This is a genomic window from Halobacteriovorax sp. HFRX-2_2 (genome assembly GCF_043196705.1).
Classification (GTDB): domain Bacteria; phylum Bdellovibrionota; class Bacteriovoracia; order Bacteriovoracales; family Bacteriovoracaceae; genus Halobacteriovorax_A.
Genome location: NZ_JBEBMT010000001.1, coordinates 911520 through 969190, shown reverse-complemented (window position 1 = coordinate 969190; position 57671 = coordinate 911520). Strand labels below are relative to the sequence as shown.

Here is a 57671-nt window from a genome sequence, read left to right as displayed (position 1 = left end):
TTGGTGCAAGAACTTGGCGCTATTCGATGGTCGTTAATGATGGAGTTGTTGAAAAGTCATTTATTGAGCCAGATAAACCAGGTGACCCATTTGAAGTTTCAGATGCGGATACAATGCTTAATTACCTAAACCCAGAAGCAAAAAAACCGGAGGCCATTGCAATTATCACACGCCCAGGTTGTCCTCACTGTCACCGAGCAAAGGAGCTTCTAACAGAGAAAGGCCATAAGTATAATGAAATTATTCTAGGCCAACATACATCTAATCAATCTCTATTTGCCATTACTGGGCAAACAAAGGTTCCACAAATCTTTATCAATGGTGAAAGAATTGGTGGACGAGATAAATTAGAAGAATTAAACGAACAGGGTAAATTATAAAAAAAGGCCGTCATCATGACGGCCTTCTTATTTATTTAAATTAAAAATAACATTTCAAAATAAGTTGGTACAGGCCACAGGTCATCAGGAATAATACTTTCAAGACGTCCACAGTGGTCAGCAATCATTTCACTAATTGGCATTAAATCGTATGCAAAAGAGTGAGCAACCTTCTCTTCATCATGGACTTCACTTAGTCCAGCAAGAGCATTTTTTAAATTTCTATTTTGCTCGAAAACTGCTTCTAGAGAGAATTGAAGATCTTTTAAAATTTCAGTCTCTACTGTTGCCTCAATTTTAATGGCCTTAGATGCTGCAATAGATGAAGTTAATTTCGCCTTATAATTTAGTGCGGCCGGAATAACTAATTGGTTCACCATATTAGATAGCGTACTAAATTCAATCGTGCGCTTTGTAATATAAGTTTCAAGAAGAACATTGTAGCGAGTATCCAGCTCTGATTCACGGTAAATTCCATGCTTCGTTAAAAATGCTGTCTCTTCCCTATCCACAAGAACATTTAAGCTATCAGCTGTTGTCTTAAGATTTGGAAGTCCTCTCTTTTGTGCTTCTTCAAGCCAAGCTTGTGAATAACCATCACCGTTGAAGATAACATCCCAAGATTCATTAATGAAAGTATGGCAAATATCAAGTAGGGCCTGATCAACTGAGACACCATCACGAATTTTAGCTTCAAGTAGATTGTTGGCCTCTTCTAAAACGGCCGCTACTGCACCATTAAGAATCGTTAATGGGAAACCAATGGATTGATCTGAACCACATGCACGGAATTCAAATTTATTTCCAGTAAAGGCAAATGGAGAGGTTCTATTTCTATCTGTATTATCTTTTGGAAGCTTAGCAAGAGCTCCTGCTCCAAGATCGAGAATAGTTTGTGACTCTGGAGAAAATTCTTCACCTTCTTTGATGGCCTTAAAGATTCTTTCAATTGTTGAACCTGTAAAAACTGAAATGATCGAAGGTGGTGCTTCATTTGCGCCAAGACGATGGTCATTACTATGAGAAGCAATTGAGGCCCTTAAAAGTTTAGCATGGCGATGTACTGCTGCGATAACAACAGAGGTGAAGGCCAAGAAACGATAGTTTTGATGTGGCTCACTTCCTGGATCAAGAAGGTTGATTCCACTATCACTTGCAAGAGACCAGTTTAGGTGTTTACCTGAACCATTAATCCCAGCAAATGGTTTCTCATGCAAGAGAGCAACAAAACCGTGACGAATAGCAACGTTTTCAATCGTGGCCATAACCATGTGGTTATTATCGGCCGAAACATTTGCATCTCTAAAGATTTGCGCAAGCTCAAATTGTCCAGGAGCAACTTCATTGTGACGAGTTTTAGCAGGAATCCCTAATTTATGAAGCTCATAATCAAGCTCTTCCATAAATGCTAAAACGCGCTCATTGATTGCACCAAAGTAGTGGTCATCTAATTGTTGGTTCTTAGTTGAAGGCGCACCAAAAAGCGTACGTCCAGTCATAACCAAATCTTCTCTTAAATTATAATAACTCTTATCAACGAGAAAATATTCTTGTTCAGCTCCACACGTTACAATCACGCGATCAACATTCGTCTCCCCCGTTAAATGAAAGAACTTCTTTGCACTTTCTCCAAGAGTAGAAACTGAACGAAGAAGTGGAGTTTTAATATCGAGGGCCTCACCATGGTATGAAACAAAGGCCGTTGGAATACAAAGAGTTTTTGACTCTCCCGTTCCAATTAAGAACATTGGTGAAGTTAAGTCCCATGCAGTATAACCGCGGGCCTCAAACGTCGAGCGTGATCCACCATTTGGAAAAGATGAAGCATCGGGCTCACCTTGAATTAACTGACTTGCAGATAATTTCTCAATAGGTCTTCCTGTTGAGTAATCGAAGTCTAAGAAAGCATCGTGCTTTTCAGCAGTCGAGCCAGTTAGTGGTTGAAACCAGTGACAAAAGTGAGTTGCACCTTTATCTAGGGCCCACTTTGTTACGGCCTTAGCAACGATCTCTGCCTGGGCCTTAGAGATATGAGAGTTTGAGTGAATTGCCTCGTTAATTTCTTCCTTAATTGAATCAGGTATTTCCTCGGCCGTTTGAATATCAAACGTATTCTCACCGTAGTAATCTGTTACTTTTTGATGCTTACCTGATTTATCTCTGGGACGTAGAAAATTTAAACCTTCAATTAGATTATTTGGGACACTCATTTACTTCCTCTCCGTGGCAGTATAGATGGATAACTACCTATATTATAAGGACTAAAGAGGATTTGTGTCCAATGAAAATTTATTTTTGTAGTGAGATGATTTGAGTTTCAAATACCTGATTATGATCGATTTCAGCTGCTTTAATTTTGGACATACAAAGTACACATCCTGCCATTAAAACAAAGATCATTTTTACGATTGCTTCATATGCATCCGGTGGTAACATTGCTAACTCCAAAAGTTTAGGCTAATTTAATTGACTTAATATTAGAGCATAATGGCAAAAGAAATGCTGATGAGCAATAAAAAATTCATGCGTAGTACATTTTTATACCTAGGCCAAAGCGAGCTTCCAGAGGGCTTTATGGCCGACAAGCGCAACGACTTCAGACTAAGTCGCTTCTGCTTATCTTCACTAACAGGCCTTAAAGATTTATCTATTATCAACCACTTACATTTAGAAAGTGATAAGAGTAAGCTCGTTTCAATTAGCCACACCAAAGAGCTTGCAGCCTGTGCGCTATGCACAAACCCTGAAGTAAAATCTGTCGGTATCGATATTGAGTGGTCTGATCGTAAGATGCGAGAGGGTACATTCAAATACTTTGTCTCTCATGAAAGAGAACTAAAGCACCATACTCCACTTGAGATCTGGTGTATAAAAGAAGCGGCATTTAAGGCCTACTCACCATTTCACGATGATGAAAAAGAAAAGATTCTCGTCCTAACTGACTTTGAAATTATCGAACAAGGTATTTTACAAGGGCCAAATGACAGTAAGCTTATTTATGAGATTATCGAAGAAGAATATCAGGGCAGGCCATTTAAGCTTGCCCTGACAGAGTATTAATTTTTTATTTTAAGAAACTTTCTAATTTCTTTTCATCTTCAATCTTGATTTCTTTTATCTCTTTTAGGCCATTTCCAAGTGTCACTCTCAAAGTCATAAGCTTTCCTGTGCGAGCGATTAAGAAATCAATCTGATCATTTTCCTTATACATCTCTGCAATGGAGTCATAGGCCTTCTTATCAAGTCTAAGGGAATTAATGGCAATAAGTTCATCTCCAGCATTAAGGCCGGCCTTATACCCACAGCTATCTTGGCGAATAGACTTGATGATAAGCTTACCACCTTCTTCAGCGATATTTGCGCCAATATCTAATTTAGGCGTTGTCCACTCAACACTTGCACCCATACGCTTTAGATAATCTTCAAAATCAATCTCTTCCACACCTTCAACAAAGAGTCTAAACTCATCACTTACATTTTTAGAAACAAGCCCTTCTAGAATTTCAAAGAAGCCTTCTTTAGTTAAGCCAACGGCCGGCCTTTCTTTGTAGTCGGCCCAAAGTGCACGAACAAGATCGTTGATCCCCTTGCCTTCATTCTTCATAAGTGTATTTAGAATAAAGAAAACAAGTCCACCCTTTAGATAATAACTCACAGATGAGTTCTTAAAATTTTCTCCTGCACGGTAAAGTTTAATCCATGCATTGAATGATGAGTCTTCAAGAGAATGGTAACCGCGGCCAGGAGTTCCCAAGTAGTTATTGATATTCTTCTTCATGCACTCAAGATATTCTTTAAGCGAATAAAAACCACTGCGATAAGTAATTAACTGGTCAACAAAGCTTGTCATTCCTTCCGTTAGCCAGTGCATACGAGTATAATTTTCGTTCTTATAATCAAATGGCCCTAGCTCAATAGGACGGATTCTTTTAACATTCCAAAGGTGGAAGTACTCGTGAGCAACAAGCTCCATATACTCTTTGTAGCCTTTCTCTTTGGCCAAGTGGTACGGACAAAATTGCAGAACTGTTGAATCTAAGTGCTCAAGTCCACCAAAGCCACTTGGACTTAAGTGAGTGATGAAATAGTAATGATCATATGGAAGCTCGTCACCGACGATCTTTGCCGTCTCTTCAACGATTGTCTTGATATCGTCATTAAGTTTATCCATCACTTTATGTGACGCTTGTGCATGAGCAAAATCACCATAAAAAGCAATATGGTGCTCCTTATCTTGGTGCATGAAACCATAAGTTTCATGGCAGCCAATTTCAATTGGCGTATCCAGTAGTTCATCAAAGTCGGCCGCTTCATAAATAAAGTGGTCTCTTTTTTCAGAGATATCTTTTAGTGCCGTCGTCACCTTTGACCACAGAGGATTAATTTTAATTTCAACTTGTGAGCTTCCAGTCTCCCCTTCAATACCGATAAAGACACTCGGCCCATGTAAGAAAGCATGAGTGTTATCAACATGGGAAGTACGAACAGTTAGCTCATGACAATAGATCGTATAGGCAATTCTAATTTTTCCATCTTCACTAAATGAAGCAGATTGAAAACTTGGGTGAGCAAGATCAACTCTCCACTCATTCTTTGAAACCTGTTCATGAAAAAGACGATTTCCCTTTGAGTCCTCGACTTTGATTTCTTTGATATTTCGAGCGTACTCTCTCATTAAATATGAGCCAGGAGACCAAGATGGCATGTAAAAACGCACCTCGTTCGCCTTTTTATCAAGCATAGCGTCTAAAGAAATATTAACTAAGTGAGTCTGAGGGTTTGGAATATCGATTATATATTTAAGCATTTAACGCTCCTTTTATAAGCTTTGTTATACCACCAATTTATTTCAAGAAAAACCTCTTGAAAAGGATTCGTTTACTTGCTAAAAGCCCTCTAACAACACAATTTAATGGAAAATCATAATGGAAAATCGATCTGACAACGTACAGCAGTCTGGGCATTATAACATCGACCGCTCGCAAATTATTCTCCCGCAACTGACTTTCACGCAGATAGCACAAGATCAACTTAATCTTATGCTTGAAAATGATTTCACTCTACAGGGGAAATACTTAAGAATTCTTATTAGCGGTAAAGGATGTGAGGGATTCAAGTACTCAATTGGATTTCACAACTTAAATGACGATGACTTTCTAATCCCTGTTCCAAGCATGGATATTGAAGTTATTATCGACCCATTTACAGCTTTCTATCTAGGTGAAACTCTCATTGATTATCAATTTAATTATATCAATGATGAAGAAGGCTTTATTGTGACAAATAAACAGCAAGAAGAATTCCAAGGAAAGTTTTGGCGAAAAGACAAAACAAAGATTCCTCCAAAGGCCGAGGTTCAATAAAAAATGGACTATCGTTACCTCAGGGCGTTTACACTTACTGCAAAATACTTAAGCTTTTCAAAAGCTGCCGCAGAACTAAAGATTGCACAATCAGCGGTTTCAAGACAAGTTAAACTCCTTGAAGAGTCCATGAATGAGGAACTTATCATTCGTTCGAGTAAGAAGGTAATTCTTACGAAGAAGGCCAAGCAGCTGCTTAAATCGATTGACCAATTTGAAGATAGCCTAGGAAATATTTTTGAAACCACTCAGGAGCGCCCAGTACATATTGGGATTCTCGATGGGCTTCTAGTTAATTGGTTTAATCCCATTCTTGCAAAGTATGCAAAGAATTATAAGAGAGATATCTTCATTCACGTGGCCGACAGTCCGGCCCTAAGACGTGGAATCGAAGATGGTATTTACGATATCATTTTTTCGACTGATAATTTTCAATCAGACCTCACTTCTTCTTTAAAACTTTTTGAAGAGAAGTTCGTCATTATTTCAAATGAAACAATTAACAAGAGAAAGCTTCACGAACATACGTGGATTGTTTTTAGTGAACTAGACCATCTTCATAAGCTCTCGACAAAGGCACCGCCTAAGAAGATTGTTGTGGACTCACTTGAGAGTATCAAGGCCCTTGTAAAGCACGGTGTTGGAATTGCAGTTGTGCCTGATCACACGCTTTCTAAGCACGATAATTTTGTTACAGAGCCTGTTAGTGGACTTAAGAATATGAATATCTATATGACCACTTTAAGCTATAAGAATAGGCCTGCATTTTTAAAAGAATTTATTAAGATTTTAGAAACGAAATAAAAAAGGCGAACAATGTTCGCCTTTTTTCTTATTTTCTTTTGATGTCCTTGATTCCAACAACACCAATTAGGAATACTTTATTTGAGATGAAGTGAAGATTCTTAGTCTTTCTATTTTCAAAGTTAAAAAGCCAGTCTTCTCCAACTCTTTCAACTGATGCCGAATACTTTTTTCGACTATCATTAACACCACTATAAAGAGTATCAATTTCAATATCACCACCGTCTGATGGATTTAGGTTACTAACAGTAATCCTAACAACATCACGATCGCTTCTTCTAACTAAGACAACACCTTTCATCACTTGCTCTAGTGAATAAGTGTCAGTTCCGATGATTTTCCCCTTATCAGAGAACTCCTTCTTATAGACTGATGTAACCTCTCCGATTTCCTCATCAACATTTACACCTAGATGATAGAAGCTCTTATCTTCATCATTTGTAATGTGAACAAGTTTAACCTGTGCTGCCATAAGTGAAGTCGTGGTAACAACGGTTAAAAGAAGTAATTTCATCAATGATTTCATATTCATCTCCCTCTCAATTTGATAAGGCATATTGCCATTAATCACATGCTAATGGGAGAGAAAATTTTACAACTATGTAAGAAACACACGACTTCAAACATTAGCCAAAGCTAATATCGAGAATTAGCCTAGCTTAACGTATTAAAAATAATAGGCCCACCAACGTGTTTGAATTCATCATCGCGAAGATCAGCGAATTCATAACCCGATAAATGGTCGTGTAATATTTTCAGGATATACTCATTAATATTCTCAATCTGATCAAGACCAAAAGTTTGAGCAAAGCCGGCCACCTTTTGCGTAATATAATCATTCTTGAAAATACCAGAGCTTAAATTAGACTTCTTAGAGAACTCTCTAAACTCTTCAATTGAAACACCCATCTTGCGTGAGTCATCCTTGTCAAATTTATCAAGGCTATAGTTGATAAGAGTTGAAAGAATAATGGCCTCAAAGTCAATTGAGTTAATATCGTAATTTAGATAGAAATTATCAGAAAGCATGCCGTCATCTTTAAGAGACAGATAAGTTTCTTTTAATGTCTTAATGAAAGGCATTAGCTCTATAAGAAGCTTGCACTTACTTTGTAACTTCTTCCAAACCTCAACATTATTTACCACAACAATTTTATTATCATTGTCACGATACTTCACAAGGTCGCTAAAGAAGTCATCTAGAAATAGATCGAATGAAGCACCTAAGAAGTTCTCTTCCGAGTCCTCAAAAAGATGATTTCTTAAGGCCTTCTTTACATCCTTTTGTAAGATACGAATTAGTGAGTTTCCGATCTTATAGATATCAGTGAAGTCAAAGTACTCGAAAATGCTTTCGTCACCAAAGTTTCGAATATCTTTAATATAAGACATTCCAAGAAGAATAAGCTCGCGGTTTTGATTACCAATACGAGTCATGGCAACAGGGCCATCTTTTAAAACACCGTAGTATTCCATACTTGCATTGAGCATACGAATAAAGTTGAAATGTAAGTAGCTAAAGCGCTTCTCATCTTCCACTTTATTGAGCTCATCATGGATACTTCCAGCATTCTTTTCAAAGGCAATAATCGAGTTCTGATGCAGAGTTTGCATCTTTCCCTTAGTTGTAATATTTCCAGTTAGAGGCTGCTTCTTATTGATAAAGAGGTCGATATGGCCAATTGAAGGAAATGGATTAACCACTTGCAGGGCCTCAAAATAATCAACGAAACCGTAGTCTCTAAGCCTTTCTTTCTTATCTTGGTACTGATTCTCGTTATAGATCATATAATCTTCAGAGATCATTTTAAAGAGGTGCTGGTAAGCGGCTTCAACACCAACTTCAGTGTAGAGGTCCTTGATGAGTTGGCGAACCTCATCAACAATATCGCAATCTTCATCAAATTCAAAAAGAAGAAGATTATCTTCTGTTAAGAAGTAATTGTCGTGATCATCAGGATATAGAGGATCTTCAACATCAAAGGTCCAAACATTGAAGCGTCCTTTAAGGAAAAGAATGAACTGATCTGACTTGACGAATTCATAGCGAATTTCTTCATCTGGGCACTTGGCAACAGTGCTCACCCAAGATGTGAATTCATTGACATCGAGTTCATCTTTTGACCAAAGGTCTATATCGTAGAAGGTTTCTCTTTGCTCTTTAGAAAGTAATTTAAGAGCATGAGACTTTACTTCGATTGGCAGGGCCTTAACGGATACATAAAGAGGCTGAACAGGAAGTTTCTCAAGGCTCTCTCCCTTAGAGATATAGCTATTTACTAGCTCCATCGAAGTGTAGGCCTTAGATTCCTTAAGAATTAAAGAGATTACATCTGTTGCTGGTAATTTATCTTCGTGTTTTTTGTCGCTCATATATCCGCCATTATATCAAATAAGCCTTTAATTTAAGCTATTTAACATAAGTTGTTAACCTAAATCTAAAGTTTGTACTGCACAACAGTAAATAACTAAAAATATTAAGAAGAAAAAGCACTTCTAACACGAAAACATGATATTCGTCATATTATTTCCCCTATAACTTATTTAATTTAGATATATGAAGTGATAAGATGGATTTAACCAAGAAAAGGTATAGATTATGGAAAAGAGACAGTGTGTAGATTGCCCATCAAGAGAGTTAGGAATCTTCTGTGGGTTATCAAATGATGAAGCCGCTAAAGTGTCACTTACAGCTTCTTCTCTAAAATTTAAACGTGGTGAAAAGCTATTTTCTCAGGGAAATCGCCCTGCGGGAATCTACTGTGTTCAGTCAGGTAATATTAAGCTGACAAAGACAGGCTCTGATGGAAAAGAGACAATTGTAAGAATTGCTCAACATGGAGATGTTATCGGTCACAGATCACTATTTACTGCTCAAGACTTCAATGGAACGGCAACGGCCATTGATAATGTTTCTGTATGCTTTATTGATAAACCAAGCTTATTAAAATTAATTAATGATAAACCGGCAATCGCTCTTGAACTAATTAATAAATTAAGTCGCGACATGGGAATTGCTGAAGAGCGCTCAAGTGCTTTTCACCAAAAGAATGTTCGCGAGAGAATTGCTAGACTTCTCCTCGACCTTGCCAAGACTCACGGTAACACTCTTATCAACGGCGAAGTTCAAATCGAACTTAAGCTAACAAGAGAAGAAATGGCCACGATGATCGGTACGGCCAATGAAACACTCATTCGCATTATTTCTGAATACAGAAAGGATGGGCTAATTGATCAGAATGGTAAGTTAATCATCATCAAGGACGCTGTAGAACTAGAGAAAAGAGCTGAAGGCGTTTATTAAAGTTTTACTATTTTAAGTTTATAAAAAAAAGATAACTAACAAGAATAGAGAGATGGATATCCAAAGTATCACAAGCAAGAGTCAGTCTTGCGAGGCAGAAGTGTGCCTTCACTGCTCTGAAGAAATTGCCCCTGGTGAGCTCATCACTAATGAAAGAGATGGCAAATTGGAAAAGTTTTGTTGCTACGGGTGTATGAGTGTCCACTCTCTGCTTCTTAGTAATAACCTTGAAGACTTTTACCGTTATCAAAATGAGCAAGGCTCTCAAGCAAATAGCTTAAAAGAGCGTCCTAGTAACTCGAAAAGTAAGTTTGAATATATGGATAGCGAAGCCTTCATTCGTGAATACGTCACAATTGAAGAAGATAAGCTTAAGGTTCACTTCCTATTAGAGGGTGTCCACTGCTTTGCCTGTATCTGGCTTATTGAAAGAATTTCAAAATTAGAACACTCGGTCATCGAGGCCCAGGTCAATATTGGAAACAACTTAGGTAGCTTCACAATTGATACAAAGAGGCCATATTCGATTGCAAAGCTTGCTGCGACACTTGCGCAACTTGGCTACACTCCTCACCCATTTAATATTGAAAAAGATCAGGAAAAGAAATTAAGTGATCGTCGCGATATTCTGCAAATTGGAGTCGCTGCTTCTGCCATGAGTAATATCATGATCTATGCGGTATCCAACTATGCTGGAGCAACTGGTGATTACGTTAAGTTATTTGATGGAATCAGTTTTGCATTTTGTCTTCCGGTCATTCTCTATAGTGCAAAGCCTATTCTAGTGAATAGTGTTAGCGCAATTAGACTAAGAAGCACAAATGTTGATATTCCACTGGCCATGGCCATTGTCTTTGGATTCTTACTTTCAGCAATAAATTTCTTTAGAGAGTCGGGCCCAGTTTACTTTGATTCAATCACAACACTTATCTTTCTAATTCTACTTTCTCGCTACTTTGTAAAAATGCTGACTCAAAAGTCCATGTCAACAAAGGGGATCTCTTCACTCTTTCTAAACACAGGTGTGAAGAAGATTATTGGCAGTGCAATTAAGCATGTTTTTTCTAACGAGGTAGAAGTTGGAGATCACGTTGTCTTTGAAGAAGATGAAAGAATTATCTATGACGGAAGGCTTGCTAGTGAGAAGGCCCTTATTCTTAACTCAATCAACACTGGGGAAAGCCGCCCATTAGTAGTCAATAAAGGTGACTTCATTGCAGCAGGAGCAGTAAGCCTAAGCAATGACCTAGCACTTGAAATTAGTGCCATTGGAACACAAACAAAACTAGGAAAGAATCTTTCTGCTATTGAAAATAATACAATTGTAAAAAATCCTGCCAATGTTTGGGCACAAAAGATCTCACGCTATTTTACAATTGGAATTATCCTTCTAAGTATCGTGGCCCTTACTCAAGGCCTAGTGACAGGAGACCTCTCAAGATCATTTGAAGTCATCCTAGCAATTTTAATTGTTGGCTGCCCATGTGCTTTTGCCATGGCCACACCAATCGTAGTTGCAACTCGAATTAATAAACTTAAGTCATACGGAATCTACGTTAAAAACGAATTGAGCCTTGAAGAGTTAAATAATGCCAAGAATATCATCTTTGATAAGACAGGAACTCTGACAAAGGGGAAATTTGCGGTTAGCTCATTTTCGAATCACTCACAAATGAGTGATGAAGAGGTTCTTGCCTTAACATTCACACTTGAACGAGCGGCCCAACACCCTATCGCCTTTGCTTTAAAAAAATACTCAAAACAAAAAATATCGAACGAGAGTCTTTTAAAGTATGCAGATATTGTTGCTGAAGTTGTCACTGGAAAAGGTGTTCAGGCACAAATTGATGAAATAACTTACTTTATCGGAAAAGGCCTTCTTGACGGCGAGATTGCACTTTATGCAAATAGCGAAGTCATTGCAACTTTCAAGATCGAAGATAGTATCAGACCTGAATCAAAGGATCTCGTTAGCTTCTTACAACAACGAAGTATCGATATTCACCTCTCAACAGGTGATGCCTCAGAGATGGCCAAAAAGATCGCAAGTGAAGCCGGAATTAATGAGACTAGCCTCTATATCGAACAAAGCCCAGAACAGAAGCTAGAGCTTGCTGACAAGCTAGAAAACGTTGTCTTTGTTGGTGATGGCGACAATGATGCCTTGGCCATGATTAAGTCTAACGTGTCCATTGCTATTGGTGCACAGGCCGATATTGCCCTTAGAAGCTGCGATATCTATCTGCCACAAGAAGATCTAAATTTAATAAAAGTCTTATTTAAAGTTGCACGTAATGTGAAAGGTACTTTACGCCGAAATATTATGTTTGCAGTTACATATAATATTGTAGGAATTACATTAGCGCTTATGCATATCATTACTCCTCTGCATGCTGCGATCTTAATGCCTATCAGTTCTTTAACAGTTCTTCTCTCAAGTACATTGCCATTAATTGGATTTGATAAGAGAATGTTAAAAAATAAAGGAAAAAGCTGATGGAAGTCATTATCGTTCTATTACCAATTGCAATATTCTTAGCAGTAGGATTCCTATTGATTTTTATTTGGGCAACTAAGTCAGGTCAATATGATGACTTGGATACGCCATCCATTAGAGTTTTATTTGAAGAAGAGAATAATAATATTGTTCACAACCAAAAAAAGGAAGAATGATTATGAGCATGAGTACGAATGCCAATCTAGAAGAGTTCTCGTATAACGATAAGATATCGAAAGCTTTTCTAATGGCGACAGTTTTCTGGGGGGCGATTGCACTATTTATGGGTGTTTTCATCGCTTTTCAATTGGCCTATTGGAAACTTAACCTAGGTATAGAATGGACAACTTTTGGCCGTCTAAGACCACTTCACACAAATGCTGCAATTTTTGCATTTGTTGGAAACGGGATGTTTCTTGGGGTTTATTATTCAACTCAAAGGTTATGTAAGGCGAGAATCTTTTCAGATTTCTTATCTTGGGTACACTTTTGGGGATGGCAGCTGATTATTGTTTCAGCAGCACTAACACTACCACTAGGTATTACAACAGGGAAAGAGTATGCCGAACTAGAATGGCCAATTGATATTGCCATTGCAGTTATTTGGGTTGTCTTTGCAGTAAACTTCATTGGTACGCTAATTAAGAGACGTGAACGTCATATGTATGTGGCCCTTTGGTTCTACATTGCAACAATTGTAACAATTGCTGTTCTTCACATCTTTAACTCTCTTTCTGTACCAGTTAGCTTTTTAAAGTCTTATCCTGTTTACGCTGGTGTTCAAGATGCGATTGTTCAATGGTGGTATGGGCACAACGCTGTTGCCTTCTTCCTAACAACTCCGTTCTTAGGTATCATCTACTACTTCTTACCAAAAACAGCTAATCGTCCAATCTATTCATATAGACTTTCGATTATCCACTACTGGTCTTTAGTATTTATTTATATTTGGGCAGGTCCTCACCACCTTCTATACTCATCTGTTCCAGATTGGGTACAGACACTTGGTATGACTTTTTCAATTATCCTATGGATGCCTTCTTGGGGTGGGATGATCAACTTTCTTCTAACACTAAGAGGTGTTTGGGATAGAGTTAGAACTGAACCAATCTTAAAGTACTTTGCTACTGCTGTAACTTTCTACGGTATGGCAACTTTTGAAGGTCCACTACTTTCAATTAAATCGGTAAACTATATTGGTCACTTCACTGACTGGGTTGTAGGTCACGTACACGCTGGTACAATCGGTTGGAACTACATGCTAATTGTTGGTGTCCTTTATTACTGTGTCGAAAAACTATGGAAGACAGAGCTATACTCTAAGAAAATTGCAAACGCACAATTCTGGTTAGCAACAATCGGTCTTCTACTTTATATGATGTCAATGTGGGTTGCTGGTATTACTCAAGGTCTAATGTGGCGTGCAGTAGATGCTACAGGAAAACTTGTTTACCCTAACTTCATTGAAACAGTTATTAAAGTTATTCCAATGTACTGGGTACGTGCATTTGGTGGTGTATTTGTTTTACTTGGTTTCTTCTTAATGATCTTCAACCTATGGATGACTTATAAGAAAGCTAAGTATGCAAACAAAGACAAAGAAGAATCACAAGAAGTGTTTAAAGCGGCACCTATTTCAGCTCACCCTGAAGATGCGAATGCTGAAACTCACAGAAAGCTTGAGGGGCTTCCTGTAACTTTTACTGTTCTAACTTTAATTGCAATCGTTGTTGGTGGAGCAATTGAAATTATCCCTTCAATGCTTTCAAATAAATTTGTCGAAGTAGACCCAAGAGTTAAACCATACACTCCACTAGAGCTTATGGGACGAGATATCTTCGTTAAAGAAGGATGTTACGTATGTCACTCTCAACAAATTCGTCCAACAGTTGCTGAGAAACTACGTTACGGAAACCCTTCAACTGCTGCGGAATCTGTATACGATAGGCCATTCCAATGGGGATCACGTCGTATTGGACCAGACCTTGCTCGCGTTGGTGGAAAATACAATGATATGTGGCACTACCGTCACATGATCAATCCACGTGAAGTAACTGCTGGATCAATCATGCCTAATTATGATTGGCTAACTAAGAAGAAAGTTAACTTCAAAATGCTTCCGAAGAAAATGGACGTTATGGTTGCCCTAGGTACTCCATATAGCGAAGATGAAGTAACAAATGCAATTGATCTTGCAATGGAGCAAGCAACTCAAATCACTAAAGGTTTAAATGAGTTTGGTGTTCCAATGAAAATGCAAGATAAGGAAATCATCGCACTAATTGCGTATCTACAAAGACTTGGGGTCGATACAAAAGAATCGAAGTCAGAGGAATAGAGATGAAATCTGAAGTAATGCAAAATATGCCGTGGGAATGGATGCCAGCAGTGTCGCTATTCATTTTCGCGGCCATCTTCTTGGGCGCCTTCTTCTGGTCAATGAGACCGGGCTCAAAAGAGCTTTATGAAGAAGTTGCCAACAATGCACTTTCTGACGGCGAGGCAGTCGTTAATGAAAACAAAGGAAGCAACAATGACTAACGAAAATAACAAATCGAAGCAAGAAAATATCGTACTTGAAGATGAGAAAGATCTTGTTATGGATCATGAATACGATGGTATTCAAGAGCTTAACCACCCTCTACCTAGCTGGTGGACAGGTGTTTGGGCACTTTCATTTATCTTCTCTATCCCATACTTTATGTATTACGTCCTAATGGACGGGCCAACTCTTTTGGATACATACAAAATGGATATGGCGCAAATGCAAAAGATCATCGATGCTGAAGCAGCAAATACTGCAAACTTTGATATCCAAGCATACGATAGCTATGTAGCAACACCTGCTGCAAAAGAACTTGGAAATACTGTCTTTATTGAAAACTGTGCAGCTTGCCACCTTGACGATGGTGGTGGGGATATCGGTCCAAACTTAACAGATAAACACTGGATTAATATTACTAAACTTGATCCAGAACAAATCTATAAGTTTGTTGTTCATGGTAATGAAGATATGGGGATGCCTGCTTGGGGAGACATCCTAAGTAAGGAAGACATCATGGCCGTTACTGACCATGTAATAGCACTGCAAGGAACAACTCCTGCAAAAGCTAAAGAGCCACAAGGTGAGCTACTTAGCGAATAAGAACTAAAAGAGAAAGAAATGGCAAAGAAATCACAATTTGAATTACACGAATCGAGACTAGGTACAACTGATGACAGTGGACACCGCGTCTTCCTGTTTCCAGAAGAAGTAAAAGGTATCTGGAAAACCAGGCGTGAGATATTCTATTGGTTTCTAATTTTTGTCTATCTCGTCTTGCCGTGGATATATATTCAAGGAGAACAAATGATTCTCCTTAATATCCCGGCCAGAGAGTTTTCATTCTTTACATACAAATTCTATGCCCACAATGCGCCTATTTTAATATTTGTGATACTCGGTTTTCTATTTTTTATCGGGTTTATCACAAGTATTTTTGGGCGCGTTTGGTGTGGTTGGGCATGTCCTCAAACAGTATTTATCTCCTCTATTTTCCTCAAGCTTGAGGCCCTTATTGAAGGGAAGCCAAGAGTGAGAAAGAAATTAGCTGAAGGACCGTGGACGAAAGAGAAAGTTATTAAGAAATCACTTAAGTGGATTGCTTTCCTTGCCGTCTCTCTACATATCTCACATACATTTTTGGGGTACTTTGTAGGAACACATCACCTACTCTCTGTTAGCTTTCAAAACCCAGCAGAGAATTTCACTCTATTCACAATCATGCTTATTATTACAACAATTGTCCTTTTAGACTTCGGTTGGTTTAGAGAGCAGTTTTGTATTATCGCTTGTCCTTACGGAAGAATGCAGTCTGTAATTATGGATGAGAATTCACTGGCAATTCTTTACGATGAAAGACGTGGAGAGCCAAGACGTCAACCAGGAATGAAACCTGAAGAGCATGGTGATTGTATCAATTGCTATGCTTGTGTTAAGGCCTGTCCAACAGGAATTGATATCAGACGTGGTGTCCAACTAGAATGTATCGCTTGTACAAATTGTATCGATGCTTGTGACGACATCATGTTAAAAACGAATCGACCAAAAGGGCTCATTCGTTACGACACTCAAAGTAATATTGAAGGAAAGGGCCGCCATATTTTTTCAATTAGAAATATCGGCTACCTTGTTGTTCTTATAGGTCTAATCATCGGATTTGTTTATAGTCTTTCTTTATCACAAGGGATCACAACGACAGTTCTAAGAGGGCCAGGAACACCATTTACGGTAAGTTCTCCGACGACAACAAGAAACCACTTTCATATCGTTATTGAACAAAGTGGTGATATTGTCGAAAGAAATATCGAAATTGCAGTCCAAGGTATTAAAGAAGGCTCTTACGAGTTAAAAATGCCAAGAAACCCTTTCGTTTTCAAATCGAATCACGAAAGAAAAATTGTCTTCATCGTCTTTAACAATGAAGTACTAACTAACGGAAGCTTAAAATTTAATTTCATCATAAAAGATCTCGACACAAATGAAGAGATCATTAAAGAGGCGGTACTCGTTGGACCAGTTAAGTAGTCTACAGGGAATCTCTCCATACGTTATCATAAGCGCAGGTCTTACAATGGGGCTTGTTGCTAATTTCCACTGCGTGGGAATGTGTGGCGGAATTACCATGGCCGTCTCTAAGTCCTTTAGTCAAAACATGTCCTACCAAGTAGGAAGACTTCTGGGCTACATGGCCACAGCACTGGTTATCCCGGTGCTTGGCTTTACAATCTTAGATATCAAATCAAACCCATATCTTATGCTTTTTTCAGGTTTGAGTATTGGTTTGATCTTAATTTGGATGGGACTTAAAAGGCTTTTTAAATTCTCAAATTTCAAATTTGCTCAAACTGTTTCACAAAAATTACACAACTTGAATGCCAAGCTTTGGCCAAAAATTTCAAAGAAAGTTGGAAATAAACCTCACCTCTTTAATTTTTCAATTGGGAGTATCAGTGTTCTTCTTCCATGTGGGCTTTTATGGGCGATGTTAGCACTAGCGATAAGTGCGGCCTCACCTGCACTAGCAGCACTCTTTGTATTCTTCTTTTGGCTAGGAACACTTCCGGGACTATTATTTGGGCCAAGTGCCATTAGAAAGATAAAATTCCCAAGTAGAATTCAAGCTGGTGTCCCTTACCTATTTTTAATTATTGGAACTGCTACAATCGTCTACCGCGTGTATATGATGTGGAGTCCAGCGCCAGGAGCGCCAACATGTCACTAAAGAAAATGATAACTAAATTTTTTCAAGATCCAGAGTTCTATGCATTTAACTTTTTGCTCTTCACTGTGATCATCCTCTTTCCTTGCCTACTCGTTGCTTTAACAGTTAAGTACTGGTCTTGGTAAGAGGGTGCGATGCTTACGCTTACGGAATAACTGTATAGTCGACGCTACCAACTCCACCATCACGACTGGCATCGGCACCAAGGCCACCAGAGGCATCAGCAAGTCCAAGCCAATTATTCGTTCCACAATTTACGTGAATACGGCCACCACCGCCACCTGATCCGCGATAACCTGTCGTATTTGATCCACCAATTGTTGATATATTACCACTACCATCACAAGTTAGGCCCTTTACATAAACCGAACCACCAGCACCAGAGCCACCTGTTGCACCAGAGAGGTTTCCGTTAACACCATTTGAATCGACTGCTGCGGAAATATTAACATTAGCGTCTGAAACTAACCAGATGACACCACCACCAGCACCACCACTGTAATCACCCGAGTCATCACTTGCACCACCAGAACCCGGAGTATTTGGCTCAGTTGCACTACCATATGTAATTCCACTATTAGTACAATAACCATTTCCACCGGCCCCAGCGTGTCCTCCCGCTCCGGCCGGATTATTTCCACTTGAACAGGCAAGTCCACCTGCCACTCCATATCCATTATGACCAATTCGGCCAGGAAGCTCCCCTTTACCAAGAGAAGAAATAGATGCATTCACATTAATGTCTCCGATTGCATAGACATCAGGAAGCCCAGCTTCAACAGCTCCATCAAAAGTGACAACACCACCTGAATGGATTTGAGTAATATCTTTACTTGCAGAAATTAAACTAGAAGTTGCTGTTGAGAAATTCCCACTAACATCAAAACCTACATCAGTATTATTTCCATAAACTCTAAGAGTCATAGCTGTATCAAGAATAAAGTTTCCGGCACCTGTAAAGCTTTGCACACCACCTAGTGTTAGGTCGTTACTAACGGTACAAGTTGAGGCAAAGTCACCTGTTGTACAAATTGAGTCCTGATCCATTAATGATACATAGAATGAACCTTCATCAACTCCACGATCGTTATTTTTCATATCAATTGTTCCACCATATTGATAGACACCACTAATGTCTGTCATCGTGATAGCAATTCGGCCCGCACCACCATGTCCACTTGAAGATCCAGTTGCAGAACCACCTTGAGCGGCCATTGATCCATTTCCAGTAATTGAACCAGTATTGATCCAAATTGAACCACCTGAACCACCTGAACCATAGTTTCCTGATATATAAGTACCATTTCCACCATTAGCTAAAATTGCTCCCGTGAAATTTGTTAAGTTTGAAATAGAAAACTTAACGGCACCACCACCGTCACCTCCGGCAGCATGAGCATGACGTCCACCACCTGAACCGAAATCAGTTGGTGCAGTTTCATCTCCATACAGATTTCCCCAAGTATTGGCACTATAACCTTGGCCACCAATACTTCCATAACTAGCAGCACCGCCATGATTATTCCCACCACTAGAGTCTTTCCCTCCACCTGGTCCGGACGTACTCGTATAACCTCTTTGCGAAACATCAACTGTTCCAGCAAGATCGAGATTTGTTGCAATAAAGTCCGCAAGGTTAACCTTCATCGTGGCACCGGCTTCAATCGTTGCATTTCCAGATATATCGAAAGTGTACTTATCACGATTTTGGGACTGAATCGTTGCACCAGATTTCACTAGTAGATCACCAGTAACGTTAATATTTGTAGCGCTATCATAGAGATAAATATCATTATTTAAAGTTAAGTTACCAGCAAAGAGATCACTCGGTAGCCACTTAGCATTGTTAATTTCACAAGTCGTTCCACTTGTTCCAACATCACAGAATTGGTCTAATGTTGAGTAAGCAAAATATAGAGTTCCAGAATCTCCTGGATGAGTTGAAGTACCAGGCCCATAGTCAAAAAATCCAGAAAATGTATTAGTTGAAGTTGTGATATCAATTGATAAGCGACCGCCTGATCCTGAACCAGCACCACGTCCACCAGAGTTACCGCCTTTGGCCTGAATATTACCTGTACCAGTAAAACTTGTATTAGCAGTAATCCAAATGGAACCACCAGCACCACCACCAGCAGCGTAAATACTTGCACCTAAACCAGCATTGGCGTCGGCCTTAATCTCACCATCAACATTAACAGTATCAGCAATAATTTTGATGGCACCACCACCATTACCACCTCGGTAATTTCCAGATGAACCACCACCTGAACCAAAAGTGACAGGAGCAGTTAAGCTACCATATGGACTATTTCCACCAGCAGTCGATGTTGCGTTTTCACCATTTCCACCATTTCCACCGTGCGCCCCGCCCCCAGCTTCATCATTACTATTTGTGAGTCCAGGAGAAGGCCCAAAACCTTCTTCAAGGCGATTTCTAGAACCGTAGTACCCAAGTCCAACTGCACTAATTAGGCCACCAGATTGAAGATCAAAAGCAGATGTTTCAAGAAGAGATAGGTTCGCATTAATTGATGATCCATTCTCAATTGTGATGGCCGTATCGGCCGCAATTGAAATCGATTTAAGATATTCTGTATAAGAAATACTTGAGCCAGCTTGAAGGCTTAGGCTTCCTGTTAAATCAATCGAGAAATTTCCATTATGGCCTTGAATTGCAAGCCCTGCACTTGGAGATAGAATAAGATCCGCACCAGTGAGAACAATATTATTTCCTAATGGTTTAGTTGCAGCAATTGTACAAGTAGTTGCGAAATTACCACTATCACAAATGGCATCATTAGTTGAAAGTCCTAAGTGAAATGTTCCAGGGCCACCGTGCTTACTACTAGTGCCACCATTAGTATTAACAACACCTGTTAAGTTATAATTACTACCTGCAAGTTCAATTGAAAGCCTTCCACCAGAACCACTACCACTTCCGTAGTAATATAATTTACCTTCGCCACCAGAAACAAGAATATTTCCAGTTCCAATAATAGAGTTGGCCGCTTGAATCCAAACAGAACCTCCGGCACCACCACCTGAAGCATAAATAGAAGTGGTCGCTCCGTCATTTCCTTGTGCCAGGATATTACCATTTACAATAATATCGTTGGCCACAATCTTAATGGCCCCTCCACCATTACCACCAGAAACATTCTTAGAAGCTCCACCACCTGAACCATAGTCAACAGGATTGGTTGCACTACCATATGGAGTTTGTCCACCTAGCGTTGCTGCGCCTTCTCCGTTACCACCAGCAGAAGCGTGAGCTCCACCACCAGCTTCATCTGTATTATTTGAAAGTCCAGGAGAGATCCCAAAACCATCTTGACGGCCAAGACCGGCCCCAAGATAGCCAAGTCCTTTTGCATTGAGACTTGAACCTGCTTGGAGTTCCAGGGTCTGCGCTTCTAGATTTGTGAGATTAGCTAGAATCGTTGCATTTGTTTCTAACGAAATATTTCCATCAGCAAGGATTTCAATACCACGAGCATTAGCAGGATATGTGATACTAGAGTTTGGCTTAAGAGTTAAGTTACCAGTTAGATCAAGTGTAACACCAGGGTTTAGACCATCAACAGATAGTGAGACACTATCTGCAATTTCTACGTTATTTGCATTGATTGTATAATTTGCACCAATTGTTTTACTTTGATTAATAAAGCAAGTTGAAACGAGGTCACCACTATCACAAATCGCTGAAGGATTTGCTAGAGCTAAATAAAACGTTCCATCGCCGGCCCTTTTCTTTCCAAGGCCACCTGTCGTTAAAACATTTCCAGAGAAGTCATAAGAAGAGCCATTAAACTCAATGGCAATACGGCCCCCAGAACCACTTCCTGCTCCGTAGGTATATGTCTTACCTGCACCACCTTTTGCTGTAATTAACCCTGTACCAGAAAATGAGTTGTTAATCTGTAGCCAAATTGATCCACCAGCTCCTCCACCAGCTGCATAAATAGAACTAGATGCCCCATCAGTACCATTAGCAGTTAAGGAACCATTAACAATTAAGTCATCTGTAATGATTTTAATGGCACCTCCACCATCTCCACCATCACGCCCATTTGAAGAACCAGCACTTGATCCATATTCAATAGGAGCGCTCGCAACACCATAAGTAACGCTACCACCTGTAGTTGATCCACCTTCTCCATTAGCGCCAGTAGATGCGTGTCCAGCACCACCCGACTCGTCACTTCCATTACCCAGACCTGGAGAAGGACCTTTTCCATCTTGCCCACCATCACGGCCTCCAGTGAAACCTCGGCCATTAAGATTAATTGCACCACCCGACTGGATATCAATATTTGTAGCATTAAGTTCTGTTATATTGGCCGCAAGTGTTCCACCAGATTCAATCACAAGATTACTACCAATATTAAGCTCAATACTTGTAGCATCAGGAGTTTGAACAAGAGCACCACTTTGAAGAGTTAAATTTCCTAAGATCGTATAAGTTACATTGGCCATGAGTGTTTGAGTATCATTGATATAACACGTTGTTAGAATATCTCCACCACCACTACAACTTGGATAAATATTTGGGATATTTACATAGGCCGTTCCCTCAGCAACTCCACGTCCAGCAAGGTGGCTAACATTTGCATTAACAGTTGCCTGATTTGCAATAATTGAAATTCGTCCTCCAGCACCATTGGCAGCGGAGTTGGTATGACCAGAACTTCCACCAGTTGCCGTTAGTGTCGCAGCTAAAATTAAGTTATCTGCAGAAAGCCAAATTGAACCACCAGCACCACCACCAGAGATATCACTACTTTCTTGGCCATTGCCACCATTAGCAGAGATTGTTCCTGAAATATCTAAAGTATTTGTCACACTTAACTTAACGGCACCACCACCGCTTCCACCAATACGTGAACCACCAGCACCTCCACCTGAACCAAAATCAACAGGAGAACTAATTGAACCGTATGCAGGAGCTCCGGCCGTCCCAGCATTACCATTGAAACCATCTGTTGCGTGACCACCGCCACCACCATTATCATCAGTCCCAATACCACCAGCTGGTCCACCACCATTGCCCATGGCACGGCCTCCGAAGTACCCCTTATTATTTACATTAATGGCACCAGAGATCGTTGCATTTGAAATAGTTGAGTCTGAAATATTAGCGTTTAGTGTCCCGGCCATATTAAAATTATTAGCAACAATATTACTAATGGCCGTCATTGCATCCATTGATAAAACACTACCAGTGGCCATTGTGAAATCGCCGGCAGCATTATTAAAAGTAAAGTCAGAGTCAAGGCCCTTAACGCTTACGTTTCCTGTTGTATCAATTGTTAAGTTTCCGCTAGTGAGAATTATGTCACCACCGATAACTTTAGAAGTATTAATAATACATGTTGAAGAAAAATTTCCACTATCACAAAGTTGGTCATTGCTTGCAAGACCTAAATAGAAGCTTCCATCTGATGCGCGAGTACCGACACTTCCCCCAGAAATACTAATGGTTCCATTAAATGTATAAACCCCAGAGTTTTGATAAATTGCAATTCGTCCAGCTGCTCCAGCTCCCGTCCCTTGTGAACCATTAATTCCACCAGCAGAGCCACCATTAACAGAAATACTACCACCACCAGTAATAGTATTTTGAGAAATAACCCATAGCGATCCACCAGAACCACCAGCTCCTTGATCACAACAACTGTTAACACCAGCACCACCTTGGGCAAGAATGCTTCCATCAATATTTAAATTAGTCGCAATAATTTTAGCGACACCACCACCGGCTCCACCGGCCTGAGCATCACCAGCACCACCACCAGAACCAAAGTCAACAGGCTCAGTTCTTGAACCATAGACAGTTGTCCCTCCACTTGAGCGGCCATCACCACCAGGCCCTGCGTGTCCTGCTCCACCTGGGTCAGCACTTGTGTTAGAGTGTCCAAAACCTCCAGAAGGTCCACTTCCATTAGCAGCGCCACTGGCACCACCAGCATAACCTTTGCTTGAGACATCAATACTTGCACCTGCTTGAATATCAAGAGTCGTCGTACTTAAAAGAGTAAGGTTTGCAGAAATTTTTCCACCCGATTCAATCGTAGTACTCCCATCAACTTGCATAATAATTTTCTCAACAGCATTTGAAGAGATATCACCACCACTTTGAATCACAAGATTACCAGGAATATAAATGACTGTTGCATCGGCCATGGTTTGAAGATCATTTACATAGCAAGTTGTATTAACATCTCCTCCACCTGAACACGTTAAGCTCGTTCCAGAAGAAGCGATGGCCGCAGTTGTAAACGTCGTACTTTGTTGTCCAATCGTATTACTTGAAGTATCGATATAACAAACTGTTAGGCTATATTGTGTTGAAGGATCAAGTGATGAGATGGATTGCGAAAGATTAGTATTTCCAAAGTCAACACCTGCGCTACAATCACTTGGCGCCGTTGTTCCTGTTGCTATTTGATATTTATATGTTTGAAGATTTGTTGTGTTGATTACTGCGTAACTGAGGTCAATATCGTAACTATTAATTGCATCAATATTTAGAGAGTGTAAGTAGCTAGAAGTTTTTGAGAAGTTTTTAGATTCTGGACTAGATGTATTTCCGGCATTATCGGAAACTGTCGCACTTACGGTTACTGCTCCATCTGCCTGGGAGCTAAAGTCAAAGGTATCACTCCAATTCCCTCCAGTACATGCTGTTGACTTCGTCACGACATTTCCACTTAGAGTCACGCTACCATCTTCTGTACAGGTTCCTGATAAAGTAGCACTTGGGCCAAAGACTTCACCAGCTGTATTTGTAATAGTCACACTTGGAACTGAAGTATCATAATTGATCGTAGCGCTAATTGGATTATCACTGATATAGTCACCAGTTGTGGCCGTCCAAATATAAACAGTTCTTGATCCATCTGCACCTGCTGAAAAAGTAAAATCAGTTGGCTCAGTCGTCACCCAACTTCCACCAGCACATGTCGAAGTATCGGCCGGCTTTGTGGCCTGAGTTTCAGATAAACACCACATCGTCGCATAAGTATCATTTCCAACACTAAGTCCAACTGTTAAATCATTTGAGTCACTAGATGACATTGTAAGTGTTGGATCAGGCATCGAAACGTTCTTTGTCAGAGAAATCGTTTCTTGGGGCGAAGAATTTCCTGCGCTATCAGTATAGACAACATCAAAGTCGAGGGCACCATTAGGAATTGCTGCTGTATCAACATCAACACTCCATGCTCCCCCTGAACAAGTTGTCGTCGCATTTGCTGCATTTGTTAATTGAACCTCACCACCGTCTTCACTACACGTTCCACTAAGAGTAAAACTTGTTTGATTTGATTCATCAATGACAGTGGCAGGAGATGTTGTAATGGCCGTTGTTGGTGCAACGGTATCAACTTCAATAGTTCCAACAATTGGATCTTCGGAAATATGATCAGCACTATCTGCCGTCCAAACATAGAGATCACGACTCCCTTCACCAGGAGTGAATGTATAAGTAGCAGGAGGAGTCGCCGTCCAAGCGCTGCCATTACAAGTTGCTGTGTCTGTAGGTTGAGTTGTTTGAGTTTCAGAAATACAATATTTTGTCGCACCATCTGTATTTGCGACACTAATACCAACAGTTAAGTCATTACTAAACTCCTCACTGCTAGAGTCTGAGTCTAAGAGAGAGACTGTTGGAATTGTAATACCTCCACCACCAACGATAGAGTACTTAATCTTCGAACAGGAGCTAAAAGCTATTGCTATTAGAAAGAGAAAAACGTGCATCGATATCAAACCTGTTAAATAATTTTCGTTACTCAAACAAGTTTATCGACATAAAGTAAATTTTCTTAACAATTTTTAGTATTTAGCATAACTAGCTAAAGATACTGTTCACAAATGCTAGTAATATTAGCTATTTGTAAACCTAATCTATTGAGATCTCAAGTTATGGCCATCGGCCTGATTTAGCATCGAAGATTTTCAAACTGCCAAGCCTAGGTGCCATGCACCTTTGGTTTCGCATCTGCTAAATACGAAATAATCAAGGCAGTTCTTAGCAAGTGCGAAACCAAAGGAGCATGGCACACTTATTTACAGTCACGCATGCGCTGTAGCAGCTCACTATCCTGCTCTTGAATTCGAGGTCTTAGGTACTCAACAACAGAAGAGTTTTCTTGTAGGATACGAACTAAGCGGCATAGAAAGACATTATCCTCAGCACTTTCAACAATCGACCAACCATCAACGACATTATTCGTCTCGTAGAAGAATTTAAAGAAGAGCTCTTTATATTCAAGTTTTACGTTCTTTCCGGCCTGAGCAACTAACTGCTCGCCTAGTGCCTTATCATGAACTGAAAATCCCCACGTCAGTCGATCTCCACTACCGAGATCAAGTGTTCCCTCGTATGTTTTAAAGAAGACACCTTTCTTTGTAATTCGCACTAATTTTCCAGAGCGAGTCCCATCAGATTTAGGGTAATTTAAGATTCCCCAACCTAGAAGACCTGCAATGATAGCGAGAATAAAAAGTGTGAAATAGATTTTCTTCTTCAAATGAACAACCTCGTTAAATAATTGATACTCCTATTGTAGCCATTTACATCATTAGTTGTAAAAAACTTAATCTTATTAACGCATCTTTATACCTCTTAAGTTTAATCTAGCGCCTGTGTGCGTTAAATTTCAACAAAGCCAAAGAGCGAGGTTAGATGTGTTCAACTTCATCGATTTAACAGATACCCAGGCCGTTATTCCAATTCTAGGCCTGTGCCTTCTGCTTTGTCTTGTGGTAGCACGTTTTACTAAATTTATCGGTATCCCCAAAGTCAGTGGCTTCATTATGCTTGGGATTATCCTAGGTCCCTATGTCACGGGTATCATCACTCACGAATTTCTAGAAAAAACGAATTATCTTTCAGACCTGGCCTTAGGGCTTATTCTCTTTAATATTGGTGGGGAATTTAATAAGTATCTTTTGCGGCGATTAAGTAACGAGCTCATCAAAGAAACGCATTTTAAAGTCTTTCTGATGTTTCTTATCAGTAGCATCCTCTTTGCTACTTGCCTGCTGATATTTACCGGACTCTCCGCGGCCAATGTATTTATTATTGCCGTCATGCTTGGAATTATAAGTATTGAAGCAGCACCGCCTACGACGGTTCTTGTTATGAAAGAATATAATACTCATGGCCCGATAACTGATGCCATCATGATCCACCTTGCAGTAGTAACAGGTTTAACTATTGTTGGTAGTTTATTCTTTACATCAATCTTTCAGGCAACGGGACTTTGGCCATCGTCTGTTTCTTCCTATCAGTCGATTCTTTCCATGGCCAAGGAAGTTATTGGCTCCATTGCAATTGGAGTTGCTCTTGGACTGCTTTTGACATGGCTTGAGAATTTTGAAAATAAGATTGGTAACTTCCTCTTTTCAATTCTTACAATGATTCTCTTTTCTCAAACTCTGGCCTATTTTTTAAACTTAAATGTTCTCTTAATTTCACTAGTTCTTGGATTTACGGTAACTCAGGCCTCTTCAAAAGGGAGGCTCATTCACACAACAGTAAGAGATATTGGAAGTTCACTCTATGCAATCTTCTTCGTCTACGCTGGTACACATATAAATATTGCAGGTCTAATTTCTGAAAATGCCCTCTTTGTGATCATGTACATTGTCATACGTACTTTTTCTGTCTTCTTTGCCCACCGTATCTTCGCCAGGCGGGTAACAACTAATGATTACAATATGTTAGGACATTGCCTCTACTCTCATGCTGGGACAGCAATTGCCATTGCCATGGCCATTCAAAAAATTCCCCATGTTACGAGCGACATTATCTTTCAAACCATAATCTCCAGTATTTTCATCTTTGAAATAGCAGGTCCGCTTATCCTTAAAGAAGCGCTTAAACGCAGCGGAGAGGTCTCCCTGGAGTCTCTAAACGACGGACAATTTAGCTATGGACAGGATCGCCGTTCAATTTTTAAAATCACCAAAGATTTTATCTCGAACAGCCTCTCGGGACTAAAAAAATAGTTTTGTCAGGATTAACAACCTGAGTTAAGATGCCTATATGGATACGACGATTTCAAATAATGAAAATAACGATGTGGAAGCATCGAATAAAGATATAACTGAACAAGTTTCACAAGAAGAAAACGAAACAAAAGAAGAAATTACGAAGACAAGAAAAGACCTACATATGCCACGTAGGATATTTCACTTCTCGATGGGCCTCATTGCGGGGATGATCTATAAGCATTTTCTAACTCACGCCCAGGCCGTCCATATTCTTGGTATTGCTACATGCGTTTTCTATATTCTTGAACAAATTAGAATTAATTACCCAGAAAATCGATTAATGAAATTAGGTAGTCGCTACCTTTTACGTGCAGAGGAACAACTTAAAGAGTCGGCCTCGATGCCATATCTAATGGGCCTCCTTCTAACAATCCTAACATTTCCAAAAACCATTACACTTGTTGCTGTTTTCACACTTGCAGTTTGTGACCCTTTAAGTGCTATCATTGGAATTCGCTTTGGAAAGACAAAGTTAAAAGATAACCGCTCCCTTGAGGGAACTCTAGCTTTTTTAATTGCAACAGTTGCGATTCACCTGATGGTTCTTCTAAGTGTTTACGAGTTTAATATAAGAATTGCTCTTGTCACAATTTGTAGCTCTCTTGTTGTAACGGCCGTGGACTTTATGGATTTTAAAATTGATGACAACCTAACGATTCCTCTATCAACAGCAGGGGCCCTTTGGGTATTCATGGCAATCTTTCTATAATGAGACACTAAAAGAATTTCAAAAATTTCTTTTTCTTAATTTGAACACGACGGTAAAAAGCTTCGTTCTTGGCCTCGTGCTTTATTTCCACGAGTCCTTCTTTGATAAATTCGTTTAGGTAGGACTCCAGTACTTCCATATTCACTTCATCAAGAAGACTGAGATCCTCACTTTTGATTGAAATGAGGAGATTCTCCATATTCATCCACTCAAAGAACGATATATTCTCCAAGATAATTTCTTTGGCCAAATCCATATCGTCATTTTGTAGGTTCTTATCGGTTTTAGAATTCACTTTAAAATTCCCCTCGCCCCATCTATTATAGAACATATGGAAAATAATACTAGTCGCACAATTGTTGGTACAAATCTCCCAATTGATTACTTTGAAATGGGTAACCCTAAAGCACAGAAGACACTTTTAGTCCTCCACGGCTTTGCTCAAAATAACGAACAAATCAAAGAAAATATCGTTGATAAATTATCACCACAAATTAGCGAAAGCTTTCGTATACTCATCCCAAATGGTGTTTTTCCAATTCCTAAGATTAGGCCAAATCAAATTACCTATCGCTATAGCTGGTACTTCTATGATCACACAAGACAGAAGTATTATATCGATATGAGTACACCGATTGAGGCCCTCGGAAATTTATTAAAAGAAAGAAATATTGAGTTTAAAGATGTCACTATCGTTGGTTATTCTCAAGGAGGCTATCTTGCACCAATTATGGCAAGTTACCTTCCAGGGATCCATGCCTCTATTGCCATAAATGCAAATACAAGAGTCGATAAGCTTGGCGAGAACTTAAACTTTAAGCACCTTTCAATTCATAACGAAGGTGATCCTGTTGTCGAATTTGAAAATTCTCACAATAGCTTTTTAGAGCTAAGAAAGAAAATAGCTGATGCTCGATACGAAAGCTTTGAGATTAATTCTCATGAAATTACACCAGAGAATTTAAAGGCCCTAGAATCTTACCTACTAGAAATCAAATAAGAGCTTTAAAAATTCTTTACGTGAATTGATGTCCACAGCACGGGAAGTATTAAAGGTTACGTGCCCTTCACCTTTGTGAAATTCAATATCCCACATAGACTCTGACGAGTAAGGAAGAATACTATAGCGAGAGTCCACAATTGTATTGCCTTCTCCCCAGTGAAGATAGCCACTTGTAAAACTTCTAAATCTCTCATAGTCATAAGGGAACTTATCTGACTTATAATGTTTTAAAAGATTCTTAATTTCTTTTTCTTTAACAATGGATGCACTCTCACTTTTTGGATAGAGTTTAATCTTACCAAAAGGAATACTTTTAACGGCATAGAACTTTGCCTGATCTTGGTCGACAACAATTCCACGCCAGACCACATTATTAAAGATCGTAGGCTTGATCATCTTTCTTTGGGTCTGCTCATTAATAAGCCCCTTTGTTGTTAGAAAGTTTGTCACGCGCTCTCTTTGATAAAAGCCAAGAGACATGAAAGCAATAACATAGATGATGGCCGCAGTATTAAATTTCAAATTCTTCGTACGTAGACAAGTAAGAACAAGAATAACTAGTGGAATTGTACAAAGAGGATCAATAACGGCAACAGTATTTAGAGCAACCCTTGTGGAAGAAAGGGGCCAAAAAAGTTGTGTTCCATAATTTGTAAATGAATCCAGGAGGCCATGGGTGGCATAGGCACAAAATGTATAAAGATAACTTCTTTTAACAGGAACCCTAAATAGTTTAAGAAATAAACTAACAATCAAGGCACCAATGGGAATAAAAAAGAGTGAATGAGTAAAGTGTCTGTGAAATTGAACGTGAAATAGTGGATCAGTTGATGAGCGAATGAGAATATCGAGATCCGCGGCCATTCCCGCAAGGGCACCCCAAAGAGCTATCGTCTTTAAACTAGGCGCTTCTTTAGCTCCTTTAGCCTCTTTTGGTTCTTCCTTCTTTCTTTGTATCTTTGACTTAACCTTGGTCGCTCCTAGAGCAGCCATTGATCCAAGTACCGCCTGTGATAATGGGTCCACTAAAATCCTCACTTTATGTATTCACCTAGAGTATGTTACCATAATTCCATGAAGTTTTTAAAAGACCAAGCACTCCTTGCAGGTATAAAAAACATTTGTATACTAACTGGTGCCGGCATCTCTAAGGAGTCGGGATTAAAGACTTTTCGCGACCAAAATGGGCTTTGGGAAAATCACGATATTTACGAAGTGGCCTCTCCCTTGGCCTTCAACAATAACCCAAATTTAGTCCACGAATTCTATAATCAAAGAAGACGACAGCTACAATCAGGTGAAGTTCACCCTAATGATGCCCACCAGGCCTTGGCCGATTTAGAAAAGTCAGGTAAATTTAAGACAACCATTATCACTCAAAATGTTGATAACCTCCATGAGAGGTCTGGCTCAAAAAATATCTTCCACATGCATGGCCAGCTTTTAAAAGTTCGTTGTAAGAAAACGAAGAAAATCTATGAATGGAAAGATGACCTTACAGTTGAAGATCGCTGCCAGTGTTGTCATACGAAGGGCAATCTAAGGCCACATATCGTGTGGTTTGGCGAAGTTCCGCTCTATCTCGACGAAATTCAAGATGCCCTCCTAAAGTGTGATCTCTTTATTTCAATTGGCACTTCTGGGCTTGTCTACCCTGCGGCCAACTTTGTGGCGATTGCTAAGAGCGCCGGTGCTCACTGTCTAGAGATCAATCCGCACCCGACAAATAACGCTGAACTTTTCGATGAAACCATTGCAGAGGTAGCAACGCAAGGCGTACGCCACTTTGTGGAATCCATGCTTCAAATCTAGCGTGCAGAAATTACATATTTCATAAAATCACTTTAATTTTCGTATCCCCTTGGCTATAAGTGGGCACTCAATGCTATTGGAGAGATATATGAAATCAGTGATTTTAACACTAGCGATGCTTTTTGCAGTTACATCTAACGCACAAGCTTCAAGTAATATTAGAGAAATTTGTGAAAACGCTTACTATGCCACTGGCTATACTAAGCTTCATCAATATAATCTCATCGTCAACTGGGCCCGTATTTCGGATCATGTCCTAGTTGATCTTGAGAATATTATCTACTCGGACTATTTCAAGGTTCTAGCTGAAAAAGATCTGGGAAATAACAAATCAAAATATACTTTAAAAGAAAATGGAAAACTAAATTCATATCAATATGAAGCGGCCCTTAGTGAACTTGCGAAGATCACAGGAAATAACGCTTCATGTGTTTATGATCTTTAATCGTTAGAGGGAAAAAATATGAAAAAATTATTACTAGCTGCTACTCTTTTTATTTCTGTAAACGCAAGCGCAAACCAAATCAAAATTTGTGCAATGGAAGCTCAAGAAACTTGTAAAGAGTTAACAAACAAAGAAGATTTCTACACATGTTTCAATTCAGTACGTGACTACTGTATTGATAGCTACATGTACCAATCAGGTAACAAGTCGATGCCATGGTGTTTTGATGAGTGTGCTCTTGTTCAAGACGAAGCTCAAAGAAACCTTTGTTACGAAACTTGTACTGAAAAATAATTCAAACAAATAAGTACAAATAAAGAAGGCACCCATTGGGTGCCTTTTTATATTCATTTTTATCTTTCAACGATAGCAACAACGCCCATCCCACCTGCTGTACAGATAGAGATTAGTCCGCGTCCGCCGCCTTTTTCTTGAAGCATTTTAGCAAGGCCTGCGACTATTCTTGCACCAGTAGCACCAAATGGGTGTCCAAGAGCAAGTGAGCCACCTTTAACATTTAGCTTTGAGCGATCAATTGATCCAAGCGCACCGTCTAGCCCGAGCTTAGTTTTACAGAATTCCTCATCTTCCCAAGCTTTAAGAGTACAAAGAACTTGAGCAGCAAAAGCTTCGTGAATTTCGTAGAAATCAAAGTCTTGAAGAGTTAGACCTGCACGTTTAAGAAGCTTTGGTACAGCATAAACAGGTGCCATTAAAAGCCCTTCTTCCTCGATAAAGTCAACTGCTGCCGACTGGCAAGTTGTGAAGTATGCTGAAACTTCTAAGTTATGTTCTTTTGCATATTCTTCTGAACATAGGAAAACACAAGAAGCGCCATCTGTAAGTGGTGTTGAGTTAGCAGCTGTTAAAGTAGCTTTATCTGATTTTTCAAAAGCTGTTCTAAGAGATCCCATCTTTTCAACAGTTGTATTAGCTCTTAGAATGCCATCACGCTCAAGGCCTTTAAATGGTACAACAAGGTCACTATAGAAACCTTCGTTATATGCACGCTCAGCATTTTGATGAGACTCCCATGCTAGTTGGTCTTGATCCTGACGAGCAATATTCCAACGTTGGGCCATAAGCTCACAACTTTGTCCCATTGAAAGTCCTGTACGAGGCTCCTTAACCGCAGGGAAAGATGGTTTTAGATCGGCCGGACGAATACTTAGTAATGCCTTTATGCGATCACCTGTTGTGCGAGCGTAATTTGCGCGGCTCATGGCATCTGAGAACTTCTTAGAGAATTCAACTGGGATATCACTATTTGTATCAACACCGCCAGCGATACCACACTCAATTTGTCCTGTTGCAATTTTCATGGCAATAATATTTGAGGCCTCAAGAGAAAGCCCACAAGCTTTTTGAATATCTGTAGCTGGAGTGTGAAAAGACAGTCCAGATTCAATTGTACACTCACGCGCAAGAGAGAAGTCATAGGCATGCTTACTAACAGCACCAAGAACAACCTCACCGACTTCTTGTCCCTTAAGATTCATCTTGTCGACTAAACCTTTTAAAGCAGCAGTCATTAGTTCCTTGTTAGAGACACCCTGATATTTTGTACCAGATCTTGCAAATGGAATACGTGATCCCGTGATAATACAAACTTTTCTTTGTTCCATTAGATTTCCTTTTTATTAATTTGCCTTTTAACCTATAAGGCTTTTTAGTTCGAAGATTATTTTACGATAACTACTTAAGTGAAAGAACTCTTCTAGCTCTGATAGTATCGTATTTAATTTTAGTTTTTCACGTCCCTCAATACACTTGAGTATTTCCACAACATACTTTTCAATAACGATAAAGCAAATCGCCAATGGTGAGAGATTTGACGTGTACACGTCAGGAAATCCCACGCCATTTAGTGATCCGTGGTGCTGGCGAACGATAACATCAATCCCTGTTGGAATCCCTGATATTTCTTGAAGTAAAGTAGTAGTCATATTGGCGTGTTCTAAAACAAGCTTCCTTTCTGATTCACTTAAGTCCACTTGCTCCATATCGTCGAGAGAGTGAATTTTAAGAAGCTTCTCTTCACGTAAGACAATATCGTGAAAAAAGCAAATATAACAAACCTTATCCATCGTTTGCTTAAGTTGTTCACCTCTTCCCCATCCAAGATTTGGAATAATCTGGTAGAAGAATAAACTCGCTAGATAATTTCTTTTGAATGCGTATGTTGTTTCATTTTCTAAGAGAGAGCGAAGTAGTGTCGAGAGCTTCTTTGAGCTATTTACCGTCTTTGTCATAGCAACAATTGAGGTCTTAGCAAGCTTCACAGTTTGTGGAGTGATTCCTATTTCATTGAGAAGGTTTTGAGAGATCTCAAAAGTATCACTACTTACTTCCATCACCTTCTTATCTTCTTTGAAGGCCTTAACGACCTTAGTTAAAGACTGAGAAAGAATTTGTCCCATAAGCTTTTCAAAGTCTACTTTTTGGACAAAGAAATGAGTTAGGTTATTTTGCTCATAGCGCCTAACAATATCCTTATCAAGAATATCGTTAGCATAGATACGCTTTACAAAATGCTCCTCACCGGCCTTAGTCATTTTTATATAAATATCACAACATGGGTTTGAAAGCTGATAGAAATTAGTAATTTCAACACTAACAAAGTCGGGCATCTTCAAATGTCTTAATTCTTCATCTGTAATATTTAAGCTCTTGATAAGTTGAAGGCTAATGTCTCTAAGAGAGAATCTTGATGGTAGAGAAGTAAAATTACCATAATCAATCTCCATCTCCCCTAAGATAACAACAGGCTTTTTAATCGTGTGATCGATCATGAAATTAACAAAATTTTGACCACCGGGGATATTCCTCCCCTCACTATCGATATATTTATTTTCGCAAATAATTCCATCGAAGCTTGTTAAATCATCCGCACTCTTTATTAGAGATGAGTTCTCGAGGCATTCAATCTCAAAAGAGTACTCATTTGTTAAGTACTCTCTCACACTAGATTGGATACGCTCATCAGAATGGATAATTAGCAATTTTCTCATTAAAACGATCTTCTCTTAAAGATAGAGTTAAAAATAAATCCCCATATCGCCATAGTTGCCACAAGATGAACAAGGCCAAAGACAAAACTCTTAACGATATCGATATTTAACTCGGCCCCTAAAGATAACATATCCGCAAGACCTGAAATTTCTCCAATTCTTGGCAATAGCCAATAAAAGATAAATCCAAAAATAGAAGAAAGGTTAAGCCCTGATAGTGCAGGATTTCCTGCCTGAATATAAGTGTAGACACCAACCGAGGCGATAACATAGAAACATGTTAAAAGTAGTGTTCCAATCTTATTAAAGAATAAGCTAAAGAAGCAGCTAACAAACATGATAATTAAGATTTGTAAGAAGTGTGGAATAAGTGAAGCGGTCATCTTAATCATTGAAAAGTCCACTCCCTTAGGAACAAGATCATTCGAGATTAAGATAATAATACCGATAATAAGAATGAATACTAAGTAAAGAAAACTTAAAAGTGCCCCACCTAGCATACGATTAATCACGTATGAAGAACGATTGATTGGTAGCGCTAAGATTTGAGAAATAACACCACTCTCTAAATCACTACGAAAGATATTTGCCGAAATCAGGGCCGCAACAAGCTTTGCACTAAGACTGATAATCCATATCACAACCGTCATACTTGCTGTTGCGAGATAAGTACTAAAACCCGACTCTTGGATTTCAACTTGTAGAGTATTACTTAAAACACCACCTAGATACATTACGACAACAGTCATAGCAAATAAGAAGATGACTGATTTATTTCTAACTTCTTTTTCAATTGTATTTTTAATTAGCGTAAAATTAAACATGAGCTTCCTCACTTTCTTCTTTTGTCCCTTTAACTAGAGTATAGAAACGATCCTCTAAAGACATCCCATCACGAACATCATCAATTAGGCCTTGGGCCTGAACTTTACCGTGATTTAAAATAATAACTTTCTTTGCAAACTTCTCCACCTCAGAAAGAATGTGAGAGTTGATTAAGATTGTTTTCCCTTTGCTTGAAAGCTCAAGACAAATATCCTTCACATCTTTAATCCCAATTGGATCTAGACCAGAAAATGGCTCATCTAAAATGATGAGATCTTTGTCTGCGACAATTGCGATACAAAGACCAACTCGTTGCATTTGTCCTTTTGACAGCTCACTAAGTTTCTTCTTACCCAACTCTCCTATTGAAAGCTTACCTAGGGCCTCCTTAATTCTCTCTTTTACTTGAGACTTCTCGACTTGATGAAATTCAGCAAAGAACTTTAGAGTTTCCTCAACAGTAAAGTAATTATAAAAAGTGAACTTTTCTGGTAGGTACACAAGGCGTGATCGTGACATTGGATCATTAGAATCGATATCATAAATCGAGATCTTTCCACTATCAGCACTAATAAGGTTTAGCATACACTTTACAAAAGTAGTCTTACCGGCTCCATTTGGCCCTAAAAGAGCAACAACATCACCATGCTCAACAGTCAATGAAAAGTCAGATAATGCCTTTTGGTCTCTATAACTCTTAGAGACATTTTCAACGTTAATTACGCTCATATATAAATCCTTATTTATCGAGAATTGTTTTAGAGTTGATACTACGTGGGCGCTTTTGCTCATCAATGGCCACGTAAGTAAAGATTCCATCTGTTACTCTTACACGCTCAGTTTCAAACTTACGAATAACCCAAGCTTCAACCTTGACAGCAAGAGATGTATTTCCTTCTCTTACAGTTGAGCAGTAACAACAGAGAATATCCCCGACCCCAACAGGTTGGATGAATTTCATTGCTTCAATTGCAATTGTTGCCGTACGGCCATTACAGCGTTTTCCAGAATAGATTGCACCGGCGATATCCATTTGCGAAAGAACCCAACCTCCAAAGATATCACCATTGTGATTTGTATCACAAGGCATCGTTAGCGTACGAACACATAGTTCTCCTACTGGTTCATTTTCACTATTTTTTCCCACCATTTATATCCTTTTAAAGTCAGTTATAATAATTATAAAATATACCTATAATTTTAGAGTAAAAGGTCATTCAATGCTAGAAAAGAAAGAATTGCAACTCATTGGACAAGCTGTTGTTGTCAGCAGTGTTATTGTGGCAGTATTAAACGGAGTGTATCTGTCTGGTATTTTCCTACAAGATGGAATGGTTTCAAGATTGCTAATTCTCTTAGGCGGAAATTTCATCAAAGGTGGCTACATTCAGTGGCTAACGTACTTGGCCTTCTTCTGGTCAATCTCCGAAATAAAAGCATTAAAGGCACAAATAAAAGCAGAGAAATCCTACTTTAAGGCCAATCTGCTGCCTACAGATGAAAAGCACCTGCTCATGTCTGACGATGTTATTCAGATTGGTCAAAAAGTGAAAGACTTTGAGAAGAAGTATTCAAAGACTCTGCTTACTCAACTCATTAAGAACTCTTGTGCGAAATTTCGTTCAACGAAAAATGTTTCAGAAGTTCTTGAGGTTATTAATATCATCACAGACCTACACAGAGATAACTCAGAAACTGAACAGTCCAATATTCGCTATCTCTTATGGGCCATTCCCTCTCTAGGATTCATTGGTACCGTACTTGGTATTTCAAGCGCCTTAATGCTTGCGAACTCTAAAGACATGCAGCTAATTACATCAACTCTTGGTGTTGCCTTTGATACAACACTTGTTGCACTTATTCTAAGTATCATTCTTATGTGGCTCTTTCACGACCTACAAAAAGCAACAGATCAATTTCATATGAAGACAAAAGAATATGTTATTGAAAACCTTGTTAATAAGATTGAGATGTAGGAAAGCAAAGAATGCGCCAAAGAAAGTCCATAGACGTTTTTAATATTTCATTTCTCGATCTACTTTCAGGAGCACTTGGAGCGGTTATCATCCTCTTTATTGTTGTTCCAAAGAATGAAACTCCAGTTGCTGAAAAGCCAAAAGAAGTTTGTGTTGATAATTCACAGGCCTTGTCTCAATGTGAGAAGCTTGCCCAAGATCAAAAGAAAGTCATCCAGGAGCTTACTGCTCAAATTACTCCACCTAAGGCGAAACCAGAACCAAGGCCTAAGCCAAAACCGACACCTGCTCCTGTTGCCAAGAGTGCTGATGTAGGATTTAACTTTAAAGGCAAACGCGTGGCCTTCCTCATTGATGTCTCGGGCTCAATGGGGACAGATGATCGCATCGGCCAAGTAAAGGCAGGACTTAAGATGCTTATTGCCTCAATGGGTAAGGATTACTATGTCGATATTATCTATTTTCCAGGCAAGAATCGCAGTTCACAATATGCCCTCTGGGGTGTTTTACAAGACCTTAGGGATCTAAAAATAAAAGAAGAAGTCTATGAGTTCTTGGCAAGTTTAAGGCCTTATGGGGCCACACCAACAAGGGCCGCCCTTAAGTATGTCATTGACCAATATCCACAAGTAACTGATATCGTTCTCCTAAGTGATGGCTCCCCGACAAAGTCAGGGCGAACAACTTCACCGGATAATATCGATGATATTGTTAGGGATATCACTGATAAGAATCGCCTTCGAAAAGTACAAATTAATGCCATTGGGGTTGGGGCAAAGAACTTTAGTAAGTCGTCGGATTTATATAAGTTTTTAAAGAATTTAACAGATGCCAATAACGGTTTTTTCTATGGCTTCTAAAGTTGGCGAAATTTACGGATTTTGCTAACTATAGATTTTATAGTGATTTTCACCTAAGCCTCTGATTTTATTAATTTAGTTAACCAGCGACTTCAGCGACTTATCCAAAATTGTCATAATAGTGTCAATGAACATGGCACTTAAACCAACATTTCGTCAGCACATTGTCAGAGTCTTGTTAAGAGCAAGTTTCTCGGCACTCTTTTTTGGAGCGACTCTCCTATTTACCTCATGTGCAGGGCCAATGAACCCATTCGGAAGTGACACTCTTTCAATTATTAATGATGGAGATAGTTTCGAAAATCTTGAGGCCTTTACTAATATCTTAGACAACCATCTAAACTTCGATAATGTTGGAACGAGTACAATAGGTATCGAGTTTTTTCCAAAGAAACAAAATCGTCACACTATTTATGATCTCTATATTAAGATCAATTCAACTCGAGGAAAACTTAATCCTGAAAATATTGTGATCTTTTGGAACGGTAGAAATATTACTTCAAGTTTTAAGAATAATAATAAAGTTATCTATGAAGACGACCAAAATATTATTTACAAGATCAACCGACTAAGTCTACCTGCAAGACTTGAGACTGATATTAAAATTGGCTATCAGTACCGTGGAGAAATTCGTTCACTATATCGTTATGAAGAACCTTCATGTAAACAATTTACAACGGCCAATAATAAAACAACGATTACAACAACTGACCCATTTAATGTTAAGACAAGCTTTATTGATCTTGTAAAAAGAGAAGCTTCTAAAGTACATACTAACCCTTCCATGCTACTAGGTATTATTGCCCAAGAGTCAGGCTTTAATTATCGCTCGGTAAGCTCAGCAAAGGCCATTGGACTGACGCAAGTTACAGATGCAGCAAGCCAGCACGTTATTAAGAAGTACGACACGTGGAAAGTTGACAAAAGAATTGAAAAACTTCCGTATGGACTAGTTAAGTTTATGGTTAGATCTGGAAAGATTAACCAAAATAATGATTGGCGACTGAATCGTAAAAAATCGGTTATCGGTGGACTTGAGTATATTGAATACCTAAAGAAGTATTGGCGTGGCAATATCGACCTTGTTCAAAAGTCATATCCAAAAATAAAAAATCTTAAGACTTTTGAAAAAAGCCAACTCTATACCGACTTAATTCTTGCCAGCTACAACTCTGGGCCATTTAGAGTGAAGTCTCAATTAATAAAACTAGAAACAGACTGGCGTAATTCTGATCGCCTTCAAGAAGCAAAGAATTATATTAATCGCGTAAATAGTTACTGTTATCACTTTACACAAAATGACACTCAAGGAGTCATCAATGAAGATCAAGCCATTAATCTTTAATATCTATGCATTTGTGTTTATTGCAATTGCAGTTAGTATTCCAATTCAGGTCATGTTCCTCTATGGTCATGGTGCAACTGATATTGGTGCCATCTGGTCGAAAATGACAGTCTTTAACTTCATGGTTATGGCCTCTTGTTTTCTTAATGCTTACTTTTCTTTTACAGCACAAGATGACATCAAGTGGAGCTTCCCATTATCGATTGGCTTTGTTTGTTTAAATAATTCGATTGTCCTAGTTTATGGAAATGACTTTGAAGCGGCTTCAGTTATTCTATCAACTTTTGCCTATATCCTTATGACTTCATACTTTATTCTGAGTCATGAAACGAATGTTATTAACTCACCTGCAGCTCAGTGGTGGAAAACAGCAATTCGTTACCAAGCACCACTTCCAACAAAAGTGTCATCAACAGATATTCCAATTAACCTTGGTGAAACTTTTGATATCTCAAGAACAGGTGCTTATATTTCATATAATACACCAACACAAAAAGATATCTTCAACTGTGGAGACACTTTTACTTTCAATATCGGAACAGATTTAGAACTAAAGGCCAAGGTCGTTAGAAAATCGAATGCTGTCGGACGCTACCCAGAAGGAATGGGGGTACAATTTGTCGAGCTTGGGGTTGGTGAAAGACTTCAATTAGAGAAGCTTTTAACAAGCCTTAGACAAAGTGTAGATGAAGAAAATATGGATAGTGATAACGATTACGAAGAGTACAATAACGCTGCTTAGTCGTCCCCTAAGTAGCTAAAATAACGAGCTTGATATTTAAATTGGCAGGACCTCACTGAGGTCCTGTTTTTTTATTGGGACTATATTTCAAGTAAATTCTACAATCTCCTACCATCTGTTCATAAATTACCGTAAAAGCAAAGTATGTTACGTACAACTCTAATAATTTTAGCAACATCACTAACAGTGGCCCAGCCCCTTGACCTCAAGGCACATGGTGACACTAAACCTCAGTTTAACCAAGCAGAATTCAGAAAACGCTTATCTGCCCTGATGAAAAAAGGAAAGCGCACGCTCTACTACAAAGAAGCAAGGCTTTATCTTTTTAATAATATCTACGCTTATAATAAGAGCGGTTCTGAGAATAAGTTTCTAAAAGATCTCTACTGTGGCAATGAGTACGAAACGAATGTTGACATTAACTTAGATCAAGAAAATCTTCCTGATGGAAATATCATTAATACTGAGCATACGTGGCCTAAGTCACGCTTCTTTGAATATGGAGACTCAGTTGAACACGGAAAGAATGAATATGATGATATGGTTGCAGATATGCACCACCTCTTTCCAACGGACTCTTTTGTAAATAGCATGAGGGCCTCATATCACTACGGTGAAGTTGATGAGAATAAACTTCAAGACTGTGGGGAATCAAAATTTGGAAAGAATAAGAAGTATCCAACAATGCCTTTATTTGAGCCACCAAATGAAGTTAAGGGCGATATTGCCCGTGGCCTATTCTACTTTGCTGTCACATATGAGCTACCAATCAATGATCGCGAAGAAGAGTTCCTAAGAGCATGGGATAAGTTAGATCCAGTATCTGAGTTTGAAAAGTTTAGGAATGATGAAGTAGAAAAGTATCAGGGCAACCGTAATCCATTTATCGATTACCCTGAACTTATTAATTTGCTAACGGACCTTTAATTATTTGATCTTTGCCATTTCACTTGCTGGATCCTTAGAGTTTCCATTCAAGCGACGGTCTAAGATCATTTTAAAATGAGAATATGGGTATGCGCCCTTAACTGGAACACCGGCCACGACAAAACCAGGAGTGCCACTAAAGCCCAGTTTATTTGCACTTGCTACGTCCGCAGCAATTTTATTTTCAACACGTTTAGAACTTACAAGTTCTTTAATTTTACCAACATCTAATTTCATCTCTTTAACAAGACTAATCAAATATTTCTCACCATGGCGAACCTTGTTTTGATTCCTCAAAATTGTCTCATGGAAATCAAATGCCTTTTGTCCATACTCAATTCGAATGGCCTCATAGTACTTGGCCGCAAGCCTAGCATTAGGGTGAATTGAATCAATAGGAAGGTGACGATAAACAAAAGCTACATCATCTTTATAATCATCAAGGACCTGCTTAACTGTCTCTAGTGCGCGATAACAGAATGGACACTGAAAGTCAGAGTATTCATAAATAATAACCTTTGCGTTTGGATTACCAATAATTAAGTCTTCGCTATGCTTTTCAACTTCAATTGGATTTTTAAAAGCAGCTTCTAAGATTTCTTGCTCTTTCTTATTTCGATCTTCAAGGGCCTTCTCTCTCATTTGAGAGGCCATCTTCTGAAGTGTCTCCATAAATAGCTGTGGGTTCTTTTTCATCACTTCAGTTAAGATTTCAGGATTATCTTCCAATGTTTTTTGAAGATCACTTGCTGATTGCTTTGACTGGCATGATGCTAAGAACAAGGCAACAAAGGCAAAAAGAAGTGGAATAGTTAATCGCTTAGACATAAATGGCCCCTAGTAGTTATTTTTATTAACAAACCTTTCGTAATATTATGGCCAAGCTTTATTCACTCTACGTTAGAGTTATGTCAAATCTTTGAAAAGAATATAAAAAAAGGGCCTTTATAAAGACCCTATTTATCGGTTATTCGACGTTTTTAAATTTTACTGAGCAAATTGCGGGCGGAGTTTGTAACCAATTCCACGAACTGTTTCAATTAAATTTTCATTAAACTTCTGACGTAATTGAAGAACGTGTGTATCGACTGTACGAGTTGATGGATAGCATTCATATCCCCATACCTTATTTAAAATTTCATCACGTGAAAGAGCACGGTTTGGATTTTCAACAAGTAGCTTTAAGAAATCAAACTCCATTTTAGTTAGTTCGACTAAATTTCCGTCCCAAGTTACTTCTCTGGTATCATTATCAATCTTAAGCTTTCCAAGAGTTAGCACACCCTTTGTGTCAATATCCTTGGCCATGGCACCTTGATCACCAATACGAAGCTGAACACGGATACGAGCAAGTAGCTCGCGTGACTCAAAAGGCTTAGTCATATAATCATTCGCACCAGACTCAAGCCCTACGACCTTATCAATAAGGTCAGTCTTGGCCGTTAGAATAATCATTGGCGTGTTATTATTATTTGCACGGATCTCTTTAAGAAAGTCGATCCCTTGCCCATCAGGAAGCATCCAATCTTGGATAATAAGATTAAATCCTTTTAGATCAATTTTTCTTGCCTCTTCAAGAGTCTGTGCCCAAGTTGTATCAAACCCTTCCATTTTAAGAAAATCAAGAATTCCTTTTCCCAGTGAAACATCATCTTCAACTAATAGAATCTTATCCATACTTACTTCCTTTTAGGTAGCGTAATAATAAATTTCGTCGGCTTCTTTACCAACTCAATTTTTCCGCCCCATTCATCAACAATATTTTTAATAATATTTAAACCTAAACCAGTACCAGAACTCTTTGAACCTTTTACGAATTCACTTGTCAGTGTATCGAGATCCTTTGTGATCTCACCACCATCACCTACTTCAATAACAAAGAATTTATCCTTCTCATAAATCTTCAAATAGTGTTTTTCTGCACCGTGAATAAAAGAGTTCTCAACAAGGTTCTTTATTAAAATTTGAAACCAGTAATAATCAACAAAGATCGTATCATTGACTTCAATAGAGATTTCAATTTCCTTATCGTAAGTTTCCTTAATAGGAATGATTGTATCATAAATAAGATCTTCTAAATGATCTAACTTTTCATAACTGAAGGTTAACATGCCTGAAGCATTTGAACCCTGAAGGTAGTGCTTTGACTTCTCCGTCAAACGCTGTAGGCGGTAAACCTCACCCGCAATACGAAGAACATCTTCTTGCTGGTCTTCCGGTAAAGACCCCAAAGAGCGATTCATTTTTTCGACGATAAGAAGGAGAGATGCAACAGGAGTTCTAAACTCGTGAGTTAGAACCTGAAGGGCCATCTTCTTTCGACTTTCTTCAATCTTATCATCCTTAATTTTACTAAAGAGCAGCCAAAGAATGATAAAGAAGATAACAATAATCCCAGTAAATGAAGTCAGGGTTGATGTCGAAACAGTCTGTAGGAGATGCCTTGTGTTCTGTCTCCAACAAATTGGGCCATCATTATAAACACACCACTTTCCAGCACGTGCTCTTGTGATTTGATAGGGTGTCTGGTCTAAGAATCTTTCAATGGAGTCATTGGCATAGAAACGATATTCTAAGACATTGTACTGTCTTGGGTATTTAATCCTAGCAAGTAAGAAGTTCTTAGCAAGGATTGTCCCCTCTTCATTAATAATATCCTGAAGAGTTTCTTGTGAAAGACTTGCTAGAAGTCCATAGATCCCACCAAGTGGCCCAATCTCACGTTGAAGTTGAGCAAGCTCTGAAACATGAAAGTATGAAAGTCTACGTCTTACCCAAGACGTCTGAGAGGCCTGACCTGTGGCCAATTGATATTGAAATAAGAGATAAGCGTAACTTACTCCCGACTCGTGAATATAGGGAGGTGATTTCACAAACCAATTTGGGATATTTCTGATTCTGCCACAACGAATTTGTTCCCATACTCCCTTCTTGCGTGTTCCCGTTAATTGAGACTGAAGAATTTCAATATTTGAACAACCCTTTGAACTTGAAAGAAGAGATGCATCAAATTCTTCAATTGCAAGAGATGGATTAAGAAGCTGGAACTGCTCATCGGAATAATATAGTGATGAGAAGTTGACGATGGCGTAAGGAGTAATCGTGGTCTGCATCTTAACTTTTAACTCGTTAATTTCGTCAATTTGATACTGACTAGCAAAACGAGGTGCGAAAGTTTTTAAAACAAAACTTCCAGAAAAGAAGGCCACAATTAACGCCGTGAATATAAGTACAATATAAGGTTTCATTAAATCTAAGTAATCCCAGCATTTACAATATTAAACGTATCGTTAATAATTGTCCTAAATAAGTCAGAATATTGTCAATTAATCTTATGGCACACAGCAAGACCAACAAAAGGACGTCAAATGCTCATTCTTGGAGTTGATTTAGAAGGTATTAACGAAAATTTAACGCAAAAAGGTGTAAACCTTGAAGTTGACCGCGTTACAGAAATTGGAGCGGTTCTTTGGGACACACGTATCAACTCTCCAGTTAGAGTCTTCTCTGAACTTATCGATGAAAAAGATCGCTTAAAACTTACAGAAGAAGTTATTGAGCTTACAGGCATTGACGAACAATTACTTGCTGAGTGGGGCCGCCGTGGAGATGAAATCAAGATGGCCCTTGAAAGAGTTGCCCTACTTATGAAGAAGGCCGACTATATGATGGCCCACAATGGCGCAAAATATGACAAGCCGATGCTAACGGCCATGTTTAAAAGATATGGTATCGAGATGCCAAATAAAGTTTGGATTGATACTCAGGAAGATGTTGAGTACCCAAGAAGAATCACTCACAAGTCGATGGCTCTTCTCGAGCACTCACATGGCTTTATTAACCCGTTTCCACATAGAGCGGTTACTGATGTTCTTGCAATGCTTAAGATTGCATCTCACTACGACTATGCACGTATGGCAAAATTAGCGAGTGCACCTAAAGTACGTATTGTTGCAGAACTTAAGGCACCAAATTGGAAGAACCGTCAAGAAGTTGAAAAATTCAACGCTATCAAGCATAAGGTTGCACGAGCAAGATTTCAGTGGGATCCAAATGAAAAAATTTGGTCAAAGATTGTTTCTCAAGTTCATATTGATGAAGGAAAGCTTCTCTTTGATTTCGATTGGAGACTTTCATAAGATATTCCACTCGAGCACTACCACCATATAGGTTTCGTCCAGGAGTGAATCCTCACCCCTTAAAACCTGGTGGCCATATGGAAGAAAGCGGCGAGCCCGAAACAGCTCGCCTAGGTTCCAGTGAAGCTTTTAAAAATAATGAAGATTATTTATTTGCCATAGACTTAGTTAATGAAGGCTATTTCTGGGAGGCCCATGCCTACCTAGAGTCATTGTGGAATGAACATAACCGCACGGATGACTTTGCCATTTTATTTAAGGCCATTATCAAAATTGCAGCAGGACTATTAAAGCTAGAGATGAAGCAAGAAAGTGCGTTTAGAACTCACTTTGAACGCTGTCTTGAACTTTTAAATGAATTAAATTACGAAGTTTTTTGCGGAATCGAAATCAAAGAGCTAAAAGTCTTGGTTTCTCATATGCTCAGCGAATCTTTCGAAAGCGCCCCAGAGTTCTTTATCAAACTCAGGCTTTAGCTGCTTCTTATCCATGGCCTTTCTCATACAATAGAGCCACTCATCTCTTTCAGCGAAACCAATCTTAAATGGAAAATGACGCTTTCTCATACGAGGATGGCCATACTTTTCAATATATAAACTTGGGCCACCTAGCCAGCCCGATAAGAACATAAAGAGCTTCTTATTAGCACTCTCAAGTGAGCTTGCGTGAATGGCACGACACTTTGAGGCCTTAGGATCAGTATCCATGATTTCGTAGAAGTTATTAACAAGTTCTTGAACGCCCTCGGCGCCACCTAGCTTATGATAAGGAGTCATCTTTAATTTTCGAATGAGAAATTCTGGTAGTTTGATTTTCATAAATAAAAAAGGGAGTCGCTCTTATAGCAACTCCCTTCTTTATATATCACTAGTTTTGGATATTGTTAAGTAGGCGGTAAGCTTCAATACGTCCAGACTTAGCTTTTGTGATAAGTCCTGGATTAGGTACAGAAGTAGAATAGATTCTTTCTTTAATTTCAGAAAAAGATAGTCCATCTTCTTTTGAAAGTAGAAGCCCTAGAACTCCTGAAACCATTGGCGTGGCCATTGAAGTCCCAGACATTTTCTTATAACGGTTATTTGGAACAGTTGAAAGAATATTTGATCCTGGAGCAAATACGTGAACTGTTTCTTGTCCATAGTTAGAAAATGATGAACGGTTACCTTTTCCATCCATTGCACCAACAGTGATCACGTTAGCAACATCATAATTTGCTGGATACGTTGGCCTAGAATCATTATCCATTCTCGAGTTACCTGCAGCAGCTACGAAAAGAACACCTTTATCACGTGCGTTTTCGATCGACTCCTTAAGTGCTTCAGAGTACTCTCCTCCACCCCAAGAGTTTGAAAGAATTTTTGCTCCATTAGCAACAGCATAGTCAATTGAAGAGATTGCATCAATTGTTTCACCTGAACCACTATCACTTAGGAATTTAATCGACATAATTTTAACATTTGCCATTACACCCATAATACCAGTTCCATTGTGACGAGCACCAATTACACCAGCACAGTGAGTTCCGTGAGAGTGGCCATCCATTGGGTCACCATCTTTATTTGCGAAGTCATATCCGTATACATCATCAATGAATCCGTTTCCATCATCATCAATTCCGTTACCTGCGATTTCACCTTCATTCTTCCAAGTGTTAGCTTTAAGATCAGTGTGAGTGTAGTCAACACCTGTATCAATAACAGCTACAACTAGGTCGCGATTACCTGTTTCAACATTCCATGCAGCAGTTGCATTGATGTCTTCACCAGCTTTTCCTCTTGAGAACCAACCACCAGAGTTGCTTCCATCATTTAAAAGTCCCCACTGCTTAGAAAATTGCTCATCGCGATTTTCAGTTAGTGAAGAGTCATCTTGTTGAGGTGCAGAGAATTCATTTAAGTTAATAATCCAGTTTTTCTCAACATACTCAACCGCTGGGTCTTGTACAAGACCTTCGAATTTTTGCTTAACAACAGCAAATGTACCAAAGCTAAGTTTTCTAACCTGAGCATCGGCCATATTTGTGTTAACAAAAGATTCGTAACCTGGCTTTAATTTAACAATGTAACCATTGTAATTTTGAGCTGAAGCGCTCAGTGCGCACGTCATACCTAGTGCAAGAAATAGTTTTTTCATGATTTATCCTTATGTTCATCCGTGATCAAAAGTAATTCGGGTAAAAAAAATGATTTCATTTAAATTTTCTTAAGACAAGTTCAGATTTCAGGTTGTAAGAAGTTGTTACAATACCCGAGTTTTCACATTGGTCTTTTAAGCCTTTTCCTACTTTATTGATTTAGGTATTATGAAGAGCAAATTATAAAAGGATTTTAAATGTCAGATTCGACTGAAACGAATATTCAAAAAAGTAAAAACGAAAAAAATGAAAACCCGTTCATCAACATTCTTTGTAATGTTGTGATTCCGTCAGTAATACTAACGAAGTTCTCAGGGCCTGAAAAACTAGGACAAGTTAATGCTCTTATCATTGCCCTTGCTTTTCCACTCCTCTATGGTGCATGGGACTTTATCTCTAAAAGAAAGTTTAACTGGATTGCGGCTATTGGTCTTGTGAGCGTTCTGCTAACAGGCGGAATTGGTCTTTTAGAACTAGATCGCACATGGATGATTGTCAAAGAAACTGCTGTTCCACTTGTAATTGGTCTTTTTGTACTTGCTTCTCAATTCACAAAGAAGCCACTGATAAGAACTCTATTTGAGCAAATTTTTGATATGGAAAAAATCCACCTGGCTTTTGAAGCAAGAGGTTTACACGACGACTTCAAACAAAAGATTCACATTGCAGGATTCTACTTCTCTTCAACATTCTTTCTGTCAGCATTTTTAAATTATGTTCTAGCGGTCATCGTCCTTAAAGGCGCCCCTGGAACAGTTGAGTTTAATGAGAGCTTAGGAAGAATGACTGCTCTTAGCTTCCCAGTGATCTCTGTACCAACTTTAATTGTGACAGTGATTATTATTTTTACTCTAGTAAATTACATCAAGAAACAAACACAGCTTCCATTAGAAGAAATGGTTAAGCAGCAATAATAAAACCAAATATAAATGAGGGTTTATGAAATTTAATCAATTAGGAAATACAGATATTAAAGTCAGTGAAATTTGTCTTGGGACAATGACATGGGGTGAACAAAATACAATTGAAGAGGCCCATGAGCAACTTGATCTAGCGCTCGACTATGGAGTTAACTTTATTGATACAGCTGAAATGTATCCAGTTCCTGGTCAACAAAGTACATACACAAAGACAGAACAATTCATTGGAAAATGGGATAAGATGCAAACTCACAGAGACAAGTTTATTCTTGCTTCTAAAGTTGCAGGCCCTGGATCAATGGATAGCTACATTAGAAATAGTGACATTAGAAAGATCGCCTTTTCAAAAAGCGATATTAAGACAGCTTGTGAAGCTTCTCTAAAAAGACTTAACACTGAATACTTAGACCTCTACCAAATTCACTGGCCATCACGTGTGACAAATTTCTTTGGCCGTCTAAATTACGAGCATATCACACCTGAGATTGAAGTAAGCTTCAATGAAAGAGTGGAGGCCATGGATGAGCTTATTAAAGAAGGTAAGATTCTTCACTGGGGATTATCAAATGAATCACCATGGGGAGTTATGAAATACCTTGAAGCGGCCAAAGAAACAAATATTGCACGCCCAGTTTCAATTCAAAATCCATACTCTCTACTTAATCGTTCATTTGAAGTTGGCCTTGCAGAAATGGCAATTCGTGAGAAAGTCGGACTACTTGCTTATTCACCACTTGCTTTTGGCGCGCTCTCTGGAAAGTATCTAGATGGAAAGAAACCTGCAAATTCTCGCCTAACTGAATACGGTGAGTACTTCACACGCTACTCTTCAGAGCATGCACAAAACGCGATCAGAGCTTATGTCGAACTTGCTAACGATGTAGGGCTTTCACCTGCAACTCTTGCTCTTGCCTTTGTGAACAAGCGTGAGTTTAATACATCAAATATCATCGGTGCAACGACGATGGAGCAATTAAGAGAGAACCTTGCCACAAGTGAAGTGACTCTTGATAGCGACACTCTTAATCGCATCGAAGAAATACACAAGGTATTTACTATACCTTGCCCATAAGACTGGTACTTTCTGCCACTCACTCCACATAAGTTCTTGATTTAATTTAATTTGATAAAATCTAGAACAAGAACTTATGTGGAGGCGTTCATGTTTTCAAAATTTAAGCACAAGAGTGAATTCGATCTTGGCAAACAAGAGCTTGCAAAAATCTTCTTTGAATTAGAAGAGTTTGAAGATGCACCTCTTAAGATGGCCCTTGCTAGTTATGAAAACTTAAAAGCTGGAACAAAATCCACAGAAGACTTCTTCTACTATCTAATTGAAGATTCAATTTTTACTTCCCTATACGCTACATTCTATGAGCGCATTTTCATGGCCATCAATCAGTATCCGGAACGTGCACTTGAATTAGTTGAGAGCTTTAGTGCAGACTCAGATGAGAGGGAGCAAGTTATTGCAACTCAAACTCAGCAGCACCTGGCCTTTGTTGAAAACTACGGAATGTGTAGCGGATGCGGCTCATGTGAATACCACCAAGACGTGGCCGAATTAATCGCCTACTATCAAAAGGGTGATATCGACTTCTTTACTGAGTTATATATCGGTATGCAGACAATTCAATTTGCCATGGAATACTTTCTTTACGACTATATTCCAAGCGATCCAAAACTTGTTAAGCTTACGGCCCCTGCGCTTATGCAAAACTGGCGTGAATTAATCTACAATTACGCTAAACTTAAAGCGCGTGAGCTTTAACTCATAAACTTACAAGTTCTATCTTTAAGCTAGATAAAATTGCATAAACTAAAACTCCTTAATATCATTAATAGGATTATAAAAAGGAGTTTATAATGAAAGTACTAATTAGTTTACTAATGCTTCTGCCTGCTTTCGGTGCAGGACTTCAAATTGGAAATGATCTAGCTTCCAACCCTGTTGAAGGGAGTATCCGCTTAACATGTAATGACAGAAATCAGCACCAAATTCGCTACGTAAATTGTAGTGCAAATTACTTAAGCCCATCTGAGTTTTCACGCTTTGTTCTAGACGAAGGTGAAAGAGTTGATGCAGACGAAGTAACTCTATACTACAAGGACCACAAGGGACGCAAAAAATCGAAGTCATCTTCATTTGATGCTGAAAAAGGTGAAAGTTCTAAGAAGTTCAATCTTTGGATCTACACTCTACTTCAAAGGCCACTACTTAACTACTACGGTGAAAATGAAATCGAGTACAAGCTAGAAAAAAATGGACGCGAAGTTGCTACTGGAAAGTTCATTGTTAATGTTGAAAAACAAGACACAAAGTACTGCCAAAGTGCAAGCTACTGGTCAAGCAATATGGATGACTGTCGCTTCCCACAAAACTTCTGCGCTCGCTACTTCCGCGATTACAACTACTGCCAATAAATAGCAAAATACAAAGCCTCCAGTCCGGAGGCTTTTTTTATTCTATAATTTCAATTTTAAGTTGTAAATCAAGGTTTTCATTTTTTACATGCGTAAAGAATAGAAACCTTGATTTTTTCGACTTTCAATAAAAGTGCATATACTACTTTGACACTTGTTGCCCTTCGAGAAAAACCCTTAGGGCCTCAAACAAATCGATGGCACTTAGGCCTGATATTGAAAAGCATATTGAGTCAATATCATCAAAGAAACATGTGCCTCTTCTTGCGTTAACTAAACCTATCTGGGAATAAGTTTTACCCAATTCAAAGTACCTAAGAGCAGCATAAGCTAAAACCTGCTTTAAATCTGCGCCTTTAAAATTCCTATCACCACATTTAGATTCAAAAAGAGTATCAGACATAGCTAAATCACCTTCACAGCCATTTAGAAAACCACAACCTTTAAACTTAGGATAATACTCAATACCAGAATCTTCTATAGAAAAAAGTTTAACAAAACGGCGGAAAGAGTAAAATAAATCCTTTACTTCATGTATTGAAATATTTTTTGATAAGTCACCTTTTTCCAATTTTTTTATTTTGTCATGAGCTAGGCTTAAAGCCTTTTCATAATTATCTGTATTAAATTCACCAAGAGTACAAACAATAAAAGCCGTTTCATTAATTAGTCCACGATCACCAGAACTGATTGCTGATGTAACGGGGGATGAAAAGCGCTTTAATTCACTTTTATTAATTTTCAAAATGTAACTAGTGAGCATGGGAGCAATGTTTTCCCAAAATGAGTTATAGTTATTAGCAAGCTGCCTTTCAGATATCATATAATCCCCCTGAAGTCACCATTACCTAGTTTAGAATTCGCCCAATTCAAATACACAACACTAAATGAATCAAAACTTTTTTTATTATGATTTCTCCAATGCTTCCCTTCATCCCCAAGAATGTATGATGCAATCAAGAAACTATTTTTCTCCCATTTACTCATAGAGCCAAATCTTGTTCTCAAGTTACTAATCCAAGCTGTATATCTCCACTTCGTCATAATTAATATAACATCTCTTTTTATTAACTCTGAATTAGTTTTCTTAAAAATATTATTTAAAATTTGCTCATTCTCATCACGTCGATCTTGCCCCAGAATCAAAGTAACGTAATGTAGATTTAAATCAATTTGAAATAAGTAGTTCTCATTTTTGATTTCACTAATCAATATATCAAAAACCGCTCGTCGATCATCTTCATGTAACTCTGGACATATATCATAAATAGTCATCATAACCTGTGAAAAAACAGGAGCAAGTAATTTTAAATTCTCCAGAAGTGTAAATACTGCGTCCTTCTTTGACGTTACATCTAAATGCCTAATTGCCTTTAATAATCTTGAAACAAGGTGCCTATGTACTCTCGTTTTTGAATGCAATTCTTTTTTTAATATTCCGAGTATATCAAACTTTCCAATCTGCTCTTTAAGTTCATTATAATCCTCATCTGCAGTTTCAGAATAAGGATCGTATCTTAAATTCAAACGTAAGAACTGATTTTTATGATCATTCGATGCATTAAGTTTGCCATATATTTCTGAATTTAATAAAAACTCTTCACACTGCATCACCCTTGTTTTGGTTTTCTGAAGTGATAATCCTTCATTTTCCAAGAGAAGCTCTGATAAAAGTCTTAAGCACTTATAAGCTTCTTCTTTGTTATTTGTAAAAATATGATAATCATCTGCGAAACGACAAAACCTAACCCCTTCAGTTTTTAAAAGTTTATCAGTACTATTTAATACTAACTCAGACAATATTCTAGAAGCATTTCCGCCAACAGGAAGACCATACGATTTACTGTTTGAAAACTTAGACAGAAGTTTCATAATTCTGCTAACCGTATCACATTTTAAGTTTAACTTTTGCAAGGCATTCTCTAGTCTGTGATGATAAATTCTAGAATAAAAATCAGAGATATCACAAATTAAAACGAACTTATACTCTTCACAAAGCTTCAAAGACTCCTCTTGAAAGGCTTTCCAGTTATATTTTTCATCAAATAGCTTATGCGATTCAGTGTCAGGGAAGTATCTATATGAAAAAACATAGTTTTCTGTCTTAGGAATCCTTTCATTTTCGATTTCATCTGAAATTTTTAACACAAGAGATAAGAAATAAGCGTTCCAAAATGGATCAATTTGAGTTGCCCAACGAAAACCAGTATACCCTACCGGGCAGAGCAAACTCTTATTCAAAGGGGGACAATCATTCAATTCTACACTAAATTTATCTTGCATATCTTTTAAAATATTTACACAATCTGATTCAAAGTCGTAAAATATTTTTTTCTCTACAGGATAAGGAAAAATATCTGTATCCCCATATCTTGCAATATTTTTCAATGCTAGTTTAAAACTATCTTCCATAACTTCCCCCTTAATTTCTAAAATAAAGTTAATATATTTCTCGGTACAAAAGCGATGATTTATAAGAAAATTTACAAAATTCAGGTCATGCAAAGGAAGTTTCAGTAAACTACTGATACTACAAGAACACTCAATGAAAAGCTAACTTATATAGAGTCTTACATAATCAGTAATAAAAAGAATCTTAAATAAATCCCCTAATTGCTTTGTTACGAGGCATACAAAACAGTACGAATCATCAATACAACGAGAACAAAACCTCTGATATATGCTTATTCAAACTTATTAATTACATCTATGTCTTCTTTAACTTCCTCTAGCCCCTTAGGAATAATTCGATAAATCATATGTGCAACAAAACCACTACACATAATTAAAGCTGAAATAACTTTAGACAAACAAGGTACAGTGAAAAGATATATTCCTAGGCCAAGTAACAAAAATGCAACAATCAATAAAGCTCTATCAAGTCTAACAGGAACCATCCCCTTATACTTCTTCTCACACACACCACAAGTTTGAGGCTCTTTAATCGCATGTATCCAAGAGATAGTTCTTGTCTTACAATTTGGACACGCAAGAATCGTGAAATCTTTAAATCGTGGCTCCTTAACAAGCCTTAAATCACCATCAAACTCAGTTGGTATGCCCCACTTCTCATACTGTCGGGAAACTATATAAATAAAGATAAACAAGAGAGCTAAAGCCAAATAAATCATCAGAATAGTGTATATTCCCTTCTGTGTATCAAGTAATAAGAAGCTAAATATAAAGCAGCATAAAAGATAAGCAATAAGAAGAGTATTCTTATCCCTCTCTTTTTTATCAGTTATTTTGTTTGAGTATTTTGAAATTAGCTTAATTGCATAATTTACAAAGATAGAGATAAACAGATTTATTATCAAAAGTATAAGTAGATCATGATGTAAAAACTCAGGTGTGAATTGTTTTATTAATTCAATGAAGCTTTCGAAAAAATTAAATATCATAGATATTTAGCTACAACTTTTGCCAAAATAGTTATGAAAGAATCTCTTTCATCAATTTGATAATAGTTATTAAACTCATAACTATCTAACTCCATCTTTTGATTCTGAGATTCAATATCCTTAAGATTTAAATCACCCAAGATAATACTCTCAATATCCTTAAATACCTTTTTCTCATTATCACAAAAATTATTATCTAAATGTCCAATTGTACGAACCATGTGTAAAACAAAAGACTTTCTGGCCGGAGTTTTAATTAAATCAAGCGCCTCAATATAGTTACCAATAGGCTGACTAAAGCTTTGTCTTAAAACTTCAATATCTTCCTCGGTCGCATTTAAAAGCTTATGAGAGTTTAATTCATCTATTTTTTTCTTAAACCACTTCTCTTCTGATGAAGAGATAACGCCATCCATATGTATAAGACTTAAGACTAACTTCCATACTTCTAGTAGTTCTTTATCCATCTAGCTTCCTCACAATATTATTATGAATAAATATCGGTATAAATAAGTAAAATTGTGAACAAAATCACAGGCCTTAGCGAAAAACTAGAAATATAAAATAACTAACTGAAATTATGAAACAGAAAAGCCTCCAGTCCGGAGGCTTTTTTTATTCTATAATTTCAATTTTAAGTTTTGAGTTTTTAATATTCTTAATCTTATCGACATTGTCAGTAATCTCCCCCAGCTTTATGAGGCCAGTAGAGTAAGAAAAATCTTTATAGAATATCGCAATATTCCCCCATGGAGCATAGTAACAGATATCCCCAACACGAGGCTCATACCCAGCAGGCTCACCTTCCACAGAAAGCTTCTTTGGGAGATAGAAGATCTTCTCATTAGAAGCATAGTCCTCAACCTCAACTTCAAGAGGTAGTAGATCGAGAATTTTAGTGTTTTCAAGAATGCCTTCAAATTCAAGGTCATCCACTTTGATTCGTATCTTCACTTTACTTCTTACTCCTAATGCTCCTAAGCCCATCCTTGTATTGCTTATCACTAACTTTTTCCATCCAAATGACATTTTTACCATTCTTCTTTTCTTGTAACGCTAAGTGAGTGACAGTATTTTTATGATCTGCTCCATGCCAATGCTTTACTCCTGCTGGAGTCCATACAATATCACCGGCCTTCATGACTCGCGCTTTTTCTCCCCACTGCTGAACAACACCTTGTCCCTTTGTGACAACAAGAAGTTGTCCTTTTGGGTGTGTATGCCAAGCTGATCTAGCATTTTTTGAAAAAGTCACCTCACCACCAGTTAAGTCTGAAGTGTCATGAGTTTCAAAAAGAGGTCTAAGAAGTACATTACCAGTAAAGACAGGAGAGCTACTATCAAACTTAATGGTCTTATTAGTCGGTGTGATTTCCATAAGTTTCTTTTCGCCTTGAGCTTCACCATTGGCATTTGTAATACCTGAACAGCTCATAAGCCCAAGAGAGAGAATTAAAGTTAAAACAAATCCATTTTTCATGACTAACCTCCAAGATTATTATGCGATGACATTTTCAACAACTTCATCTTCTTTTTTATTAAAAACAGTTTTTACAAATAAGAAAGTAAGTATTGCAGAGACAAACCAGAACAAACTACTCATTGAAAAGACTGCAAATGAACCACTTTTATCGTAAAGAATTCCTCCTGCAAAAGCACCTATTCCCGCTGCTGTTTGCACTGAGGCAACATAAAGACCACCGATTGATTCCGTATCATCGGGTGCAATCTTTGTCCCCCATGTCGACCAACCGACAGGAATTGGTGCAAAGGAGATCCCTAATAAGAATATTAAAACTCCGGCCTCGATAGCACTTGTTTCATTAAAGGCCAGGGCAAGAGATGCCAATGCAAGTAAGAATGGGAAAGCACTTAGTGCAAAAACTAAGCTTCTTTTTACTATTTCAGCTGCTATAAAGGTTCCCATAAAATAGGCAGCATCAAAGAGAAAGAAGACTAACGATATCCCCTTTACATTAAGACCTATCGTATTTTCAAGATAAGGCCTCATATATGTGATCGTTGCAAATCGTCCACAAAAAGTTAAAGCAACAGCAAGTAAACCGACTTTGACCGAAGGCCTTGATAGAGTTTTAAAAATTGTTTTGAACTTAACCTTAGAATTTGCTGCTAGAATTGGCATACTATAGAAAAGCCAAATCATTGAGGTAATTGCTATTAACGAATCAATGAGAAAGATTGTACGCCAGTGCATGTATTGCCCAAGAAAGCTTCCAAGGGGAGCGGCAAGCATCGTTGAAAATGAAGCGCCTCCAAAAATGATCGAAAGGGCCTTAGGAAGATTATCCTTGGTAACAAGACGTGTAGCAAGGGCCGCGGCCATTGACCAAATCCCTCCCAAAGAAATCCCTAGAAGTCCCCTACCAAAAAGAAGTATCACAAGATTAGGAGAAAGAGAGACGATAGCAGATGAAATTGCAACTAGTGCAGATAAGCTTATCAGCAAGTTTTTACGGCCAACCTTTCTAGTCGCATAAGATATCGTTAAACTCGTTAAAACAGCAAATATTGAAGTAATCGTTATGGTTTGCCCAGCAAAGCCTTCGCTTACAGCAAGATCCTTTGCCATTGGAGTTAAGAGGCCGACGGGTAGGAATTCTGCAATCATGACACTTGAGATCCCAAGAGTCATTGCCCATACTGCCCCCCATGAATTTTTATTTTGATTTAACACGAATAATTGATCTCCACATTGAATTATTATTTAAATCAATTATGGGATAAATCATTGTTTCGATAAATGACACTATAGTTTATGAATCATTAACTATCACTTACTAATCTTTCATTAGAAGACGTGGGCCAGTACCTTCCTGACCAAGTTCATCATCAGGGTTACGTAAAGGACAATCTTTTAAAGACAAACAACCACAACCAATACAATATCCAAGCTGTGACTTTGTTCTTTCAATTAACTGAAGACGTTCATCTAAAACCTTTTGCCAACTACGCCCAAGCTTCTTCCAATCACTAGCTGTGAGATTCTCTTTATTCTCAATGCTTTTAAATGCTTCTCTGATTTCTTCTAGGCTAAGACCAATACGTTGAGCGACCTTTAGATAACTAAGAATACGAAGTTCACGACGATGGAAGCGCCTTTGGTTACCTTTATTACGATGGCATCTTAGTAAGTTCTTTGACTCATAAAAGTGGATCGCAGAAATAGAAACTCCACTTCTTTTACTGAGTTCACCAACGGATAAATATTCATTTAACTCGGCCATAAAATCTCCTATTGACCTCAAGTTAACTTGAGGTTTTAGAATACTATCACAATTTAACGTCAATATGAAATGAAAG

Annotated in this window: 56 protein-coding genes (1 of these 56 only partly in view); 29 read left to right on the top strand and 27 right to left on the bottom strand. The window is 38.4% G+C overall.

All coding sequences use genetic code 11. From position 1 onward, the window contains the following. Positions 1-380, top strand: partial view of a glutathione peroxidase gene (locus ABMA79_RS04660; protein WP_392855854.1) — the 3' portion only. Its footprint begins 364 nt before the window's first position; 380 of the gene's 744 nt are visible here — the last part of the coding sequence; its start codon lies off the left edge, out of view; the stop codon is at positions 378-380. Between the two features lie 35 nt (positions 381-415). Here the strand turns inward: ABMA79_RS04660 and ABMA79_RS04655 are convergent, their stop codons facing one another. Both ABMA79_RS04655 and ABMA79_RS04650 read right to left on the bottom strand, forming a co-directional pair. Then, a complete protein-coding gene (locus tag ABMA79_RS04655) occupies positions 416-2590 on the bottom strand; it encodes a glutamine synthetase III (protein WP_393090665.1) in 2175 nt (724 codons plus the stop codon). A 79-nt stretch (positions 2591-2669) separates the two neighbouring features. Continuing rightward, the gene (locus ABMA79_RS04650; protein ID WP_392855858.1) at positions 2670-2816 is read right to left on the bottom strand and encodes a hypothetical protein; all 147 of its coding nucleotides are present in this window, start codon (positions 2814-2816) and stop codon (positions 2670-2672) included. Between the two features lie 87 nt (positions 2817-2903). Between ABMA79_RS04650 and ABMA79_RS04645 the strand changes: the two genes are divergently transcribed. Continuing rightward, a complete protein-coding gene (locus ABMA79_RS04645) occupies positions 2904-3440 on the top strand; it encodes a 4'-phosphopantetheinyl transferase family protein (RefSeq protein ID WP_393090662.1) in 537 nt (178 codons plus the stop codon). 4 nt (positions 3441-3444) lie between these two features. Here ABMA79_RS04645 and ABMA79_RS04640 read toward each other — a convergent pair whose 3' ends face one another. After that, complete coding sequence (locus tag ABMA79_RS04640) at positions 3445-5187, bottom strand: M61 family metallopeptidase (RefSeq protein WP_393090659.1); 1743 nt, start codon at positions 5185-5187, stop codon at positions 3445-3447. Positions 5188-5305: 118 nt separating this feature from the next. On the opposite strand from ABMA79_RS04640, the gene ABMA79_RS04635 reads away from it, so the two are divergent. Both ABMA79_RS04635 and ABMA79_RS04630 read left to right on the top strand, forming a co-directional pair. After that, a complete protein-coding gene (locus ABMA79_RS04635) occupies positions 5306-5743 on the top strand; it encodes a HesB/IscA family protein (protein WP_392855864.1) in 438 nt (145 codons plus the stop codon). A gap of 3 nt (positions 5744-5746) precedes the next feature. Then, the gene (locus ABMA79_RS04630) at positions 5747-6547 is read left to right on the top strand and encodes a LysR family transcriptional regulator (protein WP_392855867.1); all 801 of its coding nucleotides are present in this window, start codon (positions 5747-5749) and stop codon (positions 6545-6547) included. A 28-nt stretch (positions 6548-6575) separates the two neighbouring features. Here the strand turns inward: ABMA79_RS04630 and ABMA79_RS04625 are convergent, their stop codons facing one another. Further along, a complete protein-coding gene (locus ABMA79_RS04625) occupies positions 6576-7073 on the bottom strand; it encodes a hypothetical protein (RefSeq protein WP_392855869.1) in 498 nt (165 codons plus the stop codon). 128 nt (positions 7074-7201) lie between these two features. Then, complete coding sequence (locus tag ABMA79_RS04620; protein WP_392855871.1) at positions 7202-8920, bottom strand: DUF6178 family protein; 1719 nt, start codon at positions 8918-8920, stop codon at positions 7202-7204. Between the two features lie 226 nt (positions 8921-9146). Between ABMA79_RS04620 and ABMA79_RS04615 the strand changes: the two genes are divergently transcribed. From ABMA79_RS04615 to ABMA79_RS04580, 8 genes are read left to right on the top strand one after another with little or no spacing between them, the layout of a single operon-like run. Next, a complete protein-coding gene (locus ABMA79_RS04615; protein ID WP_392855873.1) occupies positions 9147-9851 on the top strand; it encodes a Crp/Fnr family transcriptional regulator in 705 nt (234 codons plus the stop codon). A 52-nt stretch (positions 9852-9903) separates the two neighbouring features. Further along, a complete protein-coding gene (locus tag ABMA79_RS04610) occupies positions 9904-12348 on the top strand; it encodes a heavy metal translocating P-type ATPase (RefSeq protein ID WP_393090657.1) in 2445 nt (814 codons plus the stop codon). Then, positions 12348-12524 carry a cbb3-type cytochrome oxidase assembly protein CcoS gene (gene ccoS / locus ABMA79_RS04605; RefSeq protein WP_392855879.1) on the top strand — a complete coding sequence of 59 codons (177 nt, stop codon included), beginning with the start codon at positions 12348-12350 and terminating at the stop codon, positions 12522-12524. The genes ABMA79_RS04610 and ccoS overlap by 1 nt, the downstream gene beginning before the upstream one ends. An 8-nt stretch (positions 12525-12532) precedes the next feature. Beyond that, a complete protein-coding gene (ccoN, locus tag ABMA79_RS04600; RefSeq protein ID WP_392858003.1) occupies positions 12533-14686 on the top strand; it encodes a cytochrome-c oxidase, cbb3-type subunit I in 2154 nt (717 codons plus the stop codon). Positions 14687-14688: 2 nt separating this feature from the next. Continuing rightward, the gene (locus ABMA79_RS04595; RefSeq protein WP_021267131.1) at positions 14689-14889 is read left to right on the top strand and encodes a cbb3-type cytochrome c oxidase subunit 3; all 201 of its coding nucleotides are present in this window, start codon (positions 14689-14691) and stop codon (positions 14887-14889) included. Next, on the top strand, positions 14882-15493 hold the full coding sequence (locus ABMA79_RS04590; protein WP_393055995.1) for a cbb3-type cytochrome c oxidase N-terminal domain-containing protein: 612 nt from the start codon (positions 14882-14884) through the stop codon (positions 15491-15493). The genes ABMA79_RS04595 and ABMA79_RS04590 overlap by 8 nt, the downstream gene beginning before the upstream one ends. Positions 15494-15511: 18 nt before the next feature. Next, positions 15512-16915: a cytochrome c oxidase accessory protein CcoG gene (gene ccoG / locus ABMA79_RS04585; RefSeq protein WP_393090654.1), complete on the top strand. Its 1404-nt coding sequence runs from the start codon at positions 15512-15514 to the stop codon at positions 16913-16915. Next, positions 16899-17612, top strand: coding sequence for a sulfite exporter TauE/SafE family protein (locus tag ABMA79_RS04580; protein WP_392855889.1), 714 nt, complete (start codon positions 16899-16901; stop codon positions 17610-17612). Before ccoG ends, ABMA79_RS04580 begins: the two co-directional genes overlap by 17 nt. A 144-nt stretch (positions 17613-17756) precedes the next feature. On the opposite strand, the gene ABMA79_RS04575 is transcribed toward ABMA79_RS04580, so the two are convergent. Further along, positions 17757-25412: a beta strand repeat-containing protein gene (locus tag ABMA79_RS04575; RefSeq protein WP_393090651.1), complete on the bottom strand. Its 7656-nt coding sequence runs from the start codon at positions 25410-25412 to the stop codon at positions 17757-17759. A gap of 269 nt (positions 25413-25681) precedes the next feature. Next, on the bottom strand, positions 25682-26149 hold the full coding sequence (locus ABMA79_RS04570) for a hypothetical protein (RefSeq protein ID WP_392855893.1): 468 nt from the start codon (positions 26147-26149) through the stop codon (positions 25682-25684). Between the two features lie 157 nt (positions 26150-26306). On the opposite strand from ABMA79_RS04570, the gene ABMA79_RS04565 reads away from it, so the two are divergent. Together ABMA79_RS04565 and ABMA79_RS04560 are read left to right on the top strand one after the other, a co-directional pair. Then, positions 26307-27632 carry a cation:proton antiporter gene (locus tag ABMA79_RS04565; RefSeq protein WP_393090649.1) on the top strand — a complete coding sequence of 442 codons (1326 nt, stop codon included), beginning with the start codon at positions 26307-26309 and terminating at the stop codon, positions 27630-27632. A 37-nt stretch (positions 27633-27669) separates the two neighbouring features. Next, positions 27670-28386, top strand: a complete 717-nt coding sequence (locus tag ABMA79_RS04560) for a diacylglycerol/polyprenol kinase family protein (protein WP_393090646.1) — start codon at positions 27670-27672, stop codon at positions 28384-28386. 7 nt (positions 28387-28393) lie between these two features. Here ABMA79_RS04560 and ABMA79_RS04555 read toward each other — a convergent pair whose 3' ends face one another. Beyond that, the gene (locus tag ABMA79_RS04555; protein WP_393056000.1) at positions 28394-28681 is read right to left on the bottom strand and encodes a hypothetical protein; all 288 of its coding nucleotides are present in this window, start codon (positions 28679-28681) and stop codon (positions 28394-28396) included. A gap of 36 nt (positions 28682-28717) precedes the next feature. Here ABMA79_RS04555 and ABMA79_RS04550 point away from each other — a divergent pair, with 36 nt between their 5' ends. Beyond that, complete coding sequence (locus tag ABMA79_RS04550; protein WP_393090645.1) at positions 28718-29386, top strand: alpha/beta hydrolase; 669 nt, start codon at positions 28718-28720, stop codon at positions 29384-29386. Here ABMA79_RS04550 and ABMA79_RS04545 read toward each other — a convergent pair. Beyond that, a complete protein-coding gene (locus tag ABMA79_RS04545; RefSeq protein WP_393090642.1) occupies positions 29372-30415 on the bottom strand; it encodes a metal-dependent hydrolase in 1044 nt (347 codons plus the stop codon). The genes ABMA79_RS04550 and ABMA79_RS04545 overlap by 15 nt on opposite strands. Before the next feature lie 48 nt (positions 30416-30463). Between ABMA79_RS04545 and ABMA79_RS04540 the strand changes: the two genes are divergently transcribed. The 3 genes from ABMA79_RS04540 to ABMA79_RS04530 all read left to right on the top strand — a co-directional run bounded on the left by ABMA79_RS04540 (position 30464) and on the right by ABMA79_RS04530 (position 31940). Continuing rightward, positions 30464-31201 carry an NAD-dependent deacylase gene (locus ABMA79_RS04540; protein WP_393090640.1) on the top strand — a complete coding sequence of 246 codons (738 nt, stop codon included), beginning with the start codon at positions 30464-30466 and terminating at the stop codon, positions 31199-31201. An 88-nt stretch (positions 31202-31289) separates the two neighbouring features. Further along, positions 31290-31646: a hypothetical protein gene (locus ABMA79_RS04535; protein ID WP_393090637.1), complete on the top strand. Its 357-nt coding sequence runs from the start codon at positions 31290-31292 to the stop codon at positions 31644-31646. Positions 31647-31664: 18 nt separating this feature from the next. Continuing rightward, positions 31665-31940, top strand: coding sequence for a hypothetical protein (locus ABMA79_RS04530; protein ID WP_392855911.1), 276 nt, complete (start codon positions 31665-31667; stop codon positions 31938-31940). 59 nt (positions 31941-31999) lie between these two features. Here ABMA79_RS04530 and ABMA79_RS04525 read toward each other — a convergent pair whose 3' ends face one another. Genes ABMA79_RS04525 through ABMA79_RS04505 form a run of 5 tightly spaced genes read right to left on the bottom strand, consistent with a single transcriptional unit; the run spans position 32000 to position 36632 of the window. Continuing rightward, complete coding sequence (locus tag ABMA79_RS04525) at positions 32000-33271, bottom strand: acetyl-CoA C-acetyltransferase (protein ID WP_392855912.1); 1272 nt, start codon at positions 33269-33271, stop codon at positions 32000-32002. 27 nt (positions 33272-33298) lie between these two features. Beyond that, complete coding sequence (locus ABMA79_RS04520; RefSeq protein WP_393090635.1) at positions 33299-34657, bottom strand: hypothetical protein; 1359 nt, start codon at positions 34655-34657, stop codon at positions 33299-33301. Continuing rightward, positions 34657-35481, bottom strand: coding sequence for an ABC transporter permease (locus ABMA79_RS04515; RefSeq protein WP_393090632.1), 825 nt, complete (start codon positions 35479-35481; stop codon positions 34657-34659). Before ABMA79_RS04515 ends, ABMA79_RS04520 begins: the two co-directional genes overlap by 1 nt. Continuing rightward, a complete protein-coding gene (locus ABMA79_RS04510) occupies positions 35474-36211 on the bottom strand; it encodes an ABC transporter ATP-binding protein (RefSeq protein WP_392855919.1) in 738 nt (245 codons plus the stop codon). Before ABMA79_RS04510 ends, ABMA79_RS04515 begins: the two co-directional genes overlap by 8 nt. Before the next feature lie 10 nt (positions 36212-36221). Further along, positions 36222-36632 carry an acyl-CoA thioesterase gene (locus tag ABMA79_RS04505; RefSeq protein WP_392855921.1) on the bottom strand — a complete coding sequence of 137 codons (411 nt, stop codon included), beginning with the start codon at positions 36630-36632 and terminating at the stop codon, positions 36222-36224. A gap of 70 nt (positions 36633-36702) precedes the next feature. Between ABMA79_RS04505 and ABMA79_RS04500 the strand changes: the two genes are divergently transcribed. From ABMA79_RS04500 to ABMA79_RS04480, 5 genes are all read left to right on the top strand, one after another. Next, positions 36703-37458, top strand: a complete 756-nt coding sequence (locus ABMA79_RS04500) for a MotA/TolQ/ExbB proton channel family protein (protein WP_393090629.1) — start codon at positions 36703-36705, stop codon at positions 37456-37458. Positions 37459-37469: 11 nt separating this feature from the next. Further along, a complete protein-coding gene (locus ABMA79_RS04495) occupies positions 37470-38318 on the top strand; it encodes a VWA domain-containing protein (protein WP_392855926.1) in 849 nt (282 codons plus the stop codon). 127 nt (positions 38319-38445) lie between these two features. Continuing rightward, positions 38446-39663 carry a transglycosylase SLT domain-containing protein gene (locus ABMA79_RS04490; protein ID WP_392855927.1) on the top strand — a complete coding sequence of 406 codons (1218 nt, stop codon included), beginning with the start codon at positions 38446-38448 and terminating at the stop codon, positions 39661-39663. Beyond that, the gene (locus ABMA79_RS04485; protein WP_392855929.1) at positions 39638-40405 is read left to right on the top strand and encodes a PilZ domain-containing protein; all 768 of its coding nucleotides are present in this window, start codon (positions 39638-39640) and stop codon (positions 40403-40405) included. The genes ABMA79_RS04490 and ABMA79_RS04485 overlap by 26 nt, the downstream gene beginning before the upstream one ends. 144 nt (positions 40406-40549) lie before the next feature. After that, positions 40550-41332, top strand: coding sequence for an endonuclease I family protein (locus ABMA79_RS04480; protein WP_392855931.1), 783 nt, complete (start codon positions 40550-40552; stop codon positions 41330-41332). Here ABMA79_RS04480 and ABMA79_RS04475 read toward each other — a convergent pair whose 3' ends face one another. The 3 genes from ABMA79_RS04475 to ABMA79_RS04465 all read right to left on the bottom strand — a co-directional run bounded on the left by ABMA79_RS04475 (position 41333) and on the right by ABMA79_RS04465 (position 44580). Then, positions 41333-42160 carry a DsbA family protein gene (locus ABMA79_RS04475; protein WP_393090626.1) on the bottom strand — a complete coding sequence of 276 codons (828 nt, stop codon included), beginning with the start codon at positions 42158-42160 and terminating at the stop codon, positions 41333-41335. A 159-nt stretch (positions 42161-42319) separates the two neighbouring features. Next, positions 42320-43009, bottom strand: coding sequence for a response regulator transcription factor (locus ABMA79_RS04470; RefSeq protein ID WP_392855934.1), 690 nt, complete (start codon positions 43007-43009; stop codon positions 42320-42322). 2 nt (positions 43010-43011) lie between these two features. Further along, positions 43012-44580 carry a sensor histidine kinase gene (locus ABMA79_RS04465; protein ID WP_392855936.1) on the bottom strand — a complete coding sequence of 523 codons (1569 nt, stop codon included), beginning with the start codon at positions 44578-44580 and terminating at the stop codon, positions 43012-43014. Positions 44581-44700: 120 nt separating this feature from the next. Here ABMA79_RS04465 and ABMA79_RS04460 point away from each other — a divergent pair, with 120 nt between their 5' ends. Continuing rightward, entirely contained in the window at positions 44701-45471 is a 771-nt protein-coding gene (locus tag ABMA79_RS04460; RefSeq protein WP_392855938.1) for a 3'-5' exonuclease, read from the top strand. A gap of 77 nt (positions 45472-45548) precedes the next feature. Continuing rightward, a complete protein-coding gene (locus tag ABMA79_RS04455; protein WP_393090623.1) occupies positions 45549-45947 on the top strand; it encodes a DUF309 domain-containing protein in 399 nt (132 codons plus the stop codon). On the opposite strand, the gene ABMA79_RS04450 is transcribed toward ABMA79_RS04455, so the two are convergent. After that, on the bottom strand, positions 45870-46289 hold the full coding sequence (locus tag ABMA79_RS04450) for a group II truncated hemoglobin (RefSeq protein ID WP_393090620.1): 420 nt from the start codon (positions 46287-46289) through the stop codon (positions 45870-45872). The two genes, ABMA79_RS04455 and ABMA79_RS04450, sit on opposite strands and share 78 nt — an antisense overlap. A gap of 49 nt (positions 46290-46338) precedes the next feature. Further along, the gene (locus tag ABMA79_RS04445) at positions 46339-47604 is read right to left on the bottom strand and encodes a S8 family peptidase (protein WP_392855942.1); all 1266 of its coding nucleotides are present in this window, start codon (positions 47602-47604) and stop codon (positions 46339-46341) included. 198 nt (positions 47605-47802) lie between these two features. Here ABMA79_RS04445 and ABMA79_RS04440 point away from each other — a divergent pair, with 198 nt between their 5' ends. The 4 genes from ABMA79_RS04440 to ABMA79_RS04425 all read left to right on the top strand — a co-directional run bounded on the left by ABMA79_RS04440 (position 47803) and on the right by ABMA79_RS04425 (position 50949). Continuing rightward, positions 47803-48519, top strand: a complete 717-nt coding sequence (locus ABMA79_RS04440) for a VC0807 family protein (RefSeq protein ID WP_392855944.1) — start codon at positions 47803-47805, stop codon at positions 48517-48519. Positions 48520-48544: 25 nt separating this feature from the next. Then, positions 48545-49597, top strand: a complete 1053-nt coding sequence (locus tag ABMA79_RS04435) for an aldo/keto reductase (protein ID WP_393090618.1) — start codon at positions 48545-48547, stop codon at positions 49595-49597. A 90-nt stretch (positions 49598-49687) separates the two neighbouring features. Next, complete coding sequence (locus tag ABMA79_RS04430) at positions 49688-50296, top strand: hypothetical protein (protein WP_393090615.1); 609 nt, start codon at positions 49688-49690, stop codon at positions 50294-50296. A gap of 95 nt (positions 50297-50391) precedes the next feature. Then, the gene (locus ABMA79_RS04425; RefSeq protein WP_392855949.1) at positions 50392-50949 is read left to right on the top strand and encodes a hypothetical protein; all 558 of its coding nucleotides are present in this window, start codon (positions 50392-50394) and stop codon (positions 50947-50949) included. 142 nt (positions 50950-51091) lie between these two features. Here ABMA79_RS04425 and ABMA79_RS04420 read toward each other — a convergent pair whose 3' ends face one another. The 8 genes from ABMA79_RS04420 to soxR all read right to left on the bottom strand — a co-directional run bounded on the left by ABMA79_RS04420 (position 51092) and on the right by soxR (position 57595). After that, a complete protein-coding gene (locus ABMA79_RS04420; RefSeq protein WP_393090613.1) occupies positions 51092-51772 on the bottom strand; it encodes a hypothetical protein in 681 nt (226 codons plus the stop codon). Then, entirely contained in the window at positions 51769-53361 is a 1593-nt protein-coding gene (locus tag ABMA79_RS04415) for an RNA-directed DNA polymerase (protein ID WP_393090611.1), read from the bottom strand. The genes ABMA79_RS04420 and ABMA79_RS04415 overlap by 4 nt, the downstream gene beginning before the upstream one ends. 272 nt (positions 53362-53633) lie before the next feature. Beyond that, positions 53634-54350 carry a hypothetical protein gene (locus ABMA79_RS04410; RefSeq protein WP_393090608.1) on the bottom strand — a complete coding sequence of 239 codons (717 nt, stop codon included), beginning with the start codon at positions 54348-54350 and terminating at the stop codon, positions 53634-53636. After that, complete coding sequence (locus tag ABMA79_RS04405) at positions 54347-54817, bottom strand: hypothetical protein (RefSeq protein WP_393090606.1); 471 nt, start codon at positions 54815-54817, stop codon at positions 54347-54349. The genes ABMA79_RS04410 and ABMA79_RS04405 overlap by 4 nt, the downstream gene beginning before the upstream one ends. A 148-nt stretch (positions 54818-54965) precedes the next feature. Beyond that, entirely contained in the window at positions 54966-55304 is a 339-nt protein-coding gene (locus ABMA79_RS04400; RefSeq protein WP_393090605.1) for a cyclophilin-like fold protein, read from the bottom strand. 1 nt (position 55305) lies between these two features. Beyond that, positions 55306-55830, bottom strand: coding sequence for a cupin domain-containing protein (locus ABMA79_RS04395; protein ID WP_393090602.1), 525 nt, complete (start codon positions 55828-55830; stop codon positions 55306-55308). Between the two features lie 18 nt (positions 55831-55848). After that, positions 55849-57045 (bottom strand): MFS transporter, encoded by a 1197-nt coding sequence (locus ABMA79_RS04390; RefSeq protein WP_393090601.1) that lies wholly within the window; start codon positions 57043-57045, stop codon positions 55849-55851. Positions 57046-57148: 103 nt separating this feature from the next. Continuing rightward, complete coding sequence (gene soxR / locus ABMA79_RS04385) at positions 57149-57595, bottom strand: redox-sensitive transcriptional activator SoxR (protein WP_393090599.1); 447 nt, start codon at positions 57593-57595, stop codon at positions 57149-57151. Positions 57596-57671: the final 76 nt, after the last annotated feature.

Coding starts and splice junctions, on each gene's coding strand:
- ABMA79_RS04635 (WP_392855864.1), top strand. CDS start 5,306: ATGGAAAATCGATCTGACAACGTACAGCAGTCTGGGCATTATAACATC.
- ABMA79_RS04495 (WP_392855926.1), top strand. CDS start 37,470: ATGCGCCAAAGAAAGTCCATAGACGTTTTTAATATTTCATTTCTCGAT.
- soxR (WP_393090599.1), bottom strand. CDS start 57,595: ATGGCCGAGTTAAATGAATATTTATCCGTTGGTGAACTCAGTAAAAGA.
- ABMA79_RS04465 (WP_392855936.1), bottom strand. CDS start 44,580: ATGAAACCTTATATTGTACTTATATTCACGGCGTTAATTGTGGCCTTC.
- ABMA79_RS04640 (WP_393090659.1), bottom strand. CDS start 5,187: ATGCTTAAATATATAATCGATATTCCAAACCCTCAGACTCACTTAGTT.
- ABMA79_RS04490 (WP_392855927.1), top strand. CDS start 38,446: ATGAACATGGCACTTAAACCAACATTTCGTCAGCACATTGTCAGAGTC.
- ABMA79_RS04645 (WP_393090662.1), top strand. CDS start 2,904: ATGCGTAGTACATTTTTATACCTAGGCCAAAGCGAGCTTCCAGAGGGC.
- ABMA79_RS04505 (WP_392855921.1), bottom strand. CDS start 36,632: ATGGTGGGAAAAAATAGTGAAAATGAACCAGTAGGAGAACTATGTGTT.
- ABMA79_RS04460 (WP_392855938.1), top strand. CDS start 44,701: ATGCTCATTCTTGGAGTTGATTTAGAAGGTATTAACGAAAATTTAACG.
- ABMA79_RS04445 (WP_392855942.1), bottom strand. CDS start 47,604: ATGAAAAAACTATTTCTTGCACTAGGTATGACGTGCGCACTGAGCGCT.
- ABMA79_RS04420 (WP_393090613.1), bottom strand. CDS start 51,772: ATGATATCTGAAAGGCAGCTTGCTAATAACTATAACTCATTTTGGGAA.
- ABMA79_RS04475 (WP_393090626.1), bottom strand. CDS start 42,160: ATGTCTAAGCGATTAACTATTCCACTTCTTTTTGCCTTTGTTGCCTTG.
- ABMA79_RS04485 (WP_392855929.1), top strand. CDS start 39,638: ATGAAGATCAAGCCATTAATCTTTAATATCTATGCATTTGTGTTTATT.
- ABMA79_RS04470 (WP_392855934.1), bottom strand. CDS start 43,009: ATGGATAAGATTCTATTAGTTGAAGATGATGTTTCACTGGGAAAAGGA.
- ABMA79_RS04480 (WP_392855931.1), top strand. CDS start 40,550: ATGTTACGTACAACTCTAATAATTTTAGCAACATCACTAACAGTGGCC.
- ABMA79_RS04530 (WP_392855911.1), top strand. CDS start 31,665: ATGAAAAAATTATTACTAGCTGCTACTCTTTTTATTTCTGTAAACGCA.
- ABMA79_RS04620 (WP_392855871.1), bottom strand. CDS start 8,920: ATGAGCGACAAAAAACACGAAGATAAATTACCAGCAACAGATGTAATC.
- ABMA79_RS04415 (WP_393090611.1), bottom strand. CDS start 53,361: ATGGAAGATAGTTTTAAACTAGCATTGAAAAATATTGCAAGATATGGG.
- ccoS (WP_392855879.1), top strand. CDS start 12,348: ATGGAAGTCATTATCGTTCTATTACCAATTGCAATATTCTTAGCAGTA.
- ABMA79_RS04405 (WP_393090606.1), bottom strand. CDS start 54,817: ATGGATAAAGAACTACTAGAAGTATGGAAGTTAGTCTTAAGTCTTATA.
- ABMA79_RS04630 (WP_392855867.1), top strand. CDS start 5,747: ATGGACTATCGTTACCTCAGGGCGTTTACACTTACTGCAAAATACTTA.
- ABMA79_RS04595 (WP_021267131.1), top strand. CDS start 14,689: ATGAAATCTGAAGTAATGCAAAATATGCCGTGGGAATGGATGCCAGCA.
- ABMA79_RS04520 (WP_393090635.1), bottom strand. CDS start 34,657: ATGAGAAAATTGCTAATTATCCATTCTGATGAGCGTATCCAATCTAGT.
- ABMA79_RS04510 (WP_392855919.1), bottom strand. CDS start 36,211: ATGAGCGTAATTAACGTTGAAAATGTCTCTAAGAGTTATAGAGACCAA.
- ABMA79_RS04650 (WP_392855858.1), bottom strand. CDS start 2,816: ATGTTACCACCGGATGCATATGAAGCAATCGTAAAAATGATCTTTGTT.
- ABMA79_RS04625 (WP_392855869.1), bottom strand. CDS start 7,073: ATGAAATCATTGATGAAATTACTTCTTTTAACCGTTGTTACCACGACT.
- ABMA79_RS04450 (WP_393090620.1), bottom strand. CDS start 46,289: ATGAAAATCAAACTACCAGAATTTCTCATTCGAAAATTAAAGATGACT.
- ABMA79_RS04410 (WP_393090608.1), bottom strand. CDS start 54,350: ATGATATTTAATTTTTTCGAAAGCTTCATTGAATTAATAAAACAATTC.
- ABMA79_RS04435 (WP_393090618.1), top strand. CDS start 48,545: ATGAAATTTAATCAATTAGGAAATACAGATATTAAAGTCAGTGAAATT.
- ABMA79_RS04455 (WP_393090623.1), top strand. CDS start 45,549: ATGGAAGAAAGCGGCGAGCCCGAAACAGCTCGCCTAGGTTCCAGTGAA.
- ABMA79_RS04430 (WP_393090615.1), top strand. CDS start 49,688: ATGTTTTCAAAATTTAAGCACAAGAGTGAATTCGATCTTGGCAAACAA.
- ABMA79_RS04425 (WP_392855949.1), top strand. CDS start 50,392: ATGAAAGTACTAATTAGTTTACTAATGCTTCTGCCTGCTTTCGGTGCA.
- ccoN (WP_392858003.1), top strand. CDS start 12,533: ATGAGTACGAATGCCAATCTAGAAGAGTTCTCGTATAACGATAAGATA.
- ABMA79_RS04540 (WP_393090640.1), top strand. CDS start 30,464: ATGAAGTTTTTAAAAGACCAAGCACTCCTTGCAGGTATAAAAAACATT.
- ABMA79_RS04590 (WP_393055995.1), top strand. CDS start 14,882: ATGACTAACGAAAATAACAAATCGAAGCAAGAAAATATCGTACTTGAA.
- ABMA79_RS04550 (WP_393090645.1), top strand. CDS start 28,718: ATGGAAAATAATACTAGTCGCACAATTGTTGGTACAAATCTCCCAATT.
- ABMA79_RS04615 (WP_392855873.1), top strand. CDS start 9,147: ATGGAAAAGAGACAGTGTGTAGATTGCCCATCAAGAGAGTTAGGAATC.
- ABMA79_RS04395 (WP_393090602.1), bottom strand. CDS start 55,830: ATGAAAAATGGATTTGTTTTAACTTTAATTCTCTCTCTTGGGCTTATG.
- ABMA79_RS04655 (WP_393090665.1), bottom strand. CDS start 2,590: ATGAGTGTCCCAAATAATCTAATTGAAGGTTTAAATTTTCTACGTCCC.
- ABMA79_RS04515 (WP_393090632.1), bottom strand. CDS start 35,481: ATGTTTAATTTTACGCTAATTAAAAATACAATTGAAAAAGAAGTTAGA.
- ABMA79_RS04610 (WP_393090657.1), top strand. CDS start 9,904: ATGGATATCCAAAGTATCACAAGCAAGAGTCAGTCTTGCGAGGCAGAA.
- ABMA79_RS04440 (WP_392855944.1), top strand. CDS start 47,803: ATGTCAGATTCGACTGAAACGAATATTCAAAAAAGTAAAAACGAAAAA.
- ABMA79_RS04525 (WP_392855912.1), bottom strand. CDS start 33,271: ATGGAACAAAGAAAAGTTTGTATTATCACGGGATCACGTATTCCATTT.
- ABMA79_RS04560 (WP_393090646.1), top strand. CDS start 27,670: ATGGATACGACGATTTCAAATAATGAAAATAACGATGTGGAAGCATCG.
- ccoG (WP_393090654.1), top strand. CDS start 15,512: ATGGCAAAGAAATCACAATTTGAATTACACGAATCGAGACTAGGTACA.
- ABMA79_RS04500 (WP_393090629.1), top strand. CDS start 36,703: ATGCTAGAAAAGAAAGAATTGCAACTCATTGGACAAGCTGTTGTTGTC.
- ABMA79_RS04535 (WP_393090637.1), top strand. CDS start 31,290: ATGAAATCAGTGATTTTAACACTAGCGATGCTTTTTGCAGTTACATCT.